At 35.5% G+C, this 57,671-nt stretch carries 35 protein-coding genes; 26 read left to right on the top strand and 9 right to left on the bottom strand.

The window, feature by feature from the left end:
- Nucleotides 1-304 precede the first annotated feature (304 nt).
- The gene (locus BC781_RS22200) at nt 305-2,365 is read left to right on the top strand and encodes a right-handed parallel beta-helix repeat-containing protein (protein ID WP_109622103.1); all 2,061 of its coding nucleotides are present in this window, start codon (nt 305-307) and stop codon (nt 2,363-2,365) included.
- A 178-nt stretch (nt 2,366-2,543) separates the two neighbouring features.
- On the opposite strand, the gene BC781_RS22195 is transcribed toward BC781_RS22200, so the two are convergent.
- Together BC781_RS22195 and BC781_RS22190 are read right to left on the bottom strand one after the other, a co-directional pair.
- Nucleotides 2,544-4,946, bottom strand: a complete 2,403-nt coding sequence (locus BC781_RS22195) for a sulfatase-like hydrolase/transferase (protein WP_109622101.1) — start codon at nt 4,944-4,946, stop codon at nt 2,544-2,546.
- A 24-nt stretch (nt 4,947-4,970) separates the two neighbouring features.
- Nucleotides 4,971-7,568: a VPS10 domain-containing protein gene (locus BC781_RS22190; protein ID WP_158281557.1), complete on the bottom strand. Its 2,598-nt coding sequence runs from the start codon at nt 7,566-7,568 to the stop codon at nt 4,971-4,973.
- A 491-nt stretch (nt 7,569-8,059) separates the two neighbouring features.
- On the opposite strand from BC781_RS22190, the gene BC781_RS22185 reads away from it, so the two are divergent.
- The 4 genes from BC781_RS22185 to BC781_RS22170 all read left to right on the top strand — a co-directional run bounded on the left by BC781_RS22185 (nt 8,060) and on the right by BC781_RS22170 (nt 14,191).
- On the top strand, nt 8,060-10,450 hold the full coding sequence (locus BC781_RS22185; protein ID WP_109622097.1) for a glycoside hydrolase family 3 N-terminal domain-containing protein: 2,391 nt from the start codon (nt 8,060-8,062) through the stop codon (nt 10,448-10,450).
- An 8-nt stretch (nt 10,451-10,458) separates the two neighbouring features.
- Nucleotides 10,459-12,234: an arylsulfatase gene (locus tag BC781_RS22180; protein ID WP_109622095.1), complete on the top strand. Its 1,776-nt coding sequence runs from the start codon at nt 10,459-10,461 to the stop codon at nt 12,232-12,234.
- 299 nt (nt 12,235-12,533) lie between these two features.
- On the top strand, nt 12,534-13,049 hold the full coding sequence (locus BC781_RS22175; protein WP_109622093.1) for a hypothetical protein: 516 nt from the start codon (nt 12,534-12,536) through the stop codon (nt 13,047-13,049).
- A 104-nt stretch (nt 13,050-13,153) separates the two neighbouring features.
- Nucleotides 13,154-14,191 (top strand): serine hydrolase domain-containing protein, encoded by a 1,038-nt coding sequence (locus BC781_RS22170; protein WP_109622090.1) that lies wholly within the window; start codon nt 13,154-13,156, stop codon nt 14,189-14,191.
- Nucleotides 14,192-14,862: 671 nt separating this feature from the next.
- Here the strand turns inward: BC781_RS22170 and BC781_RS22160 are convergent.
- On the bottom strand, nt 14,863-16,365 hold the full coding sequence (locus tag BC781_RS22160; protein WP_109622085.1) for a helix-turn-helix transcriptional regulator: 1,503 nt from the start codon (nt 16,363-16,365) through the stop codon (nt 14,863-14,865).
- Between the two features lie 160 nt (nt 16,366-16,525).
- Here BC781_RS22160 and BC781_RS22155 point away from each other — a divergent pair, with 160 nt between their 5' ends.
- Nucleotides 16,526-17,923, top strand: a complete 1,398-nt coding sequence (locus BC781_RS22155; RefSeq protein ID WP_109622082.1) for a glycoside hydrolase family 30 protein — start codon at nt 16,526-16,528, stop codon at nt 17,921-17,923.
- A 75-nt stretch (nt 17,924-17,998) separates the two neighbouring features.
- Here BC781_RS22155 and BC781_RS22150 read toward each other — a convergent pair whose 3' ends face one another.
- From BC781_RS22150 to BC781_RS22140, 3 genes are all read right to left on the bottom strand, one after another.
- Nucleotides 17,999-19,870 carry a sulfatase family protein gene (locus tag BC781_RS22150; protein ID WP_109622080.1) on the bottom strand — a complete coding sequence of 624 codons (1,872 nt, stop codon included), beginning with the start codon at nt 19,868-19,870 and terminating at the stop codon, nt 17,999-18,001.
- A 73-nt stretch (nt 19,871-19,943) separates the two neighbouring features.
- Nucleotides 19,944-22,181 carry a glycoside hydrolase family 3 C-terminal domain-containing protein gene (locus BC781_RS22145; RefSeq protein WP_109622078.1) on the bottom strand — a complete coding sequence of 746 codons (2,238 nt, stop codon included), beginning with the start codon at nt 22,179-22,181 and terminating at the stop codon, nt 19,944-19,946.
- A 244-nt stretch (nt 22,182-22,425) separates the two neighbouring features.
- Nucleotides 22,426-23,583: a hypothetical protein gene (locus BC781_RS22140; protein WP_109622076.1), complete on the bottom strand. Its 1,158-nt coding sequence runs from the start codon at nt 23,581-23,583 to the stop codon at nt 22,426-22,428.
- Nucleotides 23,584-23,750: 167 nt separating this feature from the next.
- Between BC781_RS22140 and BC781_RS22135 the strand changes: the two genes are divergently transcribed.
- The 4 genes from BC781_RS22135 to BC781_RS22125 all read left to right on the top strand — a co-directional run bounded on the left by BC781_RS22135 (nt 23,751) and on the right by BC781_RS22125 (nt 29,362).
- Nucleotides 23,751-26,612, top strand: a complete 2,862-nt coding sequence (locus BC781_RS22135; RefSeq protein ID WP_109622073.1) for a glycoside hydrolase family 2 protein — start codon at nt 23,751-23,753, stop codon at nt 26,610-26,612.
- A gap of 32 nt (nt 26,613-26,644) precedes the next feature.
- Nucleotides 26,645-27,583 carry an alpha-L-fucosidase gene (locus BC781_RS25680; protein ID WP_211323941.1) on the top strand — a complete coding sequence of 313 codons (939 nt, stop codon included), beginning with the start codon at nt 26,645-26,647 and terminating at the stop codon, nt 27,581-27,583.
- On the top strand, nt 27,576-28,154 hold the full coding sequence (locus BC781_RS25675; RefSeq protein ID WP_211323939.1) for an alpha-L-fucosidase: 579 nt from the start codon (nt 27,576-27,578) through the stop codon (nt 28,152-28,154). The genes BC781_RS25680 and BC781_RS25675 overlap by 8 nt, the downstream gene beginning before the upstream one ends.
- 92 nt (nt 28,155-28,246) lie before the next feature.
- On the top strand, nt 28,247-29,362 hold the full coding sequence (locus tag BC781_RS22125) for a flavin monoamine oxidase family protein (RefSeq protein ID WP_109622071.1): 1,116 nt from the start codon (nt 28,247-28,249) through the stop codon (nt 29,360-29,362).
- A gap of 100 nt (nt 29,363-29,462) precedes the next feature.
- Here BC781_RS22125 and BC781_RS22120 read toward each other — a convergent pair whose 3' ends face one another.
- From BC781_RS22120 to BC781_RS22110, 3 genes are all read right to left on the bottom strand, one after another.
- Nucleotides 29,463-31,121, bottom strand: coding sequence for an apiosidase-like domain-containing protein (locus BC781_RS22120; protein ID WP_109622287.1), 1,659 nt, complete (start codon nt 31,119-31,121; stop codon nt 29,463-29,465).
- A gap of 252 nt (nt 31,122-31,373) precedes the next feature.
- Nucleotides 31,374-33,416, bottom strand: a complete 2,043-nt coding sequence (locus BC781_RS22115) for a T9SS type A sorting domain-containing protein (RefSeq protein WP_109622068.1) — start codon at nt 33,414-33,416, stop codon at nt 31,374-31,376.
- A gap of 116 nt (nt 33,417-33,532) precedes the next feature.
- Nucleotides 33,533-35,407, bottom strand: coding sequence for a carbohydrate binding domain-containing protein (locus BC781_RS22110; protein WP_109622066.1), 1,875 nt, complete (start codon nt 35,405-35,407; stop codon nt 33,533-33,535).
- Between the two features lie 377 nt (nt 35,408-35,784).
- Here BC781_RS22110 and BC781_RS22105 point away from each other — a divergent pair, with 377 nt between their 5' ends.
- The 16 genes from BC781_RS22105 (at nt 35,785) to BC781_RS22030 (ending at nt 57,617) form a co-directional block, all read left to right on the top strand.
- A complete protein-coding gene (locus BC781_RS22105) occupies nt 35,785-42,420 on the top strand; it encodes a T9SS type A sorting domain-containing protein (RefSeq protein ID WP_109622064.1) in 6,636 nt (2,211 codons plus the stop codon).
- A gap of 325 nt (nt 42,421-42,745) precedes the next feature.
- Nucleotides 42,746-44,290, top strand: a complete 1,545-nt coding sequence (locus BC781_RS22100; RefSeq protein ID WP_109622062.1) for an alpha-L-fucosidase — start codon at nt 42,746-42,748, stop codon at nt 44,288-44,290.
- A 230-nt stretch (nt 44,291-44,520) separates the two neighbouring features.
- Entirely contained in the window at nt 44,521-45,369 is an 849-nt protein-coding gene (locus BC781_RS22095; protein ID WP_109622060.1) for an amidohydrolase family protein, read from the top strand.
- A gap of 18 nt (nt 45,370-45,387) precedes the next feature.
- Nucleotides 45,388-46,338, top strand: coding sequence for an aldo/keto reductase (locus BC781_RS22090; RefSeq protein ID WP_109622058.1), 951 nt, complete (start codon nt 45,388-45,390; stop codon nt 46,336-46,338).
- Between the two features lie 19 nt (nt 46,339-46,357).
- Nucleotides 46,358-47,386 (top strand): zinc-binding alcohol dehydrogenase family protein, encoded by a 1,029-nt coding sequence (locus BC781_RS22085; RefSeq protein WP_109622056.1) that lies wholly within the window; start codon nt 46,358-46,360, stop codon nt 47,384-47,386.
- A gap of 53 nt (nt 47,387-47,439) precedes the next feature.
- Nucleotides 47,440-48,777, top strand: a complete 1,338-nt coding sequence (fucP, locus tag BC781_RS22080; protein WP_109622054.1) for an L-fucose:H+ symporter permease — start codon at nt 47,440-47,442, stop codon at nt 48,775-48,777.
- A gap of 2 nt (nt 48,778-48,779) precedes the next feature.
- Complete coding sequence (locus BC781_RS22075) at nt 48,780-49,202, top strand: L-rhamnose mutarotase (protein WP_109622052.1); 423 nt, start codon at nt 48,780-48,782, stop codon at nt 49,200-49,202.
- 74 nt (nt 49,203-49,276) lie between these two features.
- On the top strand, nt 49,277-49,966 hold the full coding sequence (locus BC781_RS22070; RefSeq protein ID WP_109622050.1) for a bifunctional 4-hydroxy-2-oxoglutarate aldolase/2-dehydro-3-deoxy-phosphogluconate aldolase: 690 nt from the start codon (nt 49,277-49,279) through the stop codon (nt 49,964-49,966).
- An 8-nt stretch (nt 49,967-49,974) separates the two neighbouring features.
- Nucleotides 49,975-51,627, top strand: a complete 1,653-nt coding sequence (locus tag BC781_RS22065) for a UxaA family hydrolase (RefSeq protein ID WP_109622048.1) — start codon at nt 49,975-49,977, stop codon at nt 51,625-51,627.
- A 19-nt stretch (nt 51,628-51,646) separates the two neighbouring features.
- Entirely contained in the window at nt 51,647-53,095 is a 1,449-nt protein-coding gene (locus BC781_RS22060; RefSeq protein ID WP_109622046.1) for a tagaturonate reductase, read from the top strand.
- Between the two features lie 333 nt (nt 53,096-53,428).
- A complete protein-coding gene (locus BC781_RS22055) occupies nt 53,429-53,710 on the top strand; it encodes a hypothetical protein (RefSeq protein ID WP_109622044.1) in 282 nt (93 codons plus the stop codon).
- 147 nt (nt 53,711-53,857) lie between these two features.
- Complete coding sequence (locus tag BC781_RS22050; protein ID WP_109622042.1) at nt 53,858-54,571, top strand: hypothetical protein; 714 nt, start codon at nt 53,858-53,860, stop codon at nt 54,569-54,571.
- Nucleotides 54,571-55,437: a phasin family protein gene (locus BC781_RS22045; RefSeq protein WP_245935647.1), complete on the top strand. Its 867-nt coding sequence runs from the start codon at nt 54,571-54,573 to the stop codon at nt 55,435-55,437. The genes BC781_RS22050 and BC781_RS22045 overlap by 1 nt, the downstream gene beginning before the upstream one ends.
- A gap of 57 nt (nt 55,438-55,494) precedes the next feature.
- Nucleotides 55,495-56,235 (top strand): DUF2625 domain-containing protein, encoded by a 741-nt coding sequence (locus BC781_RS22040; protein WP_211323937.1) that lies wholly within the window; start codon nt 55,495-55,497, stop codon nt 56,233-56,235.
- A 72-nt stretch (nt 56,236-56,307) separates the two neighbouring features.
- Entirely contained in the window at nt 56,308-56,979 is a 672-nt protein-coding gene (locus tag BC781_RS22035) for an NADase-type glycan-binding domain-containing protein (protein WP_109622039.1), read from the top strand.
- A gap of 65 nt (nt 56,980-57,044) precedes the next feature.
- Entirely contained in the window at nt 57,045-57,617 is a 573-nt protein-coding gene (locus BC781_RS22030) for a hypothetical protein (protein ID WP_109622036.1), read from the top strand.
- The last annotated feature ends 54 nt before the right edge of the window (nt 57,618-57,671 follow it).

Genomic DNA, 57,671 nt, shown 5'->3' with positions numbered 1-57,671 from the left:
AATCAGTTAATTGCATTTGCTCTATAGTATGTTGAAATAATAATAGTATTCAGCTTCCTAAATTTACAAATACAATACTAGATGTACAAATGTACACAAGTCATCATTACTAGTATTAGAAATTGAAAATTTCATTACTGTTAGATTTTACTCTTTCATATATATTTATATTATTTCCATTACTGTTAAACTACAATATGTATTTTATTTTTTATGAATGTTCACCACCCGTATTTATTAGAATCTCTTTCTAGTTGGATTATCAATTGGATGTAAATTTATTTAAAACTAATATTAGAAACTGATGAGAACATTTGTAGTATATTTTATCGTATTGATGTTTTGTAATTTAAATTTTGTGACTGCACAAATACAACTAGACGAATTAGAAAAAGAAAATTCTAGTTATGACATCAACGAAGAAATCCCAGTAACACCAAATGATTTTATATTTAAAAAACCACATACAAATGATCAAATAAAGTATAAATCCAAAACAAAATATACAAGAACAATATATGTAGATAATGAAAATGGTTCTGATTCCAATAATGGATTATCTAAAGAAATGGCGATTAAAAGTTTAGAACAAATTGTACGATTAAACATTACTTTTGGTGATCAAATATTATTGAAAGGACAACAAATTCATATTGGAACTATTGAACTTATAAACCTTAATACTGAAAAGAAAAGCAATAAGAGAATCCATATTGGTAGTTATGGTAAAGGCAAAGCTGTGATTGATTTTAGAGGCTACCCTGCTGGAGTCTGGATACAAAATACTTCAAATGTATCAATAACTGATTTAAAATTCACTGGGAATGGAGGTCCAAATAATGAGACATTCATGCTAAGGGAGAGTGAGAAAAATATAGATCAACGCTATGCTATTCGCATACAATCAGATGATTCTCATAATTTCAGTTTAATGGAGAATTTGTTTATTTATAATGTCGATATAAAAGATGTCTTCCTTTTAAATCCAGTACAAAAATCTAGAGCATGTCGTCAATGGCACATGAATGATGGTGCTGGTTGGGGGTGGGGAATTTTTGGGCAAGTCCTTAAGAATGGAAAAGGTTTACATAATGTTACAATTCAACATGTAAATGTAAGTAATGTCAGCCAAATGGGAATTCGCTTTAAAGGTGCAGGAAAAATTGATGGCTCATTACAGGGTAATGTAAATAATGTAAAGATTGAGTATTGTACTATTTATAGAAGTGGCGGTCCTGGTATGCAGTTTAACAGATGTAATAATAGCCATATGAAATTCTGTCGAATAACTGAATCCGGTAATAGAAATGATAAAAGAAAGTGGGGTCGAGGAAGTGGTATGTGGACTTGGGGACTACATAACTTTTTGTTTGAACATAACATTTTTGAAGGCGCTCAAGGAATTGCCGATTCATGCGGTGCACATATAGACTTTAATTGTCGTAATGTAGTCATTCAAAATTGCTTAAGTAGATACAATGCTGGTGGTTTCATTGAAATTTTAGGATTAAACTACAATTGTTCCTACCGATTCAATGTGAGTATCAATGATGGATGGAGAAATATCAAAGATCCAAAACAAAAGTTTTGGGGCAAAGTAGGCACACCTGGTTGTATAGTAACAGTAAATGGGCATAATCATGAGAAACAATATAAAGGACCATACCAAACCTATATCTATAACAATACAATTATAAATACCATTGAAGGTAATGCTCCTTACAAAAATCCAAATATTTTTAATATCTCAACATCCAATGAAGGACTTGTGATGATGAATAATATTTTTTGGTTTGAAGAGAAAGCAAATAAAGGGTGGTCAATGCACCGTTGGAAAGATAATGCTCCTTATGATGCCGCATTTGATTTCAAAATCTCCGATGCACCAAAAAATACAAAATCAGAAAAAGGTTTTGGAGACTCCTACCCTGCCACTTCAAGATCTATGAATGAAGGTGAATTAGCTAGAATGGAATTAATCATGCGAAACAACATTTATAGACTTTATAATGCTGATGGCATAGATAAATACAGTAAGGTAAATACAGCTTTAGCAGATGGATATTGGGATGAAAATGCAAGAGGAGATAATCCAAATTTTAAAAATGAAACTGGTTCTGAGGCTGCAGACTTTATTCCTACAAATAAAAAGCTAATATATTCAGGAGAACCAATTCCGAAATTGTCATCTGATTCAACAGCATCTGGGATTTACTTTGGAGGACTAGAAGTCACAAAAGATTTCTTTGGTAATCCTATTAAGAAAGACATAATTGGAGCTATTGTTCCAAATGCTAAAATCAAAGATTGGACTAAAGTCTTTCAGCAACATGATCAAGTTAAAGAGAATCAGTTAGCTAAATAATAACATTCCCCTTTGATGAATAACCCCTTCAATTTAGTTTACTCAAATTGAAGGGGTTACTAATTTTATATCCGAGTTTAATCTGTATCACAAATTATACATAGAAACTAAATAACTCCTCTCCTACTTAATTAAATACACGATCTGAATAATTCAATTATAGCGAGTATCCAAAGCGTTATTCTATAATTAGAAGTTGACGATTCGAAATTTTGCCACCTTCAAAAACAGCTCTCAAAATGTAAATACCTGATGCTAAATCCTCAATATTTATTTTCTCTTGCCCTAACATTTTTATCTGTTTTACTTTTTCTCCCACAGTATTCAAAATAAGAACTTCTTGAAGTGGAATTTCAGACGAAAATTGAATTAGCGCACTACTAGGGTTTGGAAATACCTTAAAAATTGAGGAATTCATACTTTCTTCCATACTTGTGATTTTGGACTCTTCCTCTTCTTCTTCAATTTCCTCTAAAGCGAATACACTTACGGATATTTCTATTGAAAAATTAGGGTCCGAAGCTAAAGAAAGTGTCACTATTGTTTCGCCTTCTTTTACAGCTGTAATAACACCTTCTTGAACACTCACAATCGTAATGTCTTGGGAAGACCATTCAAGCTCTTTTTCTGATGCATTAAATGGTACAAAAGTGATAGGGATAAATTGAGAAGAACCTTCTTCTAATTCAATTTCATAGGAAGAAATCGACACACTATCTAATGGAATTAAAACGGTCTCAATTTCTGGAATAAATTCTTTAGGAATATCAAGAACCTTGTCATCGGCACCTTCTGCAAAATTACTTCTGTTCCACAAGTTTGATTTATTCCAGTCACATTCTATCCGCCCATCACCTAGAACAATATTGCCAAGTTTATTTCGGAACCAATCTGCCAATTCAATGTAAGCTTCATCATAAGCTACATTGTTGTGTTCACCTTTATCTACACGAAGATCAAATAATGCTAATTCTGCATCTTCCCGACTACAAGTCAGTGGCCATGTTACAAGTGTGTTCAACTCACCTTCTTTCGGCTTGTTTGACTTCTTTCTTGCTTTCATCGAAAAAGCAAAATTTTCCGAACGCAAATAAGCTCGGTCTCCTCCCAAATGATTTTGTTCACCCAAAACATATCCGCGAGCGGGCTTTGTACCATTTATCACTTCTTCAAGGTCATAACCATCCAAATAGTTATAGGTATTTTCTTTGATGTCAATACCTGCACTTGCATAAAAAGTTGGAGCAAAATCTACGTATTCCAAATAATCTGACACTACCGTATGGCTTGGAAATTTCTCTTTATTGGAAGAAACCACAATTATTGCTGTTTTATTTGATTGCGTATAAGGAGTAAACTTTGCACTAATTCCTTGTTCACCCAAATGCCAACCATGATCACCACAGGCAATGACAATCAAATATTCTTGCTGGTTCTGAATGCTATATTCTTTAAAAGCCGTAACAGCTTCACCTATCAAGGAATCTCCGAAAGCACAAAAAGCATAATAGTCTTGAATGAGTAATTGCTTCTCTTCATCAGTCATCGGATGTATTTTGAGCTCATTGTACATTCTGAGAAGTTGGTTGGGTAATTTTTCCAATTCTGCTTCCGAAAATGTAGGTACTTTATATGTTTTTCCTTTAAACCGATCTCTGAATGACTTTGGGGGCAATACAGGTGTATGTGGAAATTGATATCCTAAATTGATAAACTGAGGTTTCGCACTGTTTGCTCCCTCTAAAGTACGACCATCCATTGTTTTGTAGGTCTGATTTGCATTGGATAAATAATTTTGGAAAGCTTGCGTGATACGAGCATCTGCAGTCATAGAAGCGGGCTGAGAACTAACACCACTCAAAATGAGGGATTCATTGCTACGAGTATAAGAAAAAATAAGCTCTTGATCTTCTACAATAGCTTGCTTTGCTGCTTCATTACCCTCAGGCATGATTCCATCTTCCCGATCTATCCAGTAAGAGCGCATCGTTCCATCAGGATAGAACCACTCCGCCTTCTTCCCTACTCTTCCATTGTCGAAATAAGTATGTGGATAATAATCTGTATACCCTGCTTTTTGTAAATCTTTTACATCTACTTCAAAAGAATAAAAATCATTATCTTCTTTTTCTCCATTTACATTCATATGTGATGCCCTTACTCCTAGTTTACCAAACCGGGCAGTATGATAACCTACCGACTTGAGTACTTGGGGGATAGTTTTTTCTACAAAATCGGGACCGTCATGATGATATTCAAAACCATAAATTCCAGAGTGGTGTGCATACTGCCCCGAGTGCATTGCGGCCCTCGAAGGAGCACAAGCAGGAGTAGTACAAAATGAGTTTGTAAAAAGTACGCCTTCTTCTGCCAAAGCATCAATATTTGGAGACATCACATAACCTAAAGGGCTATCTGCTTTACCACTCATAGCTTGATTGTAGCATGATAAAGCATCCGCTCGTTGGTCATCTGTTATAATCCATAAAATATTTGGTTGATTCCCATCTTGTCCGAATAGAGACAGCACCTTCCATCCAAAAAATAGTAGGGTCAGAAATAACTTCTTTAGTTGTTTCATAAGCTTTATTTCTTTGATGACTATTTATGGGTGTACAGTAACAATACTAAAATCGGTATATCTGCCATCTTTTGTACTCAACCATATTTTGGTTTGACCTTTTCCGACAGGAATGACTTTTCCGCCTTCATCAACTTTAGCGATAGCTGGATTTTCAGACTTCCATACTAAATTCTCTTTTTGTACTTTATCAAATAATATCTTTGCAGTAAACTGAACAGACTCTCCATCCTTAAGTTCTGCTACATTTGGGAATGCATCCAGTACTTGTACGGACTTACCTTCTTGTATTTTTCCTTCATAAAAGCCACAACCTTTTGTAGCTAACCAAATTTTATTGACATCGAAAATATCAAACTTCACATCTTCTATCTGATGCGGTATTGTTACGTTTGTATTGTTTTTAGACCATGTTTTCCCTCTATCTCTACTAACATAAACCCCTTGGTTTTGATTGGCAAACCTAACTGAGACCACTAATAGGTTCGTGTCGAAAGGAGAAACATTAATACATTCTGTTCCTGCAAAATCAAAGATTTGTTGCCATGTCTTACCAAAATCATCTGTGTACCAAACACCTGCACCACCACTAAAATGACCTGTTGTTATATACATTCTGTTGGTATGATCGAATTCGATAAATTGAACCCCTTCCACCTCTTTTGGTGTATTTACCTTTTCCCAATTTAAGCCTCGATCAGAAGAATAGTATAAACCGCCTTCAGAAAGGGGCATAAAATATTTTTTTGTATTTTTCTGAGCTGCTATAAATAAGGATTTTTTTGACAAATCTCTAGGATCAAATTTTACATCATTTATTCTTGCTGGGGAAGGTAAACCATTATTTCTTGGTTTGAATGTTTTACCATAATCATCGGAAAAGAAGAAACCTCCTTGTTTGGCTTTTTTCGGATTCACAATTCTTGTAATCCCAAAATACATATACTGATTATTGATTGGGTCAATTGTTAAGCCATTGGTATAGAAATCGTCTTTCCATTTTTTGGTTGCGGGTGTAGAAATTCCATATGCTTCCCAGTTCTCTCCTCCATCTATACTCCTAAATATTTCATGCTTGTGCTCCTGTCTGTTAGAAGTCGCAAATACTGTTTTGCCGTCATAAGGGTCAAACACAATATTACTTACTGTTGGTTGTGTACTTTCTACAAATCGGATAGCTGGTACTCCATTTTTTCTTTCCCCTGTCGGAATCCATAGATGGTGTTCTCCAGAACCAAAAAGCGTTGTGTCAAAGCGTCGATCTTGTGCAATTGTTAAGCCTGGAAGATTACTATTTCCTTTCCCCACAATTCCTCCTTTTTCAGTAATTTCTTCATCTACTTGATGCCAAGTTTGGCCATGGTCGGTACTCAACATGGTACTATGATCTGAGATAATCATAACACTGCCATCTACACCTACATCTAGCCCACGCATGGAACGGAGCGCATAATCATTACCAAATCGCATATGTCTTGAGTAATGCCCTACTACCATATTTTCATGATATGGATTGTTTCTTGCCGTCCAATAATCTTTATCTTTTTCCCAACTGTCGCCATAAAGTCTTGCTGTATTGGTCCAAGTTTTTCCATGATTTTCAGTGACCCAAAGTCGACCAGGCAAAATCGAATTTCCAATTTGAGGGTCTGCAAAGCCCAAATATATGGCTTTTTCTCTACTTGGGTCAGCACTAATCATATTGAAACGTTGAAGTGCATTTTTAGGTAAAACAGGGTATCTTTCTTTCGCTTCCTTCAATGAAATCCCCATCCATTTTGAGATGTATTTAAAGTAATTATTAGGTACTCCACCCGATAATTGATTAATATCTAAACCAAGGTTTCCATTAATTTTCTGCCATGTTTTCCCCGCATTTTCAGAATAAAAAACACCTCCAGTGCATTTCGTTGTATTTCCATGAGCTACATATTGAGTCTGGTCAATTGCATAAATAATAAACTTAGCTGTTCGCTCATTGTAATAGGCATCCATATCCATGATAATATCATTGTCCAACTGACCTTTTGAGATATGTTGCCATTTTTTACCCGCATTGTCAGAACGGTAAATACCGTAATTTGATGCAGCAAAAATTTGTTTTGAGTTGTTTGGATTGACAATAATCCGACCTACTTGAGCTTTCGGGGGTAATCCATTTGAAATTAGAGTCCATGATTTTCCAGCATTTTTGGTTCGCCAAATTTTCCCCTCATTTAAGGCTTCTTTGCCATGTGGGTTTTCTGCTGTCACTCCTTTATAACATGAGAGCCAATCTTGTCCTCTGACATTCATGCCGCCAGCAACATACCAAACATCTTTATCATTAGGATCAATAGCTAATGTTGCCACTTTCTTTTTCCATCGGTCTACATCTCCTCCGTCTTCATCAATTTTATACCAAGGACAGTTCGGAACAACTTCCCAATTCTTACCTAGATTTTCTGTTTTCCATAATTCTGAAGAAGAAATAGCTAATCCAAAGCTGGCATCACTTACCGAATAATAAAGGTCTCGTAAATGGTAAAAGCTCGCATCGCCATCTGGGTCGGTTATACCATACCAACTGTTTCCATTATTTTCTGACTGATAGGCATTCCACATATCTGGACAAGTGGCCACGACATTGGGCAACGTAGGATGATAGCGCAATAAATTGGCATATCCTGCATTTCCAGGGCCAAACTGCCTCCAAACAATAAGAGAATCTGAATTGACTTTCCTTTTTCTAATTGTCTAAAAAATGCTTTATCTATTTGTGCATAACTCAGAGTCGGTATGACATAAAAGCTAAAAAGAAGAATAATATATTTCACGACATCTTATGATTTAAGTACGATCAAATCTTTCTTAAGTGTAAGCTATACTACTCTCGATTGACTTAAGGTAGAAAACTATAAAAATGCGAAGGGAAAATAAATCCTCCCTCCTATTAACAAGCATCTGTACCTCTTGCCTACCTAGCTAAATCTTTCATTTTTAGAAATAAATGTTCTTTTTCAACTTATCAAAATTCAATAAAGTATAAAGAGAATGTAATCAACGATTTGACACTTTCTAAAACTTAAAGCATCATATTCAAAAACGGATTTCAACATACTATAACCATTCACATGAAAACATATAAACCTCTAAATCTAACACTCAAATACTTCAATCTTATTCTGTGTTTCATCGGACTTTTTCATCAAACTTCCGCCCAAAAATCATTTACAAACTCAGAGACTGAACAGAAAGTAGAAGCTATTCTGAATGACATGAGCATTGAAGAAAAAATTGCTCAAATCACAGGTACAAGGTTGAGAGAAATAATGACCGATGGAAAACTTGATCTAGAAAAATGCAAGCAACATATCCCTTATGGAATTGGGCATTTCTGTCAATTTTCAACAGGACAAAGCTTAGAACCGGAAGATTTGAGGGATTTGGTAAGAGAGGTTCAAAACTATCTGATGACAGAAACTAGATTGAAAATCCCTGCCATTTTTCACGAAGAAGCTATAACAGGTTTTGCGACTTTAGGTGCTACCACTTTTCCTCAACAACTTGGAGTAGGTTGTACATGGAACCCAGAATTGGTCGAAAAGAACACAGCATCTACCGCTAGAAATATGAGAGAAGCAGGAGCAACTTTTGCACTTTCTCCTATGCTCGATATCAGTAGAACAGCACATTGGAACAGACACCAAGAAAGCTATGGTGAAGATGCTTATTTAACCTCAAGTATGGGAGTTGCTTTTGTAAAAGGATTACAAGGGAATGACCTAAAAACGGGAGTTGCAGCAACAGTTAAGCATTTTGCAGGATACGGTACGAAGAACAATTCTACCAAAGAACTTTACGAAGAATACTTGATGCCGCATGAAGCATGTATAAAAGTAGGGGGAGCAAAAAGTGTTATGCCATCTTATGGAGTTTATAGGGCTTTGCCAGTTACGGTTAACCCAACCATGCTAGATCATATTTTGAGAAAAGAACTTGGTTTTGATGGTTTAGTGGTGAGTGATTATGGTGCGATCAATATGGTTTATAAAAAATACAAAAGAGCTCAAAATCAGATGACAGCTGGAGCAATGGCACTTAGTGCAGGTGTAGATATTGAGTTGTCCTCCCCTATGACTTATCCTTTTTTGGTAGAAGCTTTAGAAAAAGGCTTAGTTACCAAAGAAGATATAGATCAAGCTGTTCGACGATCACTGACAATGAAAGTACGTTTGGGACTTTTAGATGATAAACCTCAAATTGGTGTGGATGGAGATTTGGATTTTGATTCTCAAGAAAATCGAAAATTGTCTTACGAAACAGCTAGTCAGTCAGTTGTGTTACTGAAAAACAATGGAATTTTACCCTTAAAAAGTGATGTAAAGAAAATCGCATTAGTTGGGCCGAATGCTGCTACTGCTCATTCTTTATTGGGAGATTATACCTATCAAGCGATCAGAGCCTTTTGGAAAAGTGAACTGTTTGATGCTAAAAATCCACATTTGGTGACACTCAAAGAGGGCTTAGAAAATAAGCTTCCGAAAAATGTGAAATTATATCATGAGAGAGGTTGTGATTGGAGTGCCCCACTAGAAGCTCAGATTGATGCGGATGGATTTGGCGATGACCGTCTTAGTAAATTGAAATTGATTTCGATTGAGGGACTGCCACAACCCGACTTACAAAATGCGACCAAGCTGGCAAAAAAGAGTGATGTTATCATAGCAGCTGTTGGAGAAAACATTTACCTAAACGGTGAGGGTAGATGGCGTAAAGGAATTGGTTTACCAGGTGAACAAGAAGCTTTTGTTGAAAAATTACTTGACACAGGTAAACCTGTAGTCTTGGTACTTTTTGGAGGACGTCAGCAAGTTATTAGCAATATAGAAAAGCGTTGTGCGGCCATTGTGAATGCTTGGTTTCCTGGAGAAGAAGGTGGAAATGCTGTAGCAGACATTTTATTAGGTAAGGTTAATCCTTCAGGAAAACTATGTGTAAGCTATCCAAGAACACAAGAAAAGAAAGAAATCAATTATAAAGATGGTTACGTGTCTGATGATCAGCCTCAGTATCCTTTTGGTTTTGGTCTTTCTTATACCTCTTTCGAATACAATGATTTTAAAATTCAAGAGGAAGCAAACTTAGATGATGAAAATTTTACCGTTAGCTGTTCTATCAAAAATACTGGAAAAAGAGAGGGAACAGAAATTGTTCAACTTTATATCTCACCTTTAGAGAAAAACTCAACGATGAAACCAATTCAACTAAAAGGTTTCAAACGAGTGAATCTGAAAGCTGGTGAAACAAAGTCTTTAAGTTTTAAAATATCCCCACAACAGTTAGCCCAATTCAAGAATAATAAATGGGTTATAGAAGGCGGTGAATATTCACTTAAGTTTGGTGCTTCATCTACGGATATAAGATTGGAAGGGAAAATCTTACTAAAAGGTGAAGAACATTTCTTAGAAAATGGTAGAGAAGTATTTTTCGCTGAAAGTCAAATCAATAATAAAGAGCTTTAAAGATTACTATGAAAAAGTCTCTCTTCCTTTGTATAATATTATTGAGCTTTATGGTTGAAAGCAAGTCTCAATCAAAACCTAATGTCATTCTTATACTTACCGATGACCAAGGTATTGGAGACTTGGGCTGTCATGGAAATCCTTGGTTAAAAACACCAAATATAGACACATTTTATGAAGAGTCTGTTCGTCTTACAGATTTCCATGTAAGCCCACTTTGCACGCCAACAAGGGCAGCAATAATGACTGGTAAATACCCAATCAATAATGGTGCTTGGGCTACATTTAAAGGAAGAGATGCACTATCAAAAAACACACCTACTATTGCCAATCTATTTCAAGAAAATGGTTATACCACAGCCCTTTTCGGAAAATGGCATTTAGGAGATAATTATCCTGTCAGACCCACCGATTCTGGTTTCAATTTCGCTATTCATCATCTTGCTGGCGGTATTGGCGAACTTTCAGATTATTGGGGAAACAGTTATTTCGATGATGTTTATTATGTCAATAATGAAGCTAAACAATTTCAAGGCTATTGCACAGATGTTTGGTTTGAAGAGAGTATGAAGTTTATAGAAAAACAGGAAGACAATCCGTTCTTTATCTATTTAGCTCTAAACGCACCCCATGACCCTCTAATTGTTGATGAAAAATATGCTGCTCCTTACAAACATCTGGAAGGTAGTGAAATCATCAGTGCTAACCTTTATGGAATGATTGCCAATATTGATGAGAACTTTGGTAAACTCCGTCAATTTTTGGCTGAAAAAAAACTAACTGATAATACTATTTTCATTTTCATGAGTGATAATGGTACTCGCTTCGGATACAGCAAAGATGGAAAACTGGGCTATAATAAAGGTTTCAGAGGGATAAAAGGAAGTAAAGCTGAAGGAGGACATAGAGTCCCATTTTTTATTCAGTGGAAAGATGGTAAAATTCAAGGAGGGAAAGACCAAGACTTTCTATCAGCCCATGTTGATCTTCTACCTACTCTTGCTAGTCTTTGTGGTATTGATCTCTCCGATAAATATCAAACTGATGGGGTTGACCTCTCTCCTATTTTGAGAGATAAAAAAGAGAATTTAGATGAACGAAGTATCTTTATTCATCACCGTCAAGATTGGCGACCGCCACATGATTTAGCTCAAAGCTGTGTCTTGCAAAATCAATGGCGCTTGATCAATGGGAAAGAACTGTATGATACTTCTAAAGACCCTTTACAGAAAAATAATATTGTAAAAGAACATAGAGAACTGGTGAATGACCTACTTTCTCAAAATGCCTCGTTCATTGAATCAAGTAAAAAACACACAGTCTACAACGAACTATCAACTGCAATCATTGGAAACAAAGCTCAAAAAGAAGTAAAGCTTACAATCCAACACGCAATAGGGGAAGATGTAGGTATCTGGAAATGTGAACAAGTAGCCAAAGGGGTAAAAAATAAAAACAATACACATTCTTTAGAAATAGAAAAAGAAGGCTATTACCTAATCTCATGCAGTAGATGGCCAAAAGAACTTGCAGCACCAATCTTAGGAAGCCCAACAAATAATCTAAATCCACACTATTCTTACAAGAATATTCATCCTGAAAAAGTAAGAATTCGCATTGCGAATCAGATCATTGAAAAAGAAATTCTAGAAAATCAGTATGCAGTTTCTTTCAGAGTATATCTTGAAAAAGGGAAAACTTTATTCTCCAATGATTTTATTGAAGATGGAGAAACGTATGGTGTTTATTATACCTACATCAGCTATGATGATGCAGAAATATAAATGTATTTAACTGAATATCCCACTGACCTCTCTAGCTTTCAACTTCTTCAAAACCCTCTATAAGATGATGAGCTAATTATATTTGATTTGCTCATCACCCACAAAATTTATGGTTATCCCCCTTACCCTGCTTTTATATGTTTTATCATAAACTTTATAAGTTGATTATAACTATTTATCTTACACATAAGATTACTCTAATTCTTGAAAAATTTATGATCATGGTTCAAGTCTAAGAATTATGATGATTAATTAGATAAAGAATAACAGCAAAATAGAAATCTAAAGTCAACTTTAAGATGTTTTTTAAAACAAAAATTGTCAAGTCTAGAATACTTAGTAAACCAATTATTATAACTACTGCCATACTCTATATTATTTCTTCTTACTACATTTTTTTAACAAATGAAGAAGATCAAAATACATCTCTCAAATTATTCTTTCTTGTAATTTATTTTTTAGGAATTTATGTCTTATTCATTCATAGAATTATAAAACCCAAAAAGATAGGTGATTTTAATTTATCAACTGAAAAAATAGAGTTTATTCAAAACGACACCTGTACAACTTTAGCAGCAGAAGATATCATCAGCATTGAGCTCCTTTATTTGGGTTATGGTGGTTGGAAAACCAATACTTTTTGGGGTAATAAAAACTATATTAAAATAAGTGATAGAACAGGTATGAAATATGATCTTGAAATTTTAATAAGGAATAAATCAACAAAAGAAGAATTAAAAACTATACTAAATAGGTATCCTTACATAAATAAATTCTCAGTTAAAAAGGGTTTAAACACACGAGTTAAATTCTAAAAATTCCTTTTTGAATAATTCCTTAAATTTGAACCAAAATACAATAAAAGATACTTATCCCATCTAACACTATTCGTTTTAGACTACACATTTTTTTGATTAACATGAAAAAGAAACACTTCAAACAAATATTCAGAATTTTATTCATAGCTTCATCTTTAGGTTCTCTTTGGTTTGTTCCATGGATTTTGGTAAAAGCTTGGATTCTTCCATTACCAAATACCGTTCAAGAACAAGTAAATGAAGCTATTGGACATGGATTTGATGGAATGATTGTGTATGTAGATGAAGCAGGGAAGTCACCTATGTATTATACAGGAGGTTGGAAAGACAGAGATAATAAAATTCCCGCTGATCCGAAATCATTATTCAAGATTGCAAGTATTAGTAAATTATATGCAGCTGTTGCGATCACTAAATTAGTGAAAGATGAGCAACTTTCACTTGATGAAACCCTTGCTGACTACTTCCCAAACCTTATTGATAGAATTGAAAATGCTGACAAAATCACATTAAAGATGATGGTACAGCATAGGTCAGGTATTCCGAATTTCACTGATAATCCTTTGTATTGGGAAAACGAACAGGAAAATGGTAAAAATGCACTTGATTTTGCCCTTGATCTACCTGCTAGTTTTGCTCCTGATGAAGGATATGAATATTCAAATACCAATTATTTATTGCTTCGAAAGATTATCGATCAAGTTTTAGGCTATAGTCATCAACAATATATCAAAGAGAAAATATTAGTTCCTCTCAAACTAAATAACACATTTTTTTCGCTTAGTGAGGTCAATTTAGATGATGTAATGAGTGGATATTATGTCGGATACAACGAAGACTTTAAAGCTAATGAATATGGAATGTTAGCTACAGCAGAAGATGTAGGTAGATTTTTACGAGCTTTAAACGATGGATCATTATTAGATGAGGAAGAACAAAAAATCTATCCTTATGTCTATGACCATGGAGGTTTAGTTATTGGTTATCAAAGTTTAGCTGAATATCATAAAGATATCGATGCCGTGGTTGTCCAATTTATTAATACTACTGATTTTAATGGCTATGAGTGGAACTTATCAGAAATTACAATTAATCGTATTGTAGATATAATTCGAAGACAAGACCAAGAAAACCTTTGAGGATGAATAGTAGAATATTACTACCTATATTTCGTTTAATTTTTTTTTATGTAGATTAATCACTTTTATCGATTCATCAGAAATGAATGAAGTATCAATAAGTTATTTTTTAGTTTAATATGATATTTAGTAAAATTTTTAAAGCTTGTTCTAAGCTATATATTTTTAGCACTAAAATATATGCTATTTATACCATTGTTATAGGTTTTTCTTTAGGTGTCTATCACTTATCATTCAAACAAATTCTTATAGCTTCAATTTTTCTAATCTTTCCATTATACCTCTTTATGATATATTTTTTAGCTAATGGAAAATATAAAGTCACCAGAAATCAATTTATAGAACATATAAAGAATATCGCTAAAACTTTTCCAGAGGTTTTGGATACGGTCTTCTTTGCTTCAATTTTATTTGTAATATATCAACTTGGGGAGACTGATATTAGATCTGGGATTTATCTATTTTCCCTATACATAATTTTAATTTGGATAAGAACGATTAGAGCAAAAATTAAAAAGGATACCAACAAAGAGATAAAATCAAAGTAAGATAGAAGTTAATTTTTTACGTAATGACTTAGGTGAATCATCGGTAAAGAATCTCAAATCTTATTTATACCTCATAACTCTTAGAGATATACTAATAAAAGGAAGTAAAAAGTAAATACTGATTTAAATATTCTCAATATAAATCACAAGATTGTCATCTCGATTCAGTCCTAATTTTTTCCTTAAACGATAACGGGCTTTGTTTATACTTTCAGCTGTAACACCAAGTAATTCAGCCATTTCTTTACTGGAAAAATTTAATTTGATTAAAGCACAAAGCTTTCGTTCATTTGGACTCAGATTTGGATGTTTTTCATTTAATGAAGCATAAAATTTAGTGTTTACTTGTACAAATCTAGCTTCAAACTCATCCCAAGTTCGTGTAGTATTTACATTGATTGTACTTCTAATACGTTCAACAGAGGTGTAGTCTTTTTCCGTTTGAATCTTTTCTAATCTTAATTTAATCTCATCTAAAAGTTTATCCTTTTCAATCAGTTGAAGTGCTGTTACTGTCAACTCCTTTTTCTTTACTTCTAAATCTTTCTTCGCTTGTTCTTCTACATATTTTTGCTGAAGAAGATGTTTCTTACGGACTAAACTTATAATATAAAATGACGCGAAAATTGTAATACAGATAAGGAGTAGACTAAAGATCAATTGTTGTTGAAGTTTTTCTTTTTCAGTTTCTAGGAGTTGAAATGCTTGAGCCTTTTCAACTTTTTGATGCTCAACTAAAGCTTTCCTATAAGAATCCTTTATTTCGAGTAAATGTAAATTCTGTTTGCTCTGACTCCCAAACAATTGATCTCCTAATTTCTTAGATTCTGTCATCTGTAAAAAAGCCGCTTGATAATCACCTAATTCAAAGTTAAGCTCAGAAGCTTTCTCTAATAACTCTACTTTTAGTCCAATACGAGTTTTATTTAAAGAAATAGCATCAAGACTCTGTTCATAAAATTTGAGTGCTTTTTTCTTCTCCCCTTTTTTAGCATATAAATCACCCCACATTGAATAAAGAATCGAAGAATAGGCATTCTCAACTGAAGTGTGATTTGATATTTCAGCAAGTAAATTTTCAGCTTCAGAAAAATAACCATTTATGGTATTGAGATGTGCTTTTTCTGCCAAAACAAATATCCTTTCATCCATAGGCGTTTGTAATGAATCTTGGATCTGTTCACAAATACGAAGTTCCTTCTGAGCCAAATCAAACTGCTCATTCATTCGATATGTAAGTGCAGCGGTAAAATGCAATTTCCCTTTATGTTCCAAAGAATGAGAATTTGTTGTCTTTTGAGCATAGTAAAACATGGAATCGATGCTTTCAATAGCCTTTTTCTTCTGATGAAAAATAGAATATAACATTGAAAGCTGCTTGTATGCCTTATATGTCAGTTCATGATTTTGGATTGAATTAGCAAGAGCTAAAACTTCCCAAATCTGATCGTAAGCTTTCGGATAATCAGCTATACCTGTATAATACTGAACTTGCTTAAGTTTAGCCTCTGTACTACTTACAACCGAATCTAATTTTACTCCTGATGTAATATCGTTTGCTAGAACTTTATTATTCGTAGAAAAAAATAGTCCAAGAAAAAGAATGTATAAAAAAGTATGATGCACGCTCAAAATGAAATTAATGTTAGTTTGCTCTAAACTTGGGGGTGTAAATTATTCTAAAAATAGCCAAAATTCTTCAAGTCCATATAATGTCCATCTCCTTTTTTTAATCCTTAAATCTAGAATAAATACATTCCTATAAAGTTAAATCAAAGACAATACAATGAAAAAACTATTCTACTTTTTAGGATTAATACTTTCCATTCAGACTTTCGCTCAAGACAAACAAAATATTGATTTATTCTATGTGAGTTTAGAAAAGGGCCAAGCACAACCTCTTAAACAAATTCCATTTACAGAAACTTCTGAAAAAATAAGATGGGGTCATGAAATAAAGGTTTACCCCAATATTGAACACCAAACCATAGAAGGGATTGGTGGCGCATTCAATGAAATTGGAGGAGAGGCATTACTTAGTTTAGATCACAAACTACAAAGAGAAGTATTACAAAATTTATTCGATAAAGATAAAGCTGGATTTACCTTTTGTCGGACAGCAATTGGGGCAAGTGATTTTGGCATTGATGCCTACAGCTACTCTGAAACTCCAGAAGATTATAATATGGATTACTTTTCAATTGAAAGAGATCAAAAGTTTGTACTACCATACCTCAAAGCTGCTTTAGCAATAAATCCTGATCTCTTAATATTTGGTTCTCCTTGGAGTCCACCAGCGTGGATGAAAAACAATAATTCAATGACTGGGCTTACTGAAAAACCAAATACATTCAGAGATGAAAATAAAGTTTACAAAGCTTATGCAAAATATTTTGCTGAGTATGTAAAGGCTTATGAAAGTGAAGGTGTCAAGATAAATCGGATTTGTGTTCAGAATGAGAACGATGCCAATACAAAATACCCAAGTTGTACGATGCCACCTGCTCAAATGCTGAAACTTGCTCATCAGTATATAATTCCTACATTCAAAAAAGAGAAACTCAATACCAAAGTTTTTGCTGGTACATTCCGAACGGCATTAAATCTGGATATGATCGAATTTTTGGGTATGGAAAATGCAGATAAAATAGATGGAATTGGACTTCAATATACAAGTAAATCTATCATAACAGATGCTGTAAGAATGCAAGCTAATATAAAAATGTTCCATACTGAAGGACATTGTTACAACGGTAAAAACAGTGTTGAACAGGCTGAACATCGACTTGAAGAAGCGGCAGACTACATCAATAGTGGTTTGACTAACTACTGCTATTGGAACATGATTTTGAATGAAACAACCAAGAGTGGTTGGGATTGGAAACAAAATTCACTCATCAATATTGACAGAGAAAAGAAAACGATTCAGTACAATCCTGACTATAATGCCATGTATATTTTAGGACACTTTATTAAACCAAATGATATCAGAGTGGCATCTACAAGTCATCGACCAATGATTACAGTGAAAAGTCCAGATGGAAAAGTGAAAATTCTAATTCAGAATACCGATGAAAAAGAGGCTCCTTATCGTCTTAAAATTAATGGCGAAATAAGAGACTTTAAAATCCCTGCCAAAGGGATCACAGCTATAGTTTATAATCTAGACAATAAGAAATTATAAAACAAAACATTCAAAAAAGTCCTGTAAACAGTACTAGCGTTTACAGGACTTTTGACATTAATAAGAAAATGAAAACTAATTTTCTAAAAATTGACTTGAGTTGGCTAATTCTCTCAAATACAAAAATCGATTTGAGATATTACCTTCCACGTTTTTCCATTTGCTTTGGTCTAAATCATTGAGTGTTAATTTCATGGGTGTAAGCTCACTTAAAAGTACTATTGTGTTCAAAACCAAGTTAGCTGCAATTTGATCCGGACATTGTTCCAAGATATCTAATAACAATGGTTTAGGGTTGATTCTACCTGTCAATCCCAAAAACTCAGCTGCTCTCATTCGTACAAAAATATCTGTATCATTTTTAGCCATTTCCTCTGCTTGGCTATAAAACTGATTTGCTTCTTCCCCAAAAACACTACAATTAATTAATGCCCAATATCGTTCAAAATTATTCTTTGAGTTTAAAGCCTTTCCAATCTTCTTTTTCACCATAGCGAAAGATTGAAGTTGTAAGTCTGCAATATCAATTAACTTTCTTATTTCAGTTTTATGCTCTTGACCAAAAGAAACTCCATCAGTTGTTATGCCCTTCAGTAAGAAGGACTCAGGATAGAATGAAAGATCAGGCATATCACTAACTCTATCATGCATGAGTTTTCTCATCTCTAAAAGAACGGATGCATAAGCAGGGTCCAATGCCAGATTATTCACTTCATGCGGATCATTTTCTAAATCAAATAACTGTTCTGGTAAACGCTTATGATAAAATGCCAATTGCTCATCATTCAACTTTCCTTTTTTTGCAAGTGCTCTCCATTCTCTGAAAGCTTCTTGTTTGTATCTGTATGAATTATGTAAACCATCAAAATTAAAAGGTTGATAGCTTCTCCAATAACTATATTTCCCTTTTCGAAGAAAACGTACCATATCATATTTTTCATCAAATCGGTCTGCATAGCCAAAAGTCTCATCTCTTTTAGCTAATTTTTCTATAGAAACTCCCTTCCCCAAAAATGGTTTACCATCTATTAGATCGGGAATTTTGATCCCTGCCAAATTTAGAACTGTAGCTGATAAATCAACAAACTCTACAAAACCATCCACTCTACTACCCTCTGAAACTGGTGATAAATGTTTCCAGTTCTTGGGCACGTGAACAACCATTGCGACTTGCAATCCATCATTATGAGCATATCCTTTTCCTCCCGGCAATACTCCTCCATGATCTCCATAATGAAAAATAAAAGTATCGTCTAATAAACCATCATCTTCCAACTGTTGAATCAGCCTTCCAACTTTTTTATCTACATAATGATTCAATGAAATGTATTGTGCATATTTCTTTCTGAAGGTATCAGTATCTGGATGATAAGGAAATAATTCTACTTCTGATGGATTTCCGATATCTTCAATTCCTTCCTTCAGCTCACCAAACATCTGACCTTCATGAGTATCATAGAAGTTTTGAACATGAAAAAATGGTTGATTTTCTTCCCTATTTCTAAAGCTTGCTTTTCTTGAACTTTCATCCCAAACTCCATTTACATCTTCAGCAACAAAATTATAATCTTGTTTGCTGTTGTTAGTCGTATAGTAACCTGCTTGTCGCAAGTAATAAGGAAAAAGTTTAAGGCCTTTAGGCATCTTTACTTTCTGTTCTGCACGATGATAATGCGCTCCAATTTTTGGCCCATACAAACCAGAAATAATTGTACTTCTAGCAGTAGAACAAACAGGAGCATTTGAATAAGCATTATTGAATACAATACCATGTTCTGCCAATTTCTCAATATTTGGCATTGGGGCGCCATGCTCGGGATTATACAATCGATACCAACTTGCAGAATTGTCTTCAGTTGTCAACCAAACAATATTTGGTCGCTGTTGTTGTGCAAAAAGTAAGTATGGTAACAAATATGATATTGAGAATAATATGAATTTTTTCATAGTTGAAAAATGTAAATAGAAAAAGGCACTAACTAATTCTAATCAGCACCTTCTCCAATAATTATTCAATTAGTTATTTCAAATTGATCAATGTCTCTACTGGTGTAGAAGCTCCGAGTTCTAAACTTCTTTCAGAGGGCAATGCATTTGAAATTGCTAGTTTATATTTTCCTTTTCTCCATTCTTTCTCTCCCTCTGAATTAAACATCTTGAGTTCCTCTGCCAAAAGTTTAAATGTAACTTTTTTAGACTCACCCGCATTAAGTCGAACACGCTCAAAACTTTTCAGCATATATTTAGCCGTAAGTTCATCTCCTTCTGTTGGAATCAGATAAAGTTGAGCTACATCTTCTGCTATTTGCTTTCCAATATTTGATACCACACAAGAAATAGTCACTTCATCTTTTGATTTTATTTTTTGACTAGAAATTTCAAGATCAGAGTACGTGAATTTTGAATAGGATAAACCAAAACCAAACGGGAAAAGAGGTTCTTCTTCCATGAATTTATAAGTTCTACCCTTCATCGAGTAATCTTCATAAGCAGGTAATTGTGCTATATTTTTGGGGAAAGTGATCGGTAATTTCCCCGAGGGAGAAACATCTCCAAAAAGAACATCAGCAACAGCATTTCCACCTTGCTCTCCAGGAAACCAAATCTGTAAAATGGCGTCACAGTGTTCCTCAATTCCTTCTAATGAAACAGGACTACCGCTTGCAATCACCAATACCAAAGGTCCTTTTTTATAATCAGCCAATTCTTTGATATAATCAATCTGATTTTGTGGCAATTTTAAATCCTTTCGATCCCCCATATTAGCCGAAGCGATTGCATCAACTTCTTCCCCCTCCATATCTGCAGTTGTACCTACCACACAAATAGTTACATCAGATTCAGCAGCTACGTGTGGTGCCCAATTTTTAGGATTTAAATTCTTTTGGAAAGGCAAGGCTCCACTTCTATAATTCAAAGAAGTACCCAGAGAAACTGTATTGCTAATACCTTCTAAGATTGTCACCAAATTTGGACTAATTCCGTAATAGCTTCCCATAAGCATATCTGCAGAATTAGCGAACGGACCCGTAACATAAGGCACTTTGATATCTTTAGATAGGGGTAAAATATTCTCTTTATTTTTTAATAAGACTATTGACTTTTGAGCTGCTTCTCTTGCTAAAGCTACATGTTCATCACTATGAATATTTTCGGAAGAAATCTGAGTGTATTTATTCTGTTTTGAATCATCAAACATGCCCAATCGGAATCGAGTTTTGAAAAGTTGTACCGTACGTTGATGCAACAAGTCCTCTGTAATTAAACCTTTTACTAAAGCTTTTTTCAGATTATTCGCATAAGTCTGACCACAATTCAAATTGGTACCACTTTGCAAAGCTACAGCAGCTGCTTCTACCCCCGTTTTTGTATAATGCATTTTATGTGCTATTCCACTTACAGCACCGCAATCCGAAGTAATGTAACCATCAAAGCCCCAATTTTCTCTAAGTATATCTTGCAAAAGAAGAGGATTTGCTGCCGAGGGTTTACCATAAACCGCATTGTATGCACCCATCACACCCTCTACTTTTCCTTCTTTCACTAATGCCTCAAAAGCTGGTAGATATGTTTCATAGAAATCTTTCTTAGATGGCTCTGCATTAAACTCATGTCGTAACTCTTCAGGTCCAGAATGAACAGCGAAGTGTTTCGCACATGCAGCCGTTTTAAGATAAGTTTCATCATTCCCTTGAAGACCATTTACAAAAGCCACACCTATTTTTGAAGTTAGGAATGGGTCTTCACCATATGTTTCTTGTCCCCTTCCCCATCTTGGATCTCTGAAAATATTGACATTGGGAGTCCAAAAAGTTAGACCTGCGTATTTACTACGGTTGCCCATGGCTTGAGATATTTCAAACTTTGCTCGGGCTTCAGTAGAAATAGCTGTAGCCACTCGCTTTGCTAAATCTGGATCGAAAGTCGCTCCTATAGCTATGCCTTGTGGGAAAATTGTTGCTTTACCATTTCTTGCAACACCATGCAATGCCTCATTCCACCAATTATATTCTGGTACATTCAACCTTGGGATAGCAGGAGCTGCATTTCCTAATTGCGCTATTTTTTCATCTATGGTCATCTGACTTACCAAAAGCTCCACTCTGTCATCTAGCGGAATGGTATGATCAAAATATGATAAATCGACGTCCTGGGATTGAACTGAAAAAAAACTAATCAGTAATGTAATTGTGCCTCCCAACTTTAAAAAAATGGGTGGTATATTGAATCCCTGTATTTTTGTAATGTTTAGTTTCATGTGTTGGTCTTACTTCTTAAAAATCTGTTCGCTTGAAAATAGAAAGAACATCTAAATTGGAGGATAGGTATAATAGTAGAATAAGAGGGTAAGAATTTATAATTATTAGTTTACCTTCCTTTTCATTCCAATTTTATGAAATAAGACACAGGGATTAACTCACTGATTTATCCAATGAATAATGTATTTATCCCTATGTAGAGTTTTTGAGTTTATGAAACTTCATAGCACTAAATCTGTAGAATTAAAATGGGGTAAATGGAACAACCATTACCATTTCCATGGCTAGATTTACCCTTTCTTGTCCTTTCACCTTATAAATTGCTGTAAAACAATCATCTTCTTTGAGGTAACGATTTTCAAAACTTGTCAAAGAGTCTAGATTCGTGAAATACTCTACTGTTGCCATTACACCAATATCATGATCTGAGAAAAAGAAAAACTGCGCTGTATTTTCGGGGCCTTTCATTCTAGAGACCAAAGCATAGTCGGTTTCTGTCTTATTCTGAATCAGTTGTAAACTTGTATCAGCTAAAATGGGATGTCCCGAAAAAGTGATCATACGATCATTAAGTTCAAAATACGGATTCGCTTCATTAAATAGATAAACGAAATTCTTCTGATCTTTTAGCCTGCCCACATAAATCGAATGGTCTTTTTTTAGGTCTGAAAAACTACTTTTACTTGCATATTTAATCTCAAAATCATTCTCAAACTGGGTAAATAAACGGCTCAAATCATGACTTGCATGCTCTGCCATTCTTGTTGAATAGGTATAATTAGAAGATTTTGTCTTTTGGGCAAGATTTGGGTTTTCCTTCACGAACTGATAATACTCCTCTAAGCTATTTACGCTAAAATCTCTTGTCCAACCATTCCGTCCTGATATGGTTTTCCCTCCAAAACCAAAAGAATCACCAATGTAAAGATTCGTAGTTTGTTCACTTTCAAAAAAAGACTCCCAAACCTTTGGTGGATGGTTGGGTAATTGAAAAAAAGCAAGAATGAAGACGGGTATCATTCCTAAAAAATACGGTACTAACGGTCTAATTTGTATATGTTTTGGGGTACTTGTTTCTGCCATTTGTTTTTCAAAACGCAGACCATATTGTCCTTTATCAATTTGAAGTTTCCACACATCAGATACTCCTTCATTTTGATAATAAGCGTCCAACTTTTTTCGAAGGTTATAAATGTTTACTCGCACCCTCGGGTTATTTCGAATTTCATTTGGTTTTCCTCCAAAAAACTCCAAATCTATGATTCCTTCTTTCAAGAAACGGTCTTCAATATTTACTTCTACCAAATATCGAAGCATAGCAGAACTACTTGGAGCTTTCTTAAATGTATCACTCCCAACTATACGTTCTACCAACACTAATTTTTCTTCCTTCGAAATCATAAAAAACACAGTTTCTAAAAATAAAAAAACACCCCCGCTTTAGGCTATTTTTTTTGGTTTATAGAATTCCATAAAACCGTTATAGCAACCGTTAAAGCTTCGTTAATTCTCATTAAAATAAGGTTTTTAGCTGTATTTACACAATAAAAACATAGTCAATATCAATTATGTACAAGCGTATCAAATCAAGTATAAACGTACTTCTACTACTTTCTTTTTTTATTCCGATTTTATCGTTGGCTCAACAGTCCATTCATACCGAAAGACAATACTTGTCGGGTACGAGTAAAGACGATACCAAGACTTGGGATTTCTTCTGTTCGGAAGGACGAAATAGTGGAAAATGGACAAAGATTGAAGTGCCTTCATGTTGGGAACAACAGGGTTTTGGAGCATACAATTACGGACATGACCCTATGGAAGATCGTGCGAAAGAATATGGCTTATATCGTCATAAATTTAAGGTTTCAAAAGACTGGAAAGGAAGAGAAATCAAAATCGTTTTGGAAGGTGTCATGACCGATGCAGAAGTCAAGATCAACGGGAAGCGAGCAGGTGAAATTCATCAAGGCTCGTTCTACGAATTTAAATATTCGATCAGTAAACTAATTCATTATGGAAAAGAGAATCTTTTAGAAATAAAAGTAGATAAAGTTTCTGCAAATGAATCTGTAAACTACGCAGAACGTAAAGCTGATTTTTGGGTTTTTGGAGGAATTTACCGTCCTGTATATCTAGAAGCCTTTCCTAAAGAAAACATAGAAAGAGTAGCCATAAATGCAGAAATGACTGGAGACATTTCTACCGATATTTTTCTTCATTCAAATGCGGCTCAATATGTCACTTTGGAACTGCAAGATTTAAAGGGGAATAAACTTCAAGATTTACCAATTTCTAAGATTGAAAAATCAGATGCAAAGTGGAAGCTGAACACTAAAGCTCAGAACATTCAAACATGGAATCCTGAACAACCAAATCTTTACCAATTGACGTTTCTGCTTAAAGATAAAAAAGGAAAAACACTACATCAGTACAACCAACGAATTGGCTTTCGAACAGTAGAACTCAGAGAAAGTGATGGTGTTTACGTCAATGGTCAGCGGATCAAGTTTAAAGGGGTAAACAGACATTCATTTCATCCCGAATCTGGAAGAACAACTTCTAAAGCACTCAGCATCGAACATGTAAACATGATGAAAGATATGAATATGAATGCCGTTCGTATGTCGCATTATCCTCCAGATGTTCATTTTTTGGAAGTCTGTGATTCCTTAGGGCTTTTCGTCATTGATGAGCTTTGTACTTGGCATAGCCCCAAACTTGATACTGAACTTAGCCACAAACTTGTAAAAGAATTAGTGGTCAGAGACGTGAATCATCCGAGTATTTTACTTTGGGCAAATGGCAATGAAACAGGCTGGAATACCGATTTAGATGATGACTATGCCATTTGGGATATTCAAAAAAGAGAAGTGATTCATCCTTGGAATATCTTCAAAAAAACCAATACGTTACATTATTTCAGGTATCATGCTTTTGCAAGAGATGCATACTCGCAAGATAAAATATATTTCCCTACGGAGTTTCTTCATGGTTTGTACGATGGTGGTCATGGAGCTGGCTTGGATGATTATTGGCAACAAATGTGGCATATGCCTTTGAGTGCAGGTGGATTTCTTTGGGATTTTGCCGATGAAGCTATTCTGAGAACAGACCGAGACGGAGAACTCGACACAGACGGAAATCATGCTGCCGATGGAATAGTTGGCCCTTACGGAGAAAAGGAAGGAAGTTATTATACGATCAAGGAAGTATGGTCTCCGATTTACATAGAAGATCGTTTTATCAGAGATGATTTTAATGGAAAATTCCGAATCGAAAATCGTTATCATTTCACGAATCTGAAAGAATGTAAACTAGAAGCAAAATGGTTACTTTTTGATGGGCCAAATGGAAAAAATAAGTCGCATATACTCGATCAACAACAGCTTGAATTTCCGGATTTAGCCCCCGAACAAAAAGGCTTTTTTCAAGTCGAATTACCTCCAAACTGGCAATCTGCTCATGCATTACATTTGACGGCCTTTGATCCGTATGGAAAAGAAATTTTCACTTGGAGCTATCCTATTCAGCAAGCCAATGAACTTGAAATAGAACAAACTCAAACTCTGAATACTAAAAGTAAAATTAGTTGGAAAAAACATGGAGAAGAATACCATTTCAAGGTTGGTAAAATGGAATATCAGTTTTCTGCAAAAAATGGGATTCTACAGAAAGTGAAAAAAGAAGGACATGTAATTCCCTTAGAAAACGGCCCAATTCTTTTAGGACAAAACGATGCGATTGATACGATTTACATTGATAAAAAAGATGAAAAACTAAAACTCATCACGCAATTTGTTGCTACCGACAAAACACCAAAATGGGCAGCTCATGTAGAGCTAAGTTCTGATAAAATTAGTTGGACTATTCACCCAAATGCTTTATTAGAATTGGAAGTAGAGATTAAAGGAAAACGTATCGTTCAAGATTACAAAGGCATCTCTTTTACTTTTCCAGAAACTGAGGTTTCGGGCATGAAATGGCTAGGTGATGGTCCCTACCGAGTATGGCGAAACCGACTGAAAGGCACTCGTTTTCAGACTTGGCAAAACGATTACAACAATACAATCACAGGGGTTTCGGGCTTTGAATATCCCGAATTTAAAGGGTTTTATTCCAATTTGTATTGGGCAAAAATAGAAGGTAAAAATGAAAATGGTTTTACAGTTTATTGCCACACTCCTTTCACCTATTTGCATATGCTTACTCCCGAAAATCCACCACAAGACCCTAAAAAGAAGGTAAGTCCTGTATTTCCAGAAGGAGATATTTCTTTTCTCATGAACATTCCTGGTATTGGTTCTAAATTCCAACAACCCGAAACCATGGGGCCACAAGGACATACAGAAAACTATTTCGGAAATGATGATGACCCGATACGGATTCATCTCACTTTTGATTTCAATACACAAAGCCCAAAAATCTAAACTCTCAACACTTTTATTAGCACTCTAAAAACATGAATAAAATCCTTTTTTTCGGCTTGTGCCTTGGTCTTTTTGCTTGCCAAAAACAAGAAAATCAAAACGCTAAAAAGCAAAAATACGAAGCCAATTGGGAATCTTTAGCTAAACACAAAGCCGCACCCGAATGGTTTACGGATGCCAAACTCGGCATTTATTTTCATTGGGGACCCTATTCGGTTCCTGCGTTTGGAAGTGCTTGGTATCCGAGTAATATGTATAAGCGAGGAAGCCGAGTCAACCAGTTTCATGAAGAACATTTTGGCAAAATAGAGAAATTCGGATACCAAGATTTTATACCGAGGTTTAGAGCAGAACATTTCGACCCTGAAGAATGGGCTGAATTATTTCAGTCTACAGGTGCTAAATTTGCAGGCCCTGTAGCCCAACATCATGATGGATTTGCGATGTGGCAAAGTGAAATAAATCCTTGGAATGCGAAAGCAATGGGGCCCAAAAGAGATATTTTGGGTGAATTGTTTGAGGCATTAGAAAGTAGAGACTTGAAAACAATTGCGACTTTTCATCATGCCCGAAATGGACAACGAAATATAGGCAATGAAAGCAACTGGGGAAAAAATGGCTACAATAGTCACTACCCATATGCTCCCGATCTTCCGACTGCGACTACTGATCCAAAATTGCGAAAACTATTCGGCAACTTTGAAGATATAGACACCTTCAATCAGTATTGGTTAGACCAAGTAAATGAGGTGGTTGACAAGTACCATCCAGATATTTTGTGGTACGACTCATGGCTAAATCTGATACCAGAAAACTACCGCTTACAAATGGCTGCTCATCACCTGAACAAAGGTCTAGAAAATGAAAAAGAAGTTGCACTTTGTCATAAACAAGAAGATTTACCTCTGAATCTGAGTATTTTGGATATCGAACAAGGCGGTAAAAAAGATATCTACCCTATGGATGACTGACATTACACTTGGTGAAAGTCGTTGGATGTATGTAGAAGGACATCCTTATAAAGAAGCTGCTTTGGTGGTCAGAAATATGATTGATGTATGGAGCAAAAATGGGATCGTATTGCTCAATGTTTCACCAAGAGCAGACGGAGTGATTAATCAGGAACAACGAGCGATTCTAAAACAAATTGGAGATTGGCTTCAAGTAAATGGCGAAGCTGTCTATGAAAGTCGTCCGCATACCATATTTGGCTATGGTCCTGCAAAAGCTTCAGATGGAAGTCATGGAGGACAATCTTCCAAAATCCATTATACGGCAAAAGATGTCAGATTCACGGTGTCGAAAGATAAAAAAGCACTTTATGCCTTTTTTCTAGGAAAGCCCAAAGCAGGAAAGCGCATTCAGATGCGAAGTATTGGAGGATATCACAGAAATATTCCGCCAGGTAAAATCAAAAATGTACGCTTACTGGGTACTGATGTGGCTGTGAATTGGGAATTGACACCAGAAACCCTCTATCTGACTTTTCCAGAAACGAAGTATAATGATTTGGCTCAAGTATTTAAGTTTGAATTGGAATAGCAGACTTTTCCATTAAATACTAGCTATGATTTAGAAACAAAAAACTTCAATGCCTGTTCAATGAATAATCATTATTCATTAGTAGAAACTCTATGCTGAAAAGTAATGGAGTTTCTTTTTACTTGGTAAAACAGCAGAGATTGAAAGAGCGAATTATAATTGTTGGTGGTGGATTAAGTGGATTAACCCTAGCCTATTTACTTTCTAAAAATAATATACACGCTAAAATTGTAGAGGCGTCATCAAGAATAGGTGGGCGTATTCAAACGATAAAAGGGAAACATGATACTCCCTTAGAATTGGGAGCAACTTGGTTTTCAGATTTGCACCAACACTTTCTTGCCCTTATCGATGAGTTAGGATTGCAGAAATATAAGCAGTTTACAGAAGGGATTTCTTTATTTCAAACCAATTCATTTGAGCCTCCACAACAGTTTTTTGTACCTGAAAACGAAAGCCCATCATATCGGTTAGCCGGTGGAACACAAAAACTTATTGATACGTTAGTTGCACAATTAGACAGACAAAACATCAGTCTAAATACAAAAGTGACAAGTATTTCGGAGGTAGATAATGAGCTAGAGCTTCGCACATCTGACGGAGAATCTTTGTCAGCAGATAAAGTCATTTTATGTTTACCACCTCAATTGATTGGTTCTCAAATTCAATTTTCACCCGAATTACCAAAAGAGCTTTCAGCCGTTTTACCGACGGTACAAACATGGATGTCTGGTTCTCTTAAATTTGTAGTAGAATATGAACAAGCATTTTGGAGAAAAAATGGATACTCAGGACTCTTATTCAGCCACTCTGGTATTATTTCAGAAATGTACGATCATACGAATATTGAAGAAAATAAATTCGGTTTCACAGGCTTTTTGAACCCTACTACTGATTCCTATTCTCAAGAACAACGAAAAGAATTTGTCTTAGAACATTTAAAGAAACTTCTTGGCAATGAGGCTTTATCTTATATTAGTTATTTTGATAAAGTTTGGACAGATGAATTCATCGTCGGCGATCATCAAATCATACATCGACCACACCAAAATAATGGACATCCGTTACTACAACAAAGCTACATGAAGGATAAATTGTTGTTTGCAGGGACAGAAACAGCTACCAAGTTTGAAGGCTATATGGAAGGAGCTGTAATTTCAGCTAACAAAGTGTATGAAAGACTTCATTCTCTTTTGAAAAGCAATTAATAAATAAAAGCACAGCTATTAATTTTCACAAAATATATAGCTGTGATTTCTTTCTACACCTAATAAAATGACTTTAGACAATGAAGTTTAACCTTTTCCATTAAATATCTTTTTTAGGTTTCAAGTTTCGGATAATTAAAATGGTATCTGCTTCTCCTTCCCAAGGGCGATCATCCCAAAAAGCAAAAGACCTTATATCTAACTTGTTTTCTTCTGTAAATTCACCTGTAATTGTATTAAACCACTGTTGCGTTGCATTTGAGGTATCAAAATTCTTTTTCAAGACCTGATTCGTTCCTACCCAATTATTTTCTTTTGGAGTATACATCAATACAATACCATCCTTTTTATTGGTTAAATTATAACCACTAGAGTTGTACCAAGGCAAAGGTTCACAATTTTCAAAATTGACTGAATCAAACAATTTTCTCATATGTTTGAAATACTCAAAATGGGGCTTTTTAAAACTTTCGTCTTGTTCAAAAGGATTATGAATTACCACATTCCAAGAAGCTCCCTGCCAATAATAAGTAGAATACCCTCCTGCAAAAAGACACATGTAATTTCTTCTCAAACAAGCTTCCGCATTTACATAAGCTCCAGGAAAGACGACATATGGAGACTCTTCATAACCTCCATGTTCAATATTAAAAATTGGCTTTTTAGGGAATTGCTTTCGGGCATCCATCATATTCTGATACAAGGTATGTTGCCAATTCTGCATAGAAATAAAGTCTACTTCATTAGGATGATTTTTACAAAAACCAAAATCATGAACAGAAATCAATCTTCCATAAGCATCTAATTTTCTTGCTCTTTCTATTCGCTCTGAGATATATTCTTTGGTCGCTCTTCCATAATAAAGTGCCTCTTTTGAGACATCCCACACAATATTTGGGAATGCTTGATAACGCTTGATCACATAATCGTAATATAAATTATCTGCTTCCGAATTCATATCAGGCCAGCTCACCAATTTATTCCAGACATAGATCATCAGATGGCTAACAATTTCTTTATCGTGCATTTCAGAAATGACTTGATCAAAATGTTTGAAGAATTCCACATTCAGAGAATTGAAATCAGGGTTATCATTTGAGCCTAAGAACGGAAAAATATCTTGTCTGCCACCATATTCATGTTCAGAATGTTCTAAAAGTAAGTCATCTTTTTTCCAAGAAACATCATGCGAATATACATTCATGACTACTTGATTGAATCCATTTTGCTCAAGTAAAGAAAGTAAATGTTTCGTTTTCGCTAGTTCTTCTTTTCCATAATCAAGTGCAAAAAGCCAATCACATTCAAAAGCTAAATTGAAATAATGCTTGCCATCTTCATAGAAAAAATGTTGTGGATTATCATTGTGAAGTACCACTGCTCCATGTCTATTTTTTTTCTGATTTTTTGTAATTCTAATGGTGCCTTTTTTACCATTAAGCTGCTTTAGTTCTGATTCAATACTGAATGTCTTCACTCCTATTTCGGCACTAGAATATCTCAAAATCCATTCATTATCACCGTTATAAAATAATGGGATTTTCTGAATTTGTCCATTACTGCTAACGTTGGCATACGCTTCTGTTCTAAATGGCGTTTCTACTTTCTGACGCACTTTATAAACAATGTCATTTACAACCCACTGTTTAGAAGTAATTCCTTTTTTAGCTGAAATATGATTCCAGACCTTGATCTGCCCAAAAGCTATATTTGCAAAAGAAATAAAAAATAAAAGGGCATATAATATCTTACTTTTCATGGCTTTAAAAAAATAGTTTAAATTTAAAATTTTATTTAAGTAGGTGGACATATGAATTTGGGTAATTTCGATTTTCATTCTAATTGATCAATCATAGAAGAAATAATGGTTGATTGACTTAATTGTAGCCTTCATTTCTTTACTTGATTAAAGAAATGAAGACTACCATTTGAATAAGGAATACAATCTCCACTTGGAATAAATTTTTATGAATGGAAAACAAACCTCTTTTCATATGCCCTAGTACTTAGGCTACTTTTCTATTTGTAATTTTTGAGTCAATGTTGTCTCATCATTTACAACTTGAATGATATATAAACCATTAAACAGGCTAGAAACATCTATGCTTTGTTTATTTTCTTTTAACTCTTGTTGATATACACATTTGCCAGTCATGGTGTAGATACAAACTTGTGTATTTACTAAACCTTGTTTCAAAGATACGGAAATAGAACCTGAACTTGGATTAGGGTAAATTAGAGCTCCTTGGTTCTTAGTCGATTCACTGAAACTTGATATGATATTTGGTACTTTTCGTAACTGATAAGCATTAAGATTAATACCAGTTTGCTCCCCTCCTTTAACTTTCCCAAAAGTGAAATAGAACATACTTTCTTGGGCTACAAATTCACCTATAATCGATAAGCCATTAGACACTGCATATGATGTTTTTTTATTTGAACCATATTGGTCATCTATCAGAATATAAGATCCCGATTGACTGCTTCTAGTATCCCCGACCAAGAATTGAAGTTTGTATTTTTCTCCTACTTGTAAATTTTTAATGGCTATTTTAGAGGGACCTTCAGCTCCATCCCATAAAAAATTTGACATCGCATTATCAAAAGGTGAAAGCCCTACATTAGCATCATAAATGTCCGTAGTCTCTGGAACGACTTGTTTAGAAGAACTATAGAAATGCATGCTTTCAGGACCATCCCACTCGTTTGTTTCACTACCATTAACTAAGCCTTCAAATTCAACTCCATTTAAAACAGTATTAAAATCGTTTGCATTTGTTCCTCCTGAGAAATTAATAGCTTCAATTAATGTCCCGTCTGTAAGAATATCCTCTTCTCCCATAATTTCTTTAGCATTCCAATAAATAGCTTGGGAATATAATTGTCCTACAAAAATTTCTGTAGTTGTTGCTACTTCCCCCGAATCGTTGGCTTGAACAGTAATTGTAGCATTTCCAAGTCCTACTGCTTCTACCAAACCTTGTTGATTTATAGTAGCAACCTTTTCATCTGAACTAGACCAAGTCACAGACGTATCATCCGCATTTAATGGATTAATATCCAATTGCAATGGTTTCGTATCACCTATTTCTAAATAATTACTTTTAGGTGAAACATTAATCTCATCTAACAAAATGGCATACCATTCTACAATTTCTAATTCTATTTCAGCACTTAAATCACTTACGGTACTGTTTACAATGACTGTAGCTTTATCTCCTATATTTCCTATAGCCCGAACCAAACCGTCTTCATCAACTGTGAAAACTTGCTCATTGGAAGAAGTCCAAACAACAGTTGAATTTGCATTTGAAGGTTCAAAATTCACACCTAGCTGTAACGTACTTCCATCTCTAATACTAGTATCAGAAGAGACAATCTGTATAGACTCAGAAGCTACCACTGGTCGATATTCTTCAGGAAATTGTGTTGCTAAATCAGTATTTCCAATTCCTTTTGAAGGCGTATCTTCATAAAACATGATGTAATCCAAACTAGCTCCTGGCGATCTTCCAGACATAATGAGTGTATATTCTTCACCTTCAATCAAACCATAGCGTGCATGCAAATGACCACCACCGATTTCTAGACTATAACAAGTTCCCCACTTTCGAACTCCCCTTCCCCAAAACTTATGATCTTTCTCTAATTCACTTTTAGGCTTTGAAGTTTCACTCGTATAATTTCCTTCAAGGCGAATAAAAACATCATTTTTCTGATCACCTTTTTCAGATTCGGTAAGAGGCTGATAGAGTCGCATGAGTAAACGATACTTTCCCGTTTTAGGACAAGTGAAAGTATAGTGTAAAGGAGATTCTTTACTAGCCCAACCACCAGTAAATTCAATATAAGTTTGGTTGATCGCCTCTAGGTCATCTCCTTTGTAATATTTAGGGTCTGAAGGAGTTCGTAAAGCCCATTTTCCTAATGGAGAGTCTGTATCTTCTGCCTCAAAAACTACATAATTCTCTCCATAATTGATATTACTTTGTCCAAAAACGCAGGTGAATGAAAAAAGAAAAAAAGTTGTAAAAAGTAAACTTACTATTTTCATTGGATCGATGGTTAAGATGATAAATAGATGAAAGGTTGTACTTAGCTAATGAGAATATTTTTCCTTACGTGGAACCAACAACATCATTTTATTAGATAAGCTAGATTGTTGTCAATCTATTTCTTGATAAAACGTCTGTACAATTTGTCATTGATTGAAAGTAAATAGCTTCCTCTTTTTAAGGATTCTACAGGAATTGTATCCGATGAAATTATACCCGATCTAATCATCTGACCTTGAAGCGTAAATATTTTAAATTGGCTTCCTACATCGATACCTTTTAAGTTTAATACCGTCTCTACTGGATTGGGAAAAATGGTTTGAATACTGCCCAAATCTTCTGTCCCTAAAATTGTAGTGGGTTCTTGAGGTTCTTCTACTTGCCCAATCTGAACTGTTTGTGAAATATTTGTCACTGTTTCTCCTATCTCTTGATCAGACAAACTCGCTTCAATTATATATTTTTCGCCTTTAGTAAGTGTTGTATTCACTGGCAAAGTGAAAGAATCCTTACCGTATCCGGCTAAAACGGTTTGGCTTGTTTCAGCAATAGAGTTACCATTTTTATCTTTTAAAACCAGCTTGATCGTTCTGTCAAAGTTTGCCTTGTAGGTCATCAAAATTTCATATTCATTCTCTACTTCAAGAGCTGATAAATCTTCTGAGAAACTTAACTCTTCAGTATAGATTTCAAATATTTCGGGTTCTTGAACTACAGCATCTTTTTCAGTCAGCTCAAAATCATCCGCATAACCTTCGTCTGTTTCTTTTATCGCATAGAAGTAAATTTTTACTTTACCACTATCATCTGTTGTAAATTCTAATTCATATTTCTGATAAGAATTTCCGCTACAAGTCACAGCACCGCTTGCACCTTCCTTTACTCCTAGATTGATACTTCCAGAAACCACTTTCGCATAACAACGGAGTGTATAAGTAGTGTTAGGTTTTAACGAAATAACCTGCTCTGGTGCTCCGCCTCCAATTACATGTATGGCATTTTCACCCGAATAAAAATTATCTGAAACAACCTCAACCACATTTCCCCAAGTTTGCCATCCATTCAAGTTTCCTTCTTCAAAACCTGCATTAGTCAATAAAGGTGTTTCTTCTATCACTTCCTCCTCAATTACTTCGTCTATTGGTACTAAGGTATAAGCTCTTATCCAATCATAATAAGAAGTATTGATGGCATCATCTCTTAAATCTGCCTCTTCTGGTGGAGTTATCCAATCATAAGTTTCCGTGACCATATTGACACGCATTGGTCTATCAAAGGGTGCTGTCGCATCAATCGAAGTATCAAAATCTACAGTAGTAAAGTATTCTCCATCTGCATAAAAATGAGCCGTGTAGGCATTTTCCCACCAACAAGCATAGGTGTGGAAATCTTCCCAAACAGTAGAAGCTAATTCTTTTTTAGCCCCAGCGGAATGAAATACCTCTTTAGATTCACCACAAGGGATATGACGATAATGTGTATTGCTATGCATATGATTTTGGAACGTCCCAGTATGTCCTCCTACTGTTTCGGAAATGTCTAATTCTTGGCTGTAACGGTCGGTGGTACATTCCGTTTCGTCCAATAATTCTTTTTTATTTGAGAGCCAAAATGTAGTGGACATTCTAATCTTCGATGATTTGAAACGACATTCGTAATAACCATAAGAAGCCTCTGAACTTAAAGACTGAACAGCCCCGCCTGCTATGATATAGCTTCCATCAGCTTGATCAAGCATAGCATTTTTTATTTGCATATACCCGTCTTTTACCGAAACAGAAGAAGGGACAAACTTTGCTGGTGGTCTTCCTTTCCAACCATCAAAGTAATTTCTCCACTTCAATCCATTCAAACTAGTCCCATTAAACTCATCTGAAAACCTTTTATTTAATACCCATCGGTATCCTTTTTTAGGTTCTGGAGGATCAGCAAGTGTCTTAAAAGATGACACTAACAATATAAAAACGAGTAGTTTATGTATAATCTGCATCTCAATATCTATTTAATGTTAAGTGTAACCTAGACGATTATGTATTGAAATACAGGAAGAAAAAGTATTCTTTTTAATGGACAGGTAAAATTACCCTTCATTTATTCTGAATTCCCCCCTTTATAACTTGTGAATCCAAAAACAAAAATCATAAACCACTAAATATCTGCGCATTACACAAGACATACTTTTTCATCATTGATGTCTTTTACTCAAACTTACCTTTGGGGTGATTGTAGTAGTCGTGTTTACTTTCATTTTTAGAGCATAAAAATATGCCCCCTTATTCTTGTTTTATTTATACACCTAAAATTAGATGCAGATAATGATTTTCATAAAAATCAATTTTATAATGTCATTATTACATTTATTAAAAAATGAAACAACTATACTTTAGTCTATCATTCTTAGTGATGATATTTTTTTATAATTCTAAGGCACTTATAGCCCAAGACTTCTCGGGCGGAAGTGGTACAACGAATGATCCTTATCTGATAAGTAATGTACAAGACTTATTGGATTTGGATACAGCCAAAACGATGTGGGGTATGCGAAAATCCTTCAAACTTACGGAGGATATCGATATGGAAGGAGAAATATTTCACCCACTTGGTTGGAGGGTTTCAGCCTCAGAAGAATATTACTTTATGGGGAGTTTCGATGGTGATCATCATACAATTTCTAACCTAACGGTTACACCCCACCCAGATCAAGATTTCCTTTTTGGTGGATTTATTGGTGCAGGACGAGATCTTACAGTAAGTAACTTAGGAATTGTAAATACCAATGTAGATTTTAAATCTATTGCATCTTCTCAAAGAATTGGGGGACTTATCGGACAACTTGATTGGAATTCTACGGTTGAAAACTGCTTTGTAGTTGACAGTTATGTCTCTGGAAAAGGTGGCGTAGGTGGTCTTGTTGGAAAGTATAACGGTAATACTATCGTGAACTGCTTTGTTGATGCTGAGATAGATCCAGAATGGGCGAATCACAATGCTGGTTTGGTAGGAAATATTCAAAATATACTTGCTAATAGTACGATTACAAAGTCTGCTTTTTACGGAAAAGTATTAAAGGGAAAAGCAACTGTTGGTCTTGCAAATGCAAATGTGGATGAAATCTATTGTATTTCCACAACAGGACAAACAGATCCTAATTCCACTGTAGTTATTCTGACGCCAGAAGAATTACTTGAGCAATCAAATTATACTGGACTTGATTTTTCAGCTTCAGGATTATGGGAAATGAAAGAGAACTCTTTCGCAGTACTCAAAGGGTTTTCTGCTACTGCCTATGATAGCTTGCTAACATTTTTAGCAATCCCATTGAAAGTAACCATGTCAGATGGAACTACCCCGATTCAAAACGCAACAGTCACAATTAATGATATTGAGTACCAAACAAATGCTGCTGGATTACTTGACGATTTAATTTTACCAGGCACTTATTCTTACACTGTCATGGCTGATGGATATCAAGATACGGAAGGTACTCTAGTAGCTAGTTTGGCTGGTGACATAACTGTAGTCTCATTGATTTCTGAAAGTGTTCCGGTTTATACATCAACGTTTAACCTTACAAATTCAAAAGGGGAAATTCTTAATGATGCTAGTATTACAGTAACGGATGATAATGTTTACAATCAATCTTTAGTTTCAGATGAATCTGGAGTAGCCACTTTTGAACAATTACTTCCGGGTACATATTCATACACTATTTCAAAAGATTTACACATCACTCTTACGGATGAATTTGAAGTCATTGATCAAAATTTAAGTTTAGATCTTGTTGTTCAAGTCGACAATCAAGCTCCTATAGCCAATGCAGGTTTAGATGTTACTGCAGCTTCTGGTGATGAAGTTCAATTGGATGCTTCTGGTTCTTCAGATGCAAATAATGATGCACTAACTTATACATGGACAGCTCCTGTAGGAATAACTTTATCAAACACAAATGCAGTAAAACCCGTTTTTACAGCTCCTGATGTACAAGAAACAACAGAATATCAATTTACCTTAGTCGTAAACGATGGTGAATTAGATTCTGATGAAACATCAGTTACTATTACCGTAAAGCAAGCGATTGTACTTGGGGTTGAGCTTCTGACAAATGGAGGTTTTGAAAGCGGACTTTCAGAAGGTTGGATTGGACTCGAATCATTTGAATTATCAGAACTTATTCCAGATAGCAATACAAATAGCACAAATAGTCTAAAAATAGAAACTACGAGCCAGATTGGAGGAGGAATAGGTACAGATGCTGAAATTTCGACTGCAACCGATCATCATTTCCCGATAACTGTAGGTAAATCTTATATCCTAAAAGGGAAATTGAGAGCTGAAAGAATGAATACCAACGTAATCAATTTCAGATTAATGCCATACGGCTATTGGTATGACGGAGCAAAAGCGGGGATAACTAATCCTTCAATGGGTTGGGGAATTCCAGCAGTAATTGGGGAATGGATTGAGTTTGAAGAAAAAATAACAATCGATACAGATTATAGTAGCGATGGAGCACTTGGTAACTCATATCAATCTATTTTAAATATCCTGTCTGCAACCAATGCCTCTGATGAGTTGGTTTATATCGATGATTTAAGCCTTTTGGAATATGACGTTGAATTACAAGCAGATGCTGGAGATGACATAACAGTCATGAGCGATAGTACTGTATCTTTAAGCGGTAGCTATAATTCATCAGAAGATTTGACATTTTCATGGACAGCTCCCAATGGTATAACATTAAGTAATTCAAATACACTAAACCCATCATTCACAAGTCCAACTGTAACGGAAGAAACCAATTTGGCATTTACACTAACTGTAGAAAAAGGGCTATTAAGCGTAGAGGATGAAGTAATTGTCACTGTTTTTCCAAATACCATTGCAAATGCTGGTGAAGATCAAACAGTACTAGAAGAAACAACGGTTATACTTGATGGTTCAGCTACGACTCCTGAAAATTCAACATTATTATGGACTGCTCCTAGTGGAATTACATTGTCTGACAATACATCTAGCATGCCAACTTTTACGGCTCCAGCAGTATCACAAGATTCTACGATAACTTTTACACTTACATCAACATTTTTAGAGAGTGAAGATAGTGATGTAGTCAATGTAACTATTTACCCTACTGCGATTGCTATTGCTGGTGAGAATCAAACTGTCATTGAAGGGAGCACAGTTACTCTAGATGGGTCTGCTTCTACACCTAGTAATGCTACACTTCTATGGACAGCCCCAGAAGGTATCGATCTTTCAGATAATTCTGCAGCTATGCCAACTTTCACGGCTCCTAATACAGAAGTTGATACAACCTTAGTATTCACTTTAACGGCCACTTATTATGACCAAGAAGTTACAGATCAAGTTCAGATCACCGTTTACCCAACCGCTGTTGCTAATGCTGGTGAAGACCAAACTGTCATCGAAGGGAGTACGGTAACTTTAGATGCATCTGCTTCTGCTCCTAGTAATGCTACACTTCTATGGACAGCCCCAGAAGGTATCAACCTTTCTGATAACTCTGCAGCTATGCCAACTTTCACGGCTCCTAGTACTCTTAGTGATACAACTTTTGTATTCACTTTAACGGCCACTTATTATGATCAAGATGTTACAGATCAAGTTCAGGTCACTGTTTACCCTACTGCTATCGCAAATGCTGGTGAAGACCAAACTGTCATCGAAGAGAGTACAGTTACTTTAGATGCATCTGCTTCTGCTCCTAGTAATGCTACACTTCTATGGACAGCCCCTGAAGGTATCGAACTTTCTGATAACTCTGCTGCTATGCCAACTTTTACAGCTCCTAGTACTCTAAATGATACAACTTTTGTATTCACTTTAACGGCCACTTATTATGATCAAGAAGTTTCTGACCAAATTCAGATCACCGTTTACCCAACCGCTGTTGCTAATGCTGGTGAAGATCAAACTGTCATCGAAGAGAGTACAGTTACTTTAGATGCATCTGCTTCTGCTCCTAGTAATGCAACACTACTTTGGACAGCCCCTGAAGGTATCAACCTTTCAGATAACTCGGCAGCTATGCCAACTTTCACGGCCCCTAGTACTCTAAGTGATACAACTTTTATATTCACTTTAACAGCTATTTATTATGACCAAGAAGTTACTGACCAAGTTCAAATTACCGTTTACCCTACTGCAGTGGCTAACGCTGGTGAAGATCAATCTGTAATTGAAGGGAGTACAGTTACTTTAGATGCATCTGCTTCTGCTCCTAGTAATGCTACAATTCTTTGGTCAGCTCCTGAAGGTATCGAACTTTCTGATAACTCTACAGCTATGCCAACTTTTACGGCTCCTCAAGTTAATGAATCAACTGATTTTACATTTGAGCTAACAGTAAGCTATTATAATCAAACCTATTCTGATCAAGTCATTGTAACTATAAATCCAGAAGGAAGTGCAATAGCAGATGCTGGAGAGGATCAGGTGGTTTTAGAAGGAAACATAGTTACACTAAATGCTGAAGGCTCAATACCGTCAGATGCCAACTTCTTATGGATTGCTCCTGAAGGTATTAGTTTATCAAGCAATACATCAGTTATGCCATCTTTTACAGCTCCAAATGTTTCAGAAGAAACTATTTATACAATTTCTCTAACTGTCAGTTACTCAAATACTGAAGACTCTGATGAAGTTAATATAACAGTTTATCCTGTGCCTATTGCAAATGCAGGTGCTGACTTAACTGCTTGGGCTAATGAAAGTGTAAGGCTTGATGCTTCAGCTACTACTCCTTTAGAAGCTACATTAACTTGGGTTGCTCCTAACGGAATTACTCTTTCTGATAGCACAGTGGCTATGCCTACATTTACAGCTCCTAACGTTAATCAAAACACGGATTATAGCTTCACACTCAAAGCTGAGTTTATGGATTCGGTCAGTACTGATAATGTAATCGTCACTGTCTATCCTACGCCTAACGCAAATGCAGGCGCGGACTTAACTGCTTGGGCTAATGAAAATGTAACACTTGATGCTTCAGCTACTACTCCTTTAGAAGCTACATTAACTTGGGTTGCTCCTAACGGAATTACTCTTTCTGATAGCACAGTGGCTATGCCTACATTTACAGCTCCTAACGTTAATCAAAACACGGATTATAGCTTCACACTCAAAGCTGAGTTTATGGATTCGGTCAGTACTGATAATGTAATCGTCACTGTCTATCCTACACCTAACGCAAATGCAGGCGCAGACTTAACTGCTTGGGCTAATGAAAATGTAACACTTGATGCTTCAGCTACAATGCCTTCAGAAGCTACATTAACTTGGGTTGCTCCTAACGGAATTACTCTTTCTGATAGCACAGTAGTTATGCCAACATTTACAGCTCCTAACGTTAATCAAACCACGGATTATAGCTTCACACTCAAAGCTGAGTTTATGGATTCGGTCAGTACTGATAATGTAATCGTTACTGTATATCCTACGCCTAACGCAAATGCAGGTGCTGACTTAACTACTTGGGCTAATGAAAATGTAACGCTTGATGCTTCAGCTTCTGCTCCATCAGATGCTACTATAACTTGGATTGCTCCAAACGGTATTACTCTTTCTGATAGCACAGTGGCTATGCCGACTTTTACGGCTCCTAACGTTAATCAAACCACAGATTATAGCTTAATGCTTAAAGCTGAGTTTATGGATTCGGTCAGTACTGATAATGTTATCGTTACTGTTTATCCTACACCTAACGCAAATGCAGGTGCTGATTTAACTGCTTGGGCTAATGAAAATGTAACGCTTGATGCTTCGGCTACAATGCCTTCAGAAGCTACATTAACTTGGGTGGCTCCTAACGGAATTACTCTTTCTGATAGCACAGTGGCTATGCCTACATTTACAGCTCCTAACGTTAATCAAACTACAGAATATAGCTTCATGCTTAAAGCTGAGTTTATGGATTCGGTCAGTACTGATAATGTAATCGTTACTGTCTATCCTACTCCAAACGCAAATGCAGGTACAGATTTAACTGCTTGGGCTAATGAAAATGTAACGCTTGATGCTTCAGCTACTGATCCATCAGACGCCTCTCTAACTTGGGTTGCTCCTGACGGAATTACTCTTTCTGATAGCACAGTGGCTATGCCTACATTTACAGCTCCTAACGTTAATCAAACTACAGAATATAGCTTCATGCTTAAAGCTGAGTTTATGGATTCGGTCAGTACTGATAATGTTATCGTTACTGTTTATCCTACGCCTAATGCAAATGCAGGTGTAGATCAAAACGTAATTGAAGGTACTACGGTAACTTTAGATGCTTCTGTATCTACTCCAGAAGGGGTTAATGTTCTGTGGATTGCACCAAATGACGATATTACTTTATCAAATGATACTACAAATATCGCAACATTTATAGCTCCTAATGTATCTCAAACTACAGCTTTTGACTTTATCCTTGAAGTTCACGTAATGGACTCTGTAAGTACTGACACTGTAACCATTACTATCCACCCTACACCAATTGCCGATGCTGGAAATGGGAAAAGTGTGTTTGAAGGTGAAACTGTAGCGCTTGATGCTTCTACATCAGAAGTAAATGGAGCAAATATCCAATGGCTATCACCAGAGGGTATTCAATTATCTGATGAGACTTCTTTAAATCCTACTTTCGTAGCTCCTGAAGTAGAAGAAACTGAGATTTTGAGTTTTATATTAGAATTGAGTCTTTTTGGAATTACAGTTCAAGATGAAGTCCAAATCATTGTTTCTCCAATGATTACAAATAGTGATAAAATTGATTTATCAAGTACTGTATATCCAAACCCTACAAAGGATAGGGTAAACATCAAACTTCAAGAGGATTCTCAAGTAGTTATCTATCATATATCTGGTAGAAAAGTTGAAGATAATTTGATGAAGAAAGGAGAACATGTATTTGATCTATCTCAATATCCTACAGGAACATACATTGTATCTGTGAAAGGAAATTCGATCATCAAAAATATAAAGTTGATTAAAGAATAAATTGATTAATCATACTTTCTTTAACCCCATTAGTAGATCACTAATGGGGTTTTGTTTTTCTAGACTCTTATCTATTTTACACCACTCCAATCCTAAAAACAATGGCTATTTCAATGGCATTTCATAGTAGGTAATTCACTTCATTTAATGGTGTACTTAAAATTCATAATAAATACCCCCTATTTTTCAAAGGTTTTGAAGACATCCTAATACTACTTCCATCCTACTTTTACGACATAGCTCATCAGAAAATGAGTTTGAAGAAAAATGAAATCAACACTGAAAAAAGGATTTCTAGTAAGTAATTATAAATAAGAAATTTATTATGAGGTTTAAAAAATTATTCGTCATAATGCTTTCTTCTTTGGCAATACAACATGCAAATGCTCAACAAAAAAAGTACGAGCCAACTGAAGAATCATTATCCAAATATCAAACACCAGAATGGTTTTTAGATGCCAAATTTGGAATCTATACACACTGGGGTCCCGTCTCTCAGGTATTTGAAGGTACAGAGCCTGGCAAATATTACCGTGGGTGGCATGGTATGATTATGTATCAAGACGGGAAGAAAGTCCCTACAAAAAATGGGAAGCCTTCAAACAACCACCTACACCATGTAAAGAAATATGGCGACCCTGCCGAGTTTGGCTACAAACACATTATTGAACAATTTCAACCTACTGCTTTCGATGCTGAAAAGTGGGCTGAACTTTTCAAAAAATCTGGTGCAAAATTCGCTGGTCCTGTAGCTATGCACCACGATAATTTTGCGATGTGGGACAGTAAAGCCACACGTTGGAATTCGATGAACTATGGTGGATTTGATCCTTCTGCAGAGCTGAAAAAAGAAATTGAGAAAAGAGACATGAAGTTTATGGCCTCTTTCCATCATGCTTTCACTTGGAAGTTTTTTGCTCCAGCACACAAATACAGCAAAATCAATGAAAATGACTATGACCTTTACACCACGCCACACTCCTTAGAATCTGATATGCCCGACGAGCAGTTTCACAAAGAATGGTGGGCTAAACTAAAAGAATATATTGATGTCTATCAGCCAGATTTACTTTGGTTTGACTGGTGGTTAGAAAACCTTTCATTAGAAGCTCGTCATAAGTTTTTGGCCTACTATTACAACAGCGCAAAGAAATGGGGCAAAGAAGTTGGTGTATGTTACAAAGAAAGTACGTTTACTGACGATATGGCCATCAAAGACTACGAGCGAGGAAGACCTAACCAGCCTAAATCTCCAGCTTGGCTAACAGATACTTCTCCGGGTGCATGGTTCTACCGCTCAGATGCAAAATTCAAAAAGCCGAATGAAATCATTGACATTCTGGTTGATATCGTTGCGAAAAATGGATTGATGTTACTCAATGTACCACCCGATCCAGACGGTACAATCCCTGCAGAAATGGAATACTTACTCACAGAAATTGGGGCTTGGTTAGAAATCAATGGAGATGCCATTTATGCTACAAGACCTTGGACAGTATTTGGTGAAGGGCCTACAAGATTACCTGAAGGTGGCCATAAAATCGAAAAGCTGAAGATTTCTTATACAGATAAAGATATTCGATATACTAAAAAATCGGATAAGGAGTTTTATGCCATTGTGATGGACAAACCTAAAGGTGCAATTGTTATGAAATCTCTAAGTACAGATATCGGAGCACTCAATTCTGAAATCATTGATATTCAACTATTAGGTAGTAATGAAAAACTTGAATGGGAAAGAAGAGCTGAAGGATTGATTATTAAGGCTCCATCTCAACTTTCAACAGATTACGCACATGCCTTCAAAATTGTATTGGAAGGTTATACCGAAAATGATATCGGAGGAAATGTTGAAGCACACAAGGATTAAATGTGTTCCTAACTATAAAGCGATGCCTCGAGAAGTAGCTTCTACTTTATCGAGGCTTTTTTTCTCCCTAATATCCTATAATTACGTCTTAGAGTTTTTATAAAAAGTACGCTAAAACAACAGCGCAAACGTTTGACTTGACGGCTATAGGTGTTAGATATACATTTGTAAAGAATCAAGGGAATAAACTATGACAACACTTGATTTTTTTGACGCTAAACATTTTTACAATGAAAAAGATAGATGCACATCATCATCTTTGGAAATATTCTCCAGTAGAACATTCTTGGATTGATGAGCAAATGAACATATTGAAGAACGACTTCTTGCCAACTGAACTTTGGGGTGAAATGCAAAAGGCAGGATATGAGGGTTGTGTGGCTGTTCAAGCTAGTCAGAGCGAACAAGAAACTCAGTTTCTACTTTCTGAAGCTAGCGTAAATCCATTTATCATGGGCGTTGTGGGTTGGGTAAACCTAAGTCATAGCAATATCAGAGAAAGGTTAAGTTACTTTTCAAAATTCTCAGATTTCAAAGGTGTTCGTCATGTACTTCAAGATGAAGAAGACGATCAATTTATGCTCAGAGAAGAATTTCTTAACGGGATTCAAGCACTGGAAGAATTCAAGCTCACTTATGATATTCTGATTTTCCCAAAACACTTGCCTTATGCCGCACAATTAGTTGAAAAGTTTCCAAATCAGCCATTTGTATTAGACCATATTGCCAAACCAGAAATAAGAGATGGAAAGTTTTCTCCTTGGAAAGAAGAGATCCAACAATTGGCAAATTACCCAAATGTCTATTGCAAACTTTCTGGAATGGTGACAGAGGCTAACTGGAAAAATTGGACAAAAGAAGAGCTTCACCAATATATTCAGATTGTGGTAGACGCTTTTGGAACTGATCGTCTGATGATTGGCTCAGATTGGCCAGTTTGCAAACTCGCAGGAGAATACGAAACGGTGATGCAAGTGGTAGAAGATTTCTTCACTGACCAAGCAGATCTCAAAAAAGTTTTAGGTGAAAACGCTATTCAGTTTTATGGCCTAGTGTCCAAAGATGTAATAGCAGAATAATGAAAATTCTTTAAACTTATGATTAGTACAATAGCAAAACCAACATATCAAGCAGATGTTTACCAAGAAAGCAAGTTGTTTTCACACGGAACACGCTTAGTTTTAGGAACTTCAGGCTTAGGAGGCGTTTGGGGTGAAGTAGATGAAGATGAATCTGTAGGCTGTATTCTTTATGCCTTAGAGCACGGAATTTTATCTTTAGATACTGCTCCTTCCTACAATAGGTCTCAAGAATTTGTGGGAAAAGCACTCAAACAATGGGATGGAGAAAAGCCCTATATCAGTACTAAAATAGGCCGTCTTTTTGCAGAAAAAGCAGATGACTTCAACCTTGACTATAGCAGAGATGGAATGCTGAGAAGTATGGAAAATAGTCTAGAGACATTGGGTGTCGATCAAGTAGATTTACTCTTTCTTCACGAACCTCACCTCACTCCTATTGCCCAAAAAGATGAAATATTAGAAACACTTAATTTCATCAAAGAACAAGGCTGGACAAAAAAAATAGGTGTGGGAGGAAATCCTACTCCTGAGTTTTATCCATTTATGGAATCGGGACTTTTTGAAGTGATCTCTGGTTTCACCAAAATGGATGCTTGTAATATGTCTGCATTTGAAAAAGATATTCCACTGATCCAAGAAAAAGGACATGCCTATTATGCGGCATCTGCACTTCATATGGGCTTACTCGGCAGAAGATTTGACGAATACTGCAAAGAGCGTCCTAACAATGAATGGATTTCTAACAAAGATGTAGATGTAGCTATCAAAATTAAATCCATAGCGGATGAACTAGACATTGATCTTGCGGAGATGGCTCTCCGTTATCTGATGTCTGTTAAAGAAGCAAATCGAGTAGTCATTGGAGCCCGAAAGAGTGACCAAATACAAACAACCGTAGATTACTGGAGAAAAGGCGCACTTTCAGAAGAAGTATTCAACAGAATCACGGACACTATTTACCAATAAATACAAAAAGCAGAAACACATGAAAACAATTATATTAAACGAACCTGGTCAATTTCAATTGGCTGAAACGGAAGCTCCGATTGAAGACTTACAGGCCAATGAAGCATTAGTAAAAGTACATAGAATCGGGATTTGTGGCACAGATTTACATGCCTATACAGGGAAGCAACCTTTCTTCTCTTATCCTAGAATTTTAGGGCATGAATTGGGTGTAGAAGTTGTAGAAATTGGGACTGATGTCAATAATGTACAAGTTGGTGATAAATGCTCTGTAGAACCTTATTTCAATAAAACAGAAGACCATGCTGTGAAAAGAGGTTTTACAAACTGTGGTGAAAACATTTCTGTCTTTGGCGTTCATGAAGATGGAGGAATGAGAGAATACTTTAAAATTCCTGCTAATTATCTTCATGCTTCTCAAAAGTTATCTTATGATCAATTGGCCTTGGTGGAAACACTAAGTATTGGTTGTCATGCCGTGAATAGAGCTATGGTTTCTTCTTCCGATACAGTTGCAGTTATTGGAGCAGGCCCTATCGGGATGGGTGCATGCCAATTTGCGATGGCAGCAGGAGCTAAAACGGTTATGATGGACATCAACCAAAGTCGTTTAGATTTCTGTCAAAAGCACATTGGTGTAGATGGAACCGTTCTTGTTTCTGAAGTAGAAGAAACTGAAGCTCGACTAAGAGATGTTTTTGATGGCAATCTGCCTACAGTAGTAATTGATGCTACCGGAAATAAGCACTCAATGGCAAATACACTTACGTTTACAGCTTCTGCTGGCCGAATTGTATTTGTTGGTTTATTCCCAGGAGATTTCTCTTTCCACGATCCTTATTTCCATAAAAAAGAATTAACCATCATAGCCAGTAGAAACTCACTTCCTTCTGACTTCGAACAAATTATCAGCATGATTGAAAATGACCAAATTGATACAAATCCTTGGATCACACACAAAGTCCTTTTCACCGAAATCGCTGATCACTTTGACAGTTGGCTAAAACCTGAAACAGGAGTAATTAAAGCAATGCTTACGCTTTCCTAAGCAGACCAATTGATAATCATATTTTTTAGAATAACCATAAAATCTAAAAACACATGAATGAACTAGTAACCGAAAACATAATAGCCGAAGGACAAGAGCCTGTTTCTGCTTCGCCCAAAAAGGTGATAGAGAAGAAATACCTCCTTCCTTTTGTACTGATCACGAGTCTGTTTGCGCTATGGGGTTTTGCCAATGACATCACAAACCCGATGGTTTCAGCTTTCCAAACGGTCATGGAAATTTCGACATTCAAAGCATCTTTGGTACAGTTTGCTTTCTATGGCGGGTATTTCACGATGGCTTTGCCCGCAGCATTATTCGTTAAGAAATACTCCTATAAAACGGCCATTCTGATTGGTTTAGGATTGTATGCCACAGGAGCATTACTCTTTATTCCTGCGGCTCAGTTTCAAATCTTCGGATTCTTCCTTGTTTCCTTATACATTCTCACCTTCGGATTAGCTTTTTTAGAGACTACAGCCAATCCTTTGGTACTTTCTTTAGGGGCAAAAGAAACAGCTACTCGCAGACTGAACCTTGCACAATCATTCAATCCAATTGGTTCGTTGGCTGGTATGTTTGTCGCTCAGCAGTTTATTCTTTCAGCCTTACAATCAGCAGAAAAGAACACCAGTGGCGACTTGATCTATACCACACTTGATTCGGCTCAAAAAGAAATCATCAAACTCAATGACCTTATGGTTATTAGAGATCCATATGTATTCATTGGTATCGTCGTGATTATTGTTGGTGTTGTCATCGCAATGGTCAAAATTCCAGAAGAAAGAACAAGCGATCAATCATTTTCACTTGGAAATACAATTGTACGATTAGTTAAAAATAAGACCTATAAAGAAGGCGTTATTGCCCAAGTATTCTATGTTGGTGCTCAGATTATGTGTTGGACATTCATTATCCAATATGCTGAAAATTTAGGCTATACTAAGGCAGAAGCACAGTCATTTAATATCATTGCGATGGTGCTATTTTTATCTAGCCGATTCATTGCCACAGCCCTAATGAAATACCTAAAAGCAGCTCAACTGCTTACATTTTTTGCAATTGGCGGAATCGTAACAATGGCTTGTACTATTTTCATAGGCGGTGATCTAGGATTATATGCCTTGATAGCCACTTCAGCTTTCATGTCGCTTATGTTCCCTACCATCTACGGAATTAGTTTGGAGGAAGTGGGTGACGATTCAGAATTTGGTGCAGCAGGATTAGTAATGGCAATTGTTGGTGGCGCTCTAATGCCCCCTATGCAAGGTGCAATCATTGACATGAAGTCTATCTTAGGAATGGATGCCGTTAATGCGTCTTTTATCATTCCTTTACTATGCTTCTGCGTCATTGCAGTATTTGGATACAGAAGATTTAAGCAGGTTTAAGAATGGGAAAATATAAACGCTATTGCAAAACCTTGACACTTACCGATAATCCTAGCCTAATCGAGGAGTATAAAAAAGTACATGCCAAAGGTGCTGCCTGGAAAGAAATCACAGAAGGAATGAAAGAGGTTGGAATTCTTGATATGGAAATCTATCTCTTTGGCTCACAACTCTTCATGATCATGGATACAATTCCTGATTTTGATCATGATCAAGCTATGAGTGAACTTGCCCACAAACCTAGACAGGCAGAATGGGAAGCCTTTGTCTCTCGTTTTCAAGAAACTGATGCCAGTGTTTCTGCAAAGAGAAAATGGCAGCTTATGGATCGGATATATGAATTAGAACAAACTGAGAATTATATAACAGAAAACGGACAGTTAAAAGATACGAATAAAGTGGACATCAAATCTGAAATTGTCTAGTACTCTTAAATAGCAATCCTCTGATATTTCAGAGGTTTTGCTTCCACTTTTCTACATTAAAATCAATCCATAATATGGCTAAATTTTCAAGAATTGAAGTTGTTCAAAAAATGAAATCTACGGTCGTTGTCCCTGTTTTTTACCATAAAGAAATAGACCTTTGCCTTTCTTTTATGAAAACAGTTTACGAGGCAGGGGTCCGAGTTTTCGAGTTTACAAATCGTGGAGAATTTGCCCATGAAATTTTTTCAAAGCTTGTAAAAGAAGCGAGGAAAGAGATGCCCGAAATGGTAATCGGTATTGGCTCTATTGTAGATGCTCCTACAGCTGCAATTTTCATTCAGAATGGGGCAGATTTTATAGTTTCTCCTCTACTAGATGAACAAACTGGTAAATTATGTAATCGTAGAAAAATTGCTTGGTTTCCGGGTTGTAGTACAGTTTCTGAGGTTTCTTTAGCTCATGAACTGGGAGCTGAAGTCGTGAAAGTTTTCCCTGCCAATGCGCTTGATGCTCTCAAATTTATAAAAGGGGTTAAAGCTCCGATGCCATGGACTGATGTCATGCCTACAGGTGGAATCTCACCTACAATAGATGACCTAACAAAATGGTTAGACGCTGGTGTAAGCTGTGTAGGTATAGGTGGAAATCTAGTCGTTAAAGATCATTTCGGAAACTGGGATTTCGAACGCATTTATGAATTACTACAAGAGTTGATCGGCTTCGCAAAAGAATATCGACAAAAGCAGCTCGCTGTTTACTAAACACTCAAATGATGAATAAAATACTGATGGTACATCCTTCAGACAATGTAATGGTTGCGCTTACTGATTTGGAGGCCAACGAAACCATTAGCTACGAAGGGTCCTTTTATACACCAATTGAAAATATAAATGCCAAACATAAATTTGCTCTTTCAGATTTCAATGAGGGAGATGAAATACAAATGTATGGCGTACTCGTCGGTAAAGCGACGAAAGAAATTAAAAGAGGGCAAGCAATTACGACATCAAATGTAAAACATGCTGCCAATGAAGTTAAAGTAGGAGAAAGAAAAACAGCATGGGGAAAACCTGATGTTTCTGCTTTTCAACATAGAACCTTCCAAGGGTATCACAGAAGTGATGGGCAGATCGGTACTCAAAATGTCTGGCTTGTTGTTCCTCTGGTTTTCTGTGAAAATAGAAACGTACTTGCTGCCAAAGAAATTTTGGAAGAAAAACTAGGCTACAGCAAAGGACGAGATTATGAGTTGGACATTGATCGACTCATTTCTAAAAGTCAGTCTGGAGCAACAGCCTCAGACTTACTCACAGAAGACATTCTCGTTCCTACAAAAGAGGCTACGAAAGAGCGCGTATTTAAAAATGTTGATGGCATCAAGTTTTTGCTTCACGATGGTGGCTGTGGAGGGATCAGGCAAGATTCAGACACTTTATGTCAACTTTTAGCCGGTTATCTGAATAACCCCAATGTGGCTGGAGCAACATTCTTAAGCCTTGGCTGTCAGAATGCTCAAGTAGAAATTTTGCAAGATGCTATTTTCAAAATGAATCCTGAGCTTGATAAACCACTCTTTTTTGTAGAACAACAAAAAAGTAATTCTGAAGGAGAATTCATTGCTGACATTGTCACCAAAACAATGGCTGGACTAGTTGAAGCAAACAAAATAGAACGAAAAGAAGCGCCTATTTCAGCACTCCGATTAGGCTTGGAATGTGGTGGCTCGGATGGCTTTTCTGGGATTTCTGCAAACCCAGTCATGGGTTATGTCTCAGATATGCTAGTGACTTTAGGTGCTACGCCAATTCTTGCCGAATTCCCTGAATTGAACGGTGTGGAACAAAGCCTTACAGATCGTTGTGTTACACAAACCGATGCAGAAAGATTTGTAGAATTGATGGCAATATACAAGAAAAGAGCTGAGGCTGTCGGGTCTGGTTTTGATGCCAATCCTTCTCCAGGAAATATCAAAGATGGCTTAATTACAGATGCCATGAAATCTGCAGGAGCAGCCAAAAAAGGAGGATCATCTCCAATTGTCGGAGTTTTGGATTATACTGAGCAAATCAAAAATAAAGGTTTAAACCTTCTTTGCACTCCCGGAAATGATGTAGAATCAACCACTGCATTAGCAGGTTCTGGAGCTACACTTATCACTTTCAGTACAGGACTTGGAACGCCTACAGGAAATCCGATTACACCCGTTATCAAAGTGGCTTCAAACTCCATTTTAGCTGAACGCATGAAAGATATCATAGACTTTGATACAGGGGCTGTAGTAAGAGGTGAAAACAGTATAGCAGAAAAAGCCGCAGAAATGTTGGACTACCTACTGGCTGTTGCAAGTGGGAAGGCTGAAACAAATGCAATGCGATTAAGACAAGATGATTTTATTCCATGGAAAAGAGGGATTTCATTGTAGTCACTAAAAAAAGATCAACATGAAACTTACTAGAGAAAATATAACCGTTCCTGCAAAACCAATTCGAATTGTTCAGTTTGGTGAAGGAAACTTTCTAAGAGCATTCATCAATTGGATGATTCAAGAGATGAATGAAAAGGCAAATTTTGATGCTGGAGTAGCTGTTGTTCAACCTATTCCTCAAGGCTTGGGTGAATTGGTTAATGCACAAGATGGCTTATATCACCTATACCTGAAAGGCATTGAGAAAGGTGAGCTAATCAATAAAAGGCAACTGATTGATTGTATTCAAAAAGTCATTAATCCATATGAAAACTACCAAGATTATTTGGACTTAGCCAAAGAAGATAGTCTTCAATTTGTATTTTCAAATACTACTGAAGCAGGTATTTCATACAATGAAAATGATACTTTAGAGCACATACAAAACAGTTTTCCTACCAAGCTTACTGCTTTGCTTTACCAAAGATTCTCACACTTCAATGGAGATGAGAAAAAGGGCCTCACAATTCTCCCTTGTGAGCTGATTGATAAAAATGGTCAGACCTTAAAAGAAATCATTTTAAAACACGCCACAGATTGGGAGCTTTCAGCAGCATTCAAATCTTGGATAAACTCAGCTTGTACGTTTTACAATACACTCGTAGACCGTATTGTGCCTGGTTTTCCTAAAGATAGAATTGAAGAAATTCATGAGGAATTAGGCTATGAAGATCAATTGGTTGTTGAAGGTGAACAGTTCCATCTTTTTGTCATTGAAGGTGATTCAAAAATCAAAGACATTTTACCTACGGAAGAAGTTGGCCTCAATGTAATTGTAACTAACAACCAAGCTCCTTACCGAAGCAGAAAAGTTAGAATTCTGAATGGAGCCCATACTTGCTTAGTACCCTTAGGATTACTTTCAGGATTGGAAACCGTGAAAGAAGGCGTAGATGATAAAGAAGTAGGAAGCTTTTTAGAAAGCATTATCAAAAATGAAATTGTACCTTCTTTACCTGCTTCAGAAGGCATTGAAGAATTTGCAAATGATGTACTCGATCGTTTCCGAAATCCGTTTATCAAACATTATTTGAAGAGTATTTCACTCAATTCATTCCCAAAATTCAATACTAGAGTTTTGCCATCCATAGTAAGCTTTCATCAAAAAAATGGGAGCTTTCCACAAGGCATTTTGACTTCTTTTGCCTCATTAATTAAACTCTACGATCCGAAGAATCTGAAAGAATTCAAGCCGCAAGACAATCAAGAAATCATTGATCTTTTAGCGAATCTTTGGGCTGATTTCTATATCAACGGAAGTACAGATTTTGAAATAATTATTGAAGGAGTGCTATCGGCAACTTATATCTGGGGACAGAATTTGAATGAATTGGAAGGGCTACAAATACAACTTTCTCAAAACTTGAAACAGATTCACAATGAAGGAATTTCAAGCCTAATCGAAGAAAAATTCAGTTTATCTTAATTAATATTCAGTTGTAGTTTACAATTAAAGGGACTTTATAGTCCCTTTTTTATTTTATTTTTTTTCAACTTAATAAATGGAGCTATATTTTGATATATAACTATACTGTTCTTAGAGTTACTCTAAGAATTCATAGATGAGAGAGGGAGTCTTCAGACTCGAATAAACTTCCAAAAAGTCGAGTCTGAAAACTCTAATTCCCATTTTTTAATTCGAAGATCACTTCGTTAACTCTACAAATAGAATGCTCTCTTTCATTTGTTAAGTAATTACAAACTTATCTAGTTAGTCGAAGAAGAAATATTTCATCACACAATATCTTTGATTTAGTACATGATTAAAAAACTTTTTACAGCTAGTTTTTATGCATTCATAGCATTTAGTGTTCTCTCATATCTCTCTGTGATGTTTTCATTATTGAAATCTGTTGGAGACCCTTCATTAAAACCAGTTGCAAATATTGGCTTTCCATTCAAATACTATTATCAGTTTTGGCTCAGAGGTTCGGATTCTCCAAATTGTGGATGGGTGATTGAAAACTTTACTCTGGATATAATCATAATATGGTCTGTAACACTTGTCATATACTTTAGATTGAAAAAGAAAATTGTTTAACTTCAATGTGATATGATTGATCTTAAAACTTTAAATTAGTCGTAAAATGCAATTGTAGAGATTAAAAACTTATAATGTTCAATTCAAATTTGAAGAAAGGAAATAAAAGACTATTTCAATCACATCAATAAACGAAACAAACTTACTGTGAATATTTTTTCTTATCATTTAGTGAAAATTCCTTTTTTAGATGCTATCAAACATATCGCATCAAATCCTATTTCTACACAAGTAAAAGGACTGATTCACGCTGAGTATATGACGGCTATGACACTCGGTTCGCCCATTTTTTCAACTTCAAGAATTTTGATAGGGGAAGTGGCTGTTTTTATGCAATGGGAGAATGAAACAGCACTTGAAAATTATTTGAAATTGGATTCATTCGGTAAAGTTTTAGCCAATGCTTGGCATGTTCGTTTATCATTTCTGAGAGTATGGGGAAAATATACAGGATTCAAAATACCTGACGCTGAAGATCTATTAGGAGATTCAACTTCAGCAGTAGTTGCCATAACAATTGCAAGAATGAAACCGCTGGCAATTCCAAGGTTTATTCATTGGGGAAGACCTGTTGAAAAACTAGTAAGAGACCATCCTGGAAGTTTATTTTCATTGGCTTCCATTAAATTTCCAAATACAGTTTCTACATTTTCAATTTGGAAAACAGAAAAAGAAATGACGGATATGGTTCATGGACATAGTCAAGTCAGTCAACCAAAAAGACATTCTGAAGCCATGAAAGAAAGACAAAGAAAAAACTTCCACTTTGAATTCACTACGCTTCGCTTTAAGCCTTTATCTGAGTATGGTAAATGGAATGGTCAATCTGATATCATTCCAAACACAATTGAGATATTGTAATGATGAATCTAGCGCAAAGAAAACAATATATTCAAGATTGGATCACACAACAATGGGTCATTCTTTTCGGAAAGAGGATTGATAAATCTGAACACAAATGGCTTCTAGGTCCTTTTGGAAAGACAAATGGAATTGGTCATAAGTTTATTGACCAATTAGCTAAAGATGAGTGTTTGGTTAGATCTAATCATAAAAAAGATAATGGACTACTTGAATCAATTGAAGAGCTAAACTTATCAGACGAAGAATTAAAATCTTTATCAGATGATGTAATTGATTTCTACCTGAATACATCTAACTATGGCCTCAAATTACAAGTAAAATGGAATCCGATTTTTAAGTTATTCAGCACTATAGTAAGTGTTCTATTTAGCAAAAGAATAGAACAACTAAATATCCCTACTCAAAACATAAAAGATTCCGAGGGCTTGACTAATGAAATCATAAAACTAGTAGATACTAAAACTAAAGAAGTTAAAAGAACAATTTGGCTACGATCATTTAAATCCTCAGACCAAATAGTTTACGCAGGTGTTTATGAAACATGTACTTTACCATCTGGAAAGACATGTATTAAAGCTATTTTTCCTTTGCCAAACGGAAATGCTACAGTGATTTTAACACCCAAAATAGGAAGTAATGGAGAACTCATATTGGATTCCTCTGGACAAAAACTTGGTGATAATGGATTTTACTTTTTACTAAAAGATTCAGAAAATCAATTGTGGGCTAAGTTCATCAAATCATTCACAGATAAGTTAGTTGTAAGAAGTCAAAATGGGAAAATCACAGCAACACAAACTATGAATTTATGGAATTTGAAGGTGCTCAAATTTGAGTATGAAATCAATAAACTAACACACTGAAGATTGAACTCAATCGTTCTTTAGAGATAAATAACACTTAAATTAAAAACTTAGGTTATGAGATATACTATTTTATTGCTAATGCTAGTCAATCTTCAATTTGGCTTTTGCCAAGAAGCTGTCATGAGGCCCCTTGAAGAACTTATCAATACAGAGGAACCTGGATGGAATTTAGTACAAGCTTGGATGAAAGAAGCAAAAAATAAGATTGAAATTTTGCCAAAAGACTCCTCAAAAGCAAATCAATCATTATTCAATACACAAGTTACTACTCGTTCGCCTATGGGTGCTATCGTTTATGAAACAGGAGGAATAATCGTAGATCATGGTTGGATAAGAATTTTAGGTTCAGGTTCTGAGAAGTTAAAAAGGAGCTTACCTGCTTGGAATAAAGGAAAGTCATTTAAAGAATATGGAGAATTAATGTCCTTCCTTCTTATTGCTGATGATGCAATTGGTGGCTTGTTTGCCGTCAATGGTGGTGGATTTGGACAACAGGACTTAGGTTCAATATATTATCTTGCTCCAGAAACACTAAACTGGGAACCTCTTGGAATAGGGTATTCAGATTTTATTTACTGGGCTTTTACAGGAGACATTGCTGACTTTTACAAAGGTTTAAGATGGGCAAATTGGAAAGAAGAAGTATCAGAAATGAGTGCAGATGAAGGAATAAATTTCTTTCCATATCTTTGGGTTCAGTATGATGACTTAGAAAAACTTAGTCGTAAAGCAGTCCCAATGCAAGAAATTTGGGATTTCCATATGGATATGAGAACTCAATTATTAAATAATTAAGTAGTAATATGCTGCATTTAGTTAGAAATAGAAACTTCTGTAAAAGAAAAAACATATCAAACTTCACACTTTATGAAAGTTCTTTTTTGTCTTTTAACATCATTTTTTTCAATTCATGCTTTTGCACAAGAAAATAAACTTGAACTGATAAAGTCGAGAGTAGCGAATGAAAACGATTTTGTATACTCCAACACGATCAATGAAATAATTGAAGGTGAAAAATGGGGCTTTCACTCTGGAAAAATTGGAATTCCTTATGCATCTTCATCCTTAGCCAATCAAGGAAGTAACAATTATACTATCAATAACATTTTCGATTTGGATTTAAGAACGGCTTGGATTGAGGGTGACTCCAATGATGGTATTGGACATTTTATTTCATTTGAATTTGACTTTAGCGAAAAGTATAACGGATTTGGTAAACCTTATAATTTTTATGGAATCATAGAAGTTTTCAATGGCTATTGTAAATCTGAAAAACATTGGAAGGAAAATTCTAGAGTTAAACAATTACAAGTTTCTTTAAATGAAAAACCAATATGTCTAATTGAACTAGAAGATACATGGCAATATCAAAGGGTTGATATACGAAAATTCTTTAAGGACAATTACTATTTCCCAGATGCACCTTATGTGATAAGTCATGGTGATGTTATCGCTTTTAGAATTATGGAAATATATGAAGGTGACAAATATAAAGACACCGCAATTTCTGAATTTGTTTATGATAGTCCTCCAAATTAGTTATTACCGAAAACATATTATCTCACAAAGCATTACATCATGCTATTCAACTAAAACGCTAACGAATGAAGAGTATAATACTTCTAGTTCTTATATTTTTTTCCTCATGTAAAATAGATTCTTCTACTGAATTCTATTCAGATTTTTATTGGTATGAACATTATCCTCTGCAAGGTTTAAACAAGCTTCATAACAAAACTCATTGTAGTTATACTGTATCGTATGAAGACTCAGTTGTAAGACTTAGGTTAAATGATAAAAAGCTTAATGAATTCCATCAAAATGATTCATTACAACCAATGCATTTTTTTGAATTTGACTTATACGACTCCACCTCTACTTTACAAGGATATCAGAATGCTGTGTTTTTAGTGAAAAGTAAAAATATTAAAGTTCAGAATTCTATTTTTCGAATTGATTGCTATAAATCTAGATTAGGTGCTATGGACGGAGTAACAACCTTGTTTTATAACAAAGAATTGGGCTGCTTAGCATTTTACTTAGATTCACACTTCTCATTAATTTTGAATCAAAAAAACCATAACAATAAACTTGACTTGATACATAAGAAAGTAGTAGAAAAACTATTGGCTGAGAAGATGTATCTAAAAGAAATTGAACAAATTCAAAATCAATAAATCATCCATATCTTAAAATCAAAAAAGACCATTCAAAGAACGGTCTTTTTTAGT

Origin of the sequence: Sediminitomix flava, from assembly GCF_003149185.1 — a bacterium.
Lineage (GTDB): Bacteria > Bacteroidota > Bacteroidia > Cytophagales > Flammeovirgaceae > Sediminitomix > Sediminitomix flava.
Note: the sequence above shows the minus strand (reverse complement) of the source record. Positions and strands in the feature narration are given on the sequence as shown.

Excerpts from the sequence above, each read along its gene's own strand:
- BC781_RS22100 (WP_109622062.1), top strand. The coding sequence starts at position 42,746 with ATGAGGTTTAAAAAATTATTCGTCATAATGCTTTCTTCTTTGGCAATA.
- BC781_RS22090 (WP_109622058.1), top strand. The coding sequence starts at position 45,388 with ATGATTAGTACAATAGCAAAACCAACATATCAAGCAGATGTTTACCAA.
- BC781_RS22140 (WP_109622076.1), bottom strand. The coding sequence starts at position 23,583 with ATGATTTCGAAGGAAGAAAAATTAGTGTTGGTAGAACGTATAGTTGGG.
- BC781_RS25675 (WP_211323939.1), top strand. The coding sequence starts at position 27,576 with ATGACTGACATTACACTTGGTGAAAGTCGTTGGATGTATGTAGAAGGA.
- BC781_RS22035 (WP_109622039.1), top strand. The coding sequence starts at position 56,308 with ATGAAAGTTCTTTTTTGTCTTTTAACATCATTTTTTTCAATTCATGCT.
- BC781_RS22155 (WP_109622082.1), top strand. The coding sequence starts at position 16,526 with ATGAAAAAACTATTCTACTTTTTAGGATTAATACTTTCCATTCAGACT.
- BC781_RS25680 (WP_211323941.1), top strand. The coding sequence starts at position 26,645 with ATGAATAAAATCCTTTTTTTCGGCTTGTGCCTTGGTCTTTTTGCTTGC.
- BC781_RS22115 (WP_109622068.1), bottom strand. The coding sequence starts at position 33,416 with ATGAAAATAGTAAGTTTACTTTTTACAACTTTTTTTCTTTTTTCATTC.
- BC781_RS22040 (WP_211323937.1), top strand. The coding sequence starts at position 55,495 with ATGAGATATACTATTTTATTGCTAATGCTAGTCAATCTTCAATTTGGC.
- BC781_RS22110 (WP_109622066.1), bottom strand. The coding sequence starts at position 35,407 with ATGCAGATTATACATAAACTACTCGTTTTTATATTGTTAGTGTCATCT.
- BC781_RS22175 (WP_109622093.1), top strand. The coding sequence starts at position 12,534 with ATGTTTTTTAAAACAAAAATTGTCAAGTCTAGAATACTTAGTAAACCA.
- BC781_RS22185 (WP_109622097.1), top strand. The coding sequence starts at position 8,060 with ATGAAAACATATAAACCTCTAAATCTAACACTCAAATACTTCAATCTT.
- BC781_RS22055 (WP_109622044.1), top strand. The coding sequence starts at position 53,429 with ATGATTAAAAAACTTTTTACAGCTAGTTTTTATGCATTCATAGCATTT.
- BC781_RS22195 (WP_109622101.1), bottom strand. The coding sequence starts at position 4,946 with ATGAAACAACTAAAGAAGTTATTTCTGACCCTACTATTTTTTGGATGG.
- BC781_RS22105 (WP_109622064.1), top strand. The coding sequence starts at position 35,785 with ATGAAACAACTATACTTTAGTCTATCATTCTTAGTGATGATATTTTTT.
- BC781_RS22060 (WP_109622046.1), top strand. The coding sequence starts at position 51,647 with ATGAAACTTACTAGAGAAAATATAACCGTTCCTGCAAAACCAATTCGA.
- BC781_RS22045 (WP_245935647.1), top strand. The coding sequence starts at position 54,571 with ATGATGAATCTAGCGCAAAGAAAACAATATATTCAAGATTGGATCACA.
- BC781_RS22120 (WP_109622287.1), bottom strand. The coding sequence starts at position 31,121 with ATGAAAAGTAAGATATTATATGCCCTTTTATTTTTTATTTCTTTTGCA.
- BC781_RS22125 (WP_109622071.1), top strand. The coding sequence starts at position 28,247 with ATGCTGAAAAGTAATGGAGTTTCTTTTTACTTGGTAAAACAGCAGAGA.
- BC781_RS22145 (WP_109622078.1), bottom strand. The coding sequence starts at position 22,181 with ATGAAACTAAACATTACAAAAATACAGGGATTCAATATACCACCCATT.
- BC781_RS22085 (WP_109622056.1), top strand. The coding sequence starts at position 46,358 with ATGAAAACAATTATATTAAACGAACCTGGTCAATTTCAATTGGCTGAA.
- BC781_RS22065 (WP_109622048.1), top strand. The coding sequence starts at position 49,975 with ATGATGAATAAAATACTGATGGTACATCCTTCAGACAATGTAATGGTT.
- BC781_RS22070 (WP_109622050.1), top strand. The coding sequence starts at position 49,277 with ATGGCTAAATTTTCAAGAATTGAAGTTGTTCAAAAAATGAAATCTACG.
- BC781_RS22180 (WP_109622095.1), top strand. The coding sequence starts at position 10,459 with ATGAAAAAGTCTCTCTTCCTTTGTATAATATTATTGAGCTTTATGGTT.
- BC781_RS22150 (WP_109622080.1), bottom strand. The coding sequence starts at position 19,870 with ATGAAAAAATTCATATTATTCTCAATATCATATTTGTTACCATACTTA.
- BC781_RS22170 (WP_109622090.1), top strand. The coding sequence starts at position 13,154 with ATGAAAAAGAAACACTTCAAACAAATATTCAGAATTTTATTCATAGCT.
- BC781_RS22075 (WP_109622052.1), top strand. The coding sequence starts at position 48,780 with ATGGGAAAATATAAACGCTATTGCAAAACCTTGACACTTACCGATAAT.
- fucP (WP_109622054.1), top strand. The coding sequence starts at position 47,440 with ATGAATGAACTAGTAACCGAAAACATAATAGCCGAAGGACAAGAGCCT.
- BC781_RS22030 (WP_109622036.1), top strand. The coding sequence starts at position 57,045 with ATGAAGAGTATAATACTTCTAGTTCTTATATTTTTTTCCTCATGTAAA.
- BC781_RS22095 (WP_109622060.1), top strand. The coding sequence starts at position 44,521 with ATGAAAAAGATAGATGCACATCATCATCTTTGGAAATATTCTCCAGTA.
- BC781_RS22200 (WP_109622103.1), top strand. The coding sequence starts at position 305 with ATGAGAACATTTGTAGTATATTTTATCGTATTGATGTTTTGTAATTTA.
- BC781_RS22135 (WP_109622073.1), top strand. The coding sequence starts at position 23,751 with ATGTACAAGCGTATCAAATCAAGTATAAACGTACTTCTACTACTTTCT.